Annotated in this window: 58 protein-coding genes and 1 pseudogene (1 of these 59 running past the window's edge); 22 read left to right on the forward strand and 37 right to left on the reverse strand. The window is 43.2% G+C overall.

Translation table 11 applies throughout. From position 1 onward, the window contains the following. Both CWO08_RS21610 and tal read right to left on the reverse strand, forming a co-directional pair. Positions 1–838: pseudogene (locus CWO08_RS21610) on the reverse strand (transketolase); the annotation flags it as partial. 87 nt (positions 839–925) lie between these two features. Next, entirely contained in the window at positions 926–1876 is a 951-nt protein-coding gene (gene tal, locus CWO08_RS21615) for a transaldolase (protein ID WP_102432957.1), read from the reverse strand. A gap of 459 nt (positions 1877–2335) precedes the next feature. Here tal and CWO08_RS21620 point away from each other — a divergent pair, with 459 nt between their 5' ends. The 3 genes from CWO08_RS21620 (at position 2336) to CWO08_RS21630 (ending at position 8055) form a co-directional block, all read left to right on the forward strand. Beyond that, positions 2336–3316 (forward strand): sugar-binding transcriptional regulator, encoded by a 981-nt coding sequence (locus CWO08_RS21620; protein WP_048659958.1) that lies wholly within the window; start codon positions 2336–2338, stop codon positions 3314–3316. Between the two features lie 289 nt (positions 3317–3605). Further along, entirely contained in the window at positions 3606–6623 is a 3018-nt protein-coding gene (locus CWO08_RS21625; protein WP_108021076.1) for a M6 family metalloprotease domain-containing protein, read from the forward strand. Between the two features lie 547 nt (positions 6624–7170). Continuing rightward, positions 7171–8055, forward strand: coding sequence for a LysR family transcriptional regulator (locus tag CWO08_RS21630; RefSeq protein WP_108021077.1), 885 nt, complete (start codon positions 7171–7173; stop codon positions 8053–8055). On the opposite strand, the gene CWO08_RS21635 is transcribed toward CWO08_RS21630, so the two are convergent. After that, positions 8056–8514, reverse strand: coding sequence for a prepilin peptidase (locus CWO08_RS21635; RefSeq protein WP_108021078.1), 459 nt, complete (start codon positions 8512–8514; stop codon positions 8056–8058). Positions 8515–8722: 208 nt separating this feature from the next. Here CWO08_RS21635 and CWO08_RS21640 point away from each other — a divergent pair, with 208 nt between their 5' ends. From CWO08_RS21640 to CWO08_RS21700, 13 genes are read left to right on the forward strand one after another with little or no spacing between them, the layout of a single operon-like run. After that, a complete protein-coding gene (locus CWO08_RS21640; RefSeq protein WP_048659963.1) occupies positions 8723–8935 on the forward strand; it encodes a Flp family type IVb pilin in 213 nt (70 codons plus the stop codon). Positions 8936–8989: 54 nt separating this feature from the next. Then, complete coding sequence (locus tag CWO08_RS21645) at positions 8990–9766, forward strand: pilus assembly protein CpaB (protein WP_048659964.1); 777 nt, start codon at positions 8990–8992, stop codon at positions 9764–9766. 1 nt (position 9767) lies between these two features. Next, positions 9768–11093 (forward strand): type II and III secretion system protein family protein, encoded by a 1326-nt coding sequence (locus CWO08_RS21650; RefSeq protein WP_055320180.1) that lies wholly within the window; start codon positions 9768–9770, stop codon positions 11091–11093. Continuing rightward, the gene (locus CWO08_RS21655) at positions 11093–11554 is read left to right on the forward strand and encodes a hypothetical protein (protein WP_048662552.1); all 462 of its coding nucleotides are present in this window, start codon (positions 11093–11095) and stop codon (positions 11552–11554) included. The genes CWO08_RS21650 and CWO08_RS21655 overlap by 1 nt, the downstream gene beginning before the upstream one ends. Positions 11555–11556: 2 nt before the next feature. Next, positions 11557–12750: an AAA family ATPase gene (locus tag CWO08_RS21660; RefSeq protein ID WP_048662553.1), complete on the forward strand. Its 1194-nt coding sequence runs from the start codon at positions 11557–11559 to the stop codon at positions 12748–12750. Beyond that, on the forward strand, positions 12747–14012 hold the full coding sequence (locus CWO08_RS21665; protein ID WP_048659968.1) for a CpaF family protein: 1266 nt from the start codon (positions 12747–12749) through the stop codon (positions 14010–14012). The genes CWO08_RS21660 and CWO08_RS21665 overlap by 4 nt, the downstream gene beginning before the upstream one ends. Beyond that, positions 14009–14923, forward strand: a complete 915-nt coding sequence (locus tag CWO08_RS21670) for a type II secretion system F family protein (protein WP_048662555.1) — start codon at positions 14009–14011, stop codon at positions 14921–14923. The genes CWO08_RS21665 and CWO08_RS21670 overlap by 4 nt, the downstream gene beginning before the upstream one ends. After that, on the forward strand, positions 14923–15789 hold the full coding sequence (locus CWO08_RS21675; protein WP_055320178.1) for a type II secretion system F family protein: 867 nt from the start codon (positions 14923–14925) through the stop codon (positions 15787–15789). Before CWO08_RS21670 ends, CWO08_RS21675 begins: the two co-directional genes overlap by 1 nt. Beyond that, positions 15786–16916: a lipopolysaccharide assembly protein LapB gene (locus CWO08_RS21680; protein ID WP_170960959.1), complete on the forward strand. Its 1131-nt coding sequence runs from the start codon at positions 15786–15788 to the stop codon at positions 16914–16916. Before CWO08_RS21675 ends, CWO08_RS21680 begins: the two co-directional genes overlap by 4 nt. Continuing rightward, positions 16913–17449, forward strand: a complete 537-nt coding sequence (locus tag CWO08_RS21685) for a TadE/TadG family type IV pilus assembly protein (protein ID WP_102530266.1) — start codon at positions 16913–16915, stop codon at positions 17447–17449. Before CWO08_RS21680 ends, CWO08_RS21685 begins: the two co-directional genes overlap by 4 nt. Beyond that, on the forward strand, positions 17439–18023 hold the full coding sequence (gene tadF, locus CWO08_RS21690; RefSeq protein ID WP_048659972.1) for a tight adherence pilus pseudopilin TadF: 585 nt from the start codon (positions 17439–17441) through the stop codon (positions 18021–18023). Before CWO08_RS21685 ends, tadF begins: the two co-directional genes overlap by 11 nt. 1 nt (position 18024) lies before the next feature. Next, positions 18025–19341, forward strand: a complete 1317-nt coding sequence (locus tag CWO08_RS21695) for a TadE/TadG family type IV pilus assembly protein (protein ID WP_108021079.1) — start codon at positions 18025–18027, stop codon at positions 19339–19341. Between the two features lies 1 nt (position 19342). Continuing rightward, a complete protein-coding gene (locus tag CWO08_RS21700) occupies positions 19343–19909 on the forward strand; it encodes an OmpA family protein (protein WP_048662558.1) in 567 nt (188 codons plus the stop codon). Between the two features lie 166 nt (positions 19910–20075). Here the strand turns inward: CWO08_RS21700 and CWO08_RS21705 are convergent, their stop codons facing one another. Further along, the gene (locus CWO08_RS21705) at positions 20076–20954 is read right to left on the reverse strand and encodes a LysR family transcriptional regulator (RefSeq protein ID WP_108021080.1); all 879 of its coding nucleotides are present in this window, start codon (positions 20952–20954) and stop codon (positions 20076–20078) included. A gap of 99 nt (positions 20955–21053) precedes the next feature. On the opposite strand from CWO08_RS21705, the gene CWO08_RS21710 reads away from it, so the two are divergent. Genes CWO08_RS21710 through CWO08_RS21720 form a run of 3 tightly spaced genes read left to right on the forward strand, consistent with a single transcriptional unit; the run spans position 21054 to position 24298 of the window. Continuing rightward, positions 21054–22118, forward strand: coding sequence for an HlyD family secretion protein (locus CWO08_RS21710; RefSeq protein ID WP_102479584.1), 1065 nt, complete (start codon positions 21054–21056; stop codon positions 22116–22118). Between the two features lie 9 nt (positions 22119–22127). After that, positions 22128–23138 carry a DUF2955 domain-containing protein gene (locus CWO08_RS21715; RefSeq protein WP_048659976.1) on the forward strand — a complete coding sequence of 337 codons (1011 nt, stop codon included), beginning with the start codon at positions 22128–22130 and terminating at the stop codon, positions 23136–23138. After that, entirely contained in the window at positions 23138–24298 is a 1161-nt protein-coding gene (locus CWO08_RS21720) for a patatin-like phospholipase family protein (protein ID WP_065676218.1), read from the forward strand. Before CWO08_RS21715 ends, CWO08_RS21720 begins: the two co-directional genes overlap by 1 nt. Positions 24299–24407: 109 nt before the next feature. Here the strand turns inward: CWO08_RS21720 and CWO08_RS21725 are convergent, their stop codons facing one another. The 7 genes from CWO08_RS21725 to moeA form a co-directional block, all read right to left on the reverse strand. After that, the gene (locus CWO08_RS21725) at positions 24408–26711 is read right to left on the reverse strand and encodes a bifunctional diguanylate cyclase/phosphodiesterase (protein ID WP_108021081.1); all 2304 of its coding nucleotides are present in this window, start codon (positions 26709–26711) and stop codon (positions 24408–24410) included. A 383-nt stretch (positions 26712–27094) separates the two neighbouring features. Next, complete coding sequence (locus CWO08_RS21730; RefSeq protein WP_102479587.1) at positions 27095–27943, reverse strand: sulfurtransferase; 849 nt, start codon at positions 27941–27943, stop codon at positions 27095–27097. 35 nt (positions 27944–27978) lie between these two features. Then, complete coding sequence (locus CWO08_RS21735; RefSeq protein ID WP_108021082.1) at positions 27979–28293, reverse strand: hypothetical protein; 315 nt, start codon at positions 28291–28293, stop codon at positions 27979–27981. 161 nt (positions 28294–28454) lie between these two features. Next, positions 28455–29063, reverse strand: coding sequence for a hypothetical protein (locus CWO08_RS21740; protein ID WP_102432963.1), 609 nt, complete (start codon positions 29061–29063; stop codon positions 28455–28457). Between the two features lie 11 nt (positions 29064–29074). Next, a complete protein-coding gene (locus CWO08_RS21745; protein ID WP_108021083.1) occupies positions 29075–31210 on the reverse strand; it encodes an LruC domain-containing protein in 2136 nt (711 codons plus the stop codon). A 253-nt stretch (positions 31211–31463) separates the two neighbouring features. Continuing rightward, positions 31464–32213: a molybdopterin-synthase adenylyltransferase MoeB gene (gene moeB, locus CWO08_RS21750; protein ID WP_048662564.1), complete on the reverse strand. Its 750-nt coding sequence runs from the start codon at positions 32211–32213 to the stop codon at positions 31464–31466. A gap of 12 nt (positions 32214–32225) precedes the next feature. Beyond that, entirely contained in the window at positions 32226–33461 is a 1236-nt protein-coding gene (gene moeA / locus CWO08_RS21755; RefSeq protein WP_048662565.1) for a molybdopterin molybdotransferase MoeA, read from the reverse strand. 216 nt (positions 33462–33677) lie between these two features. Between moeA and folE the strand changes: the two genes are divergently transcribed. Continuing rightward, on the forward strand, positions 33678–34331 hold the full coding sequence (folE, locus tag CWO08_RS21760) for a GTP cyclohydrolase I FolE (RefSeq protein WP_048659985.1): 654 nt from the start codon (positions 33678–33680) through the stop codon (positions 34329–34331). Positions 34332–34785: 454 nt separating this feature from the next. On the opposite strand, the gene CWO08_RS21765 is transcribed toward folE, so the two are convergent. The 17 genes from CWO08_RS21765 to CWO08_RS21845 form a co-directional block, all read right to left on the reverse strand. Then, positions 34786–35385, reverse strand: coding sequence for a hypothetical protein (locus CWO08_RS21765; protein WP_108021084.1), 600 nt, complete (start codon positions 35383–35385; stop codon positions 34786–34788). After that, entirely contained in the window at positions 35378–35917 is a 540-nt protein-coding gene (locus CWO08_RS21770; RefSeq protein ID WP_017631131.1) for a YaeQ family protein, read from the reverse strand. Before CWO08_RS21770 ends, CWO08_RS21765 begins: the two co-directional genes overlap by 8 nt. Positions 35918–36423: 506 nt before the next feature. Beyond that, positions 36424–38394, reverse strand: a complete 1971-nt coding sequence (locus tag CWO08_RS21775) for a hypothetical protein (RefSeq protein ID WP_108021085.1) — start codon at positions 38392–38394, stop codon at positions 36424–36426. Next, positions 38387–39412: an OmpA family protein gene (locus tag CWO08_RS21780; RefSeq protein ID WP_108021086.1), complete on the reverse strand. Its 1026-nt coding sequence runs from the start codon at positions 39410–39412 to the stop codon at positions 38387–38389. The genes CWO08_RS21775 and CWO08_RS21780 overlap by 8 nt, the downstream gene beginning before the upstream one ends. A gap of 659 nt (positions 39413–40071) precedes the next feature. After that, positions 40072–40323 carry a hypothetical protein gene (locus CWO08_RS21785; RefSeq protein WP_108021087.1) on the reverse strand — a complete coding sequence of 84 codons (252 nt, stop codon included), beginning with the start codon at positions 40321–40323 and terminating at the stop codon, positions 40072–40074. Positions 40324–40455: 132 nt separating this feature from the next. Beyond that, on the reverse strand, positions 40456–42351 hold the full coding sequence (locus tag CWO08_RS21790; protein ID WP_108021088.1) for a hypothetical protein: 1896 nt from the start codon (positions 42349–42351) through the stop codon (positions 40456–40458). A 36-nt stretch (positions 42352–42387) separates the two neighbouring features. Beyond that, positions 42388–42591, reverse strand: a complete 204-nt coding sequence (locus CWO08_RS24400) for a GpE family phage tail protein (protein ID WP_308822072.1) — start codon at positions 42589–42591, stop codon at positions 42388–42390. Then, positions 42540–42824 (reverse strand): phage tail assembly protein, encoded by a 285-nt coding sequence (locus CWO08_RS21800; protein ID WP_004737238.1) that lies wholly within the window; start codon positions 42822–42824, stop codon positions 42540–42542. The genes CWO08_RS24400 and CWO08_RS21800 overlap by 52 nt, the downstream gene beginning before the upstream one ends. Then, the gene (gene gpM / locus CWO08_RS21805; RefSeq protein ID WP_108021089.1) at positions 42808–43524 is read right to left on the reverse strand and encodes a phage terminase small subunit; all 717 of its coding nucleotides are present in this window, start codon (positions 43522–43524) and stop codon (positions 42808–42810) included. The genes CWO08_RS21800 and gpM overlap by 17 nt, the downstream gene beginning before the upstream one ends. Positions 43525–43535: 11 nt before the next feature. Then, entirely contained in the window at positions 43536–43901 is a 366-nt protein-coding gene (locus tag CWO08_RS21810) for a phage tail tube protein (protein ID WP_061016063.1), read from the reverse strand. A 3-nt stretch (positions 43902–43904) separates the two neighbouring features. Continuing rightward, on the reverse strand, positions 43905–45041 hold the full coding sequence (locus CWO08_RS21815; protein ID WP_108021090.1) for a phage tail sheath subtilisin-like domain-containing protein: 1137 nt from the start codon (positions 45039–45041) through the stop codon (positions 43905–43907). Next, positions 45041–45259, reverse strand: a complete 219-nt coding sequence (locus CWO08_RS21820; RefSeq protein WP_108021091.1) for a DUF2635 domain-containing protein — start codon at positions 45257–45259, stop codon at positions 45041–45043. The genes CWO08_RS21815 and CWO08_RS21820 overlap by 1 nt, the downstream gene beginning before the upstream one ends. Then, positions 45259–45798 carry a phage virion morphogenesis protein gene (locus CWO08_RS21825; RefSeq protein ID WP_108021092.1) on the reverse strand — a complete coding sequence of 180 codons (540 nt, stop codon included), beginning with the start codon at positions 45796–45798 and terminating at the stop codon, positions 45259–45261. The genes CWO08_RS21820 and CWO08_RS21825 overlap by 1 nt, the downstream gene beginning before the upstream one ends. Then, positions 45795–46259 (reverse strand): phage tail protein, encoded by a 465-nt coding sequence (locus CWO08_RS21830; RefSeq protein ID WP_108021093.1) that lies wholly within the window; start codon positions 46257–46259, stop codon positions 45795–45797. Before CWO08_RS21830 ends, CWO08_RS21825 begins: the two co-directional genes overlap by 4 nt. After that, entirely contained in the window at positions 46259–46705 is a 447-nt protein-coding gene (locus tag CWO08_RS21835) for a head completion/stabilization protein (protein ID WP_181360060.1), read from the reverse strand. The genes CWO08_RS21830 and CWO08_RS21835 overlap by 1 nt, the downstream gene beginning before the upstream one ends. A gap of 121 nt (positions 46706–46826) precedes the next feature. Continuing rightward, the gene (locus CWO08_RS21840) at positions 46827–47864 is read right to left on the reverse strand and encodes a phage major capsid protein, P2 family (protein WP_108021095.1); all 1038 of its coding nucleotides are present in this window, start codon (positions 47862–47864) and stop codon (positions 46827–46829) included. 46 nt (positions 47865–47910) lie between these two features. Beyond that, positions 47911–48744 carry a GPO family capsid scaffolding protein gene (locus tag CWO08_RS21845; RefSeq protein WP_108021096.1) on the reverse strand — a complete coding sequence of 278 codons (834 nt, stop codon included), beginning with the start codon at positions 48742–48744 and terminating at the stop codon, positions 47911–47913. A gap of 134 nt (positions 48745–48878) precedes the next feature. Here CWO08_RS21845 and CWO08_RS21850 point away from each other — a divergent pair, with 134 nt between their 5' ends. Both CWO08_RS21850 and CWO08_RS21855 read left to right on the forward strand, forming a co-directional pair. Further along, positions 48879–50630 (forward strand): terminase large subunit domain-containing protein, encoded by a 1752-nt coding sequence (locus CWO08_RS21850; RefSeq protein ID WP_108021097.1) that lies wholly within the window; start codon positions 48879–48881, stop codon positions 50628–50630. A 21-nt stretch (positions 50631–50651) separates the two neighbouring features. After that, entirely contained in the window at positions 50652–51620 is a 969-nt protein-coding gene (locus CWO08_RS21855; RefSeq protein WP_108021098.1) for a phage portal protein, read from the forward strand. A 24-nt stretch (positions 51621–51644) separates the two neighbouring features. Here the strand turns inward: CWO08_RS21855 and CWO08_RS21860 are convergent, their stop codons facing one another. From CWO08_RS21860 to CWO08_RS21900, 9 genes are all read right to left on the reverse strand, one after another. Then, positions 51645–52166 (reverse strand): hypothetical protein, encoded by a 522-nt coding sequence (locus tag CWO08_RS21860; protein ID WP_108021110.1) that lies wholly within the window; start codon positions 52164–52166, stop codon positions 51645–51647. Between the two features lie 2 nt (positions 52167–52168). After that, on the reverse strand, positions 52169–52705 hold the full coding sequence (locus CWO08_RS21865; RefSeq protein WP_108021099.1) for a lysozyme: 537 nt from the start codon (positions 52703–52705) through the stop codon (positions 52169–52171). Continuing rightward, the gene (locus tag CWO08_RS21870; protein WP_108021100.1) at positions 52702–52944 is read right to left on the reverse strand and encodes a hypothetical protein; all 243 of its coding nucleotides are present in this window, start codon (positions 52942–52944) and stop codon (positions 52702–52704) included. Before CWO08_RS21870 ends, CWO08_RS21865 begins: the two co-directional genes overlap by 4 nt. A 162-nt stretch (positions 52945–53106) precedes the next feature. After that, entirely contained in the window at positions 53107–53433 is a 327-nt protein-coding gene (locus CWO08_RS21875) for a hypothetical protein (RefSeq protein ID WP_108021101.1), read from the reverse strand. Positions 53434–53455: 22 nt separating this feature from the next. Further along, positions 53456–54934 (reverse strand): tail fiber protein, encoded by a 1479-nt coding sequence (locus CWO08_RS21880; RefSeq protein ID WP_108021102.1) that lies wholly within the window; start codon positions 54932–54934, stop codon positions 53456–53458. After that, positions 54931–55410 carry a hypothetical protein gene (locus CWO08_RS21885; protein ID WP_108021103.1) on the reverse strand — a complete coding sequence of 160 codons (480 nt, stop codon included), beginning with the start codon at positions 55408–55410 and terminating at the stop codon, positions 54931–54933. Before CWO08_RS21885 ends, CWO08_RS21880 begins: the two co-directional genes overlap by 4 nt. Further along, positions 55392–56435, reverse strand: a complete 1044-nt coding sequence (locus tag CWO08_RS21890; protein WP_108021104.1) for a baseplate J/gp47 family protein — start codon at positions 56433–56435, stop codon at positions 55392–55394. The genes CWO08_RS21885 and CWO08_RS21890 overlap by 19 nt, the downstream gene beginning before the upstream one ends. Further along, positions 56432–56833: a phage GP46 family protein gene (locus CWO08_RS21895; RefSeq protein ID WP_102579374.1), complete on the reverse strand. Its 402-nt coding sequence runs from the start codon at positions 56831–56833 to the stop codon at positions 56432–56434. Before CWO08_RS21895 ends, CWO08_RS21890 begins: the two co-directional genes overlap by 4 nt. Then, positions 56830–57224, reverse strand: the 3' portion of a protein-coding gene (locus CWO08_RS21900; RefSeq protein WP_108021105.1) for a phage baseplate assembly protein V. The gene runs 205 nt beyond the window's last position; the window shows 395 of its 600 coding nt (coding positions 206–600); its start codon lies off the right edge, out of view — the gene reads right to left on this strand; it ends in the stop codon at positions 56830–56832. Before CWO08_RS21900 ends, CWO08_RS21895 begins: the two co-directional genes overlap by 4 nt.

The following is a 57224-nucleotide window of genomic DNA, read 5'->3' on the forward strand; positions in this document are numbered from 1 at the left end:
CGTGCTCCCAACCTAATTCTTTACGTGTTGCTGCAATTTCTTCAGCGCCTAATGGTGCACCGTGACAGTCGTGCGTACCTGCTTTGTTTGGAGAACCAAAGCCAATCACTGTTTTAGTACAGATTAGAGTAGGGCGAGGGTCTGCTTTAGCTGCTTCAATCGCTGCGTTGATAACGTCAGAGTCGTGGCCATCTACTGATGGGATTACGTGCCAGCCGTAAGCTTCGAAACGCTTAGGTGTATCGTCAGAGAACCAACCTTCCACTTCACCATCGATAGAGATACCGTTGTCATCCCAGAAAGCAACTAGCTTACCAAGACCTAGCGTACCCGCTAGAGAACATGCTTCGTGAGAGATACCTTCCATCAGACAGCCATCACCCATGAATGCATAAGTGTAGTGGTCTACGATGTCGTGGCCTTCTTTGTTGAACTGTGCCGCTAGCGCTTTCTCTGCCATAGCCATACCAACAGCGTTAGTGATGCCTTGACCTAGAGGACCAGTCGTTGTTTCGATACCTGGTGCGTAACCGTACTCTGGGTGACCTGGAGTCTTAGAGTGCAGTTGGCGGAAGTTCTTAAGATCTTCAATTGAAAGCTCGTAACCTGCAAGGTGAAGCAGAGAGTAAATCAGCATAGAGCCGTGGCCGTTAGACAGGATAAAACGGTCGCGGTCTGCCCACTCTGGGTTTGCTGGGTTGTGGTTTAGGTGAGAACGCCAAAGTACTTCAGCGATGTCAGCCATACCCATAGGTGCGCCTGGGTGACCAGAGTTTGCTTGTTGTACGCCGTCCATGCTTAGAGCACGAATAGCGTTAGCTAGATGTTTGCGATTCATAAGAACTTCCGAATAAAAATTAAGAAAAACAAAATTGATAAAAGTAGGGGAACTGAACGTTCCCCTATTTGTAATTGGTAAGAGTGATTACAGCTTAGCTGCGATCATGTCTTCTAGTTTGCCTTGGTCAACGGCGAAGTTGCGGATGCCTTCAGCTAACTTCTCAACAGCCATTGCATCTTGGTTGTGATCCCATAGGAACTCAGCGTGAGTCATCGCGGCTGGACGCTCTTTAGTACCGTTAGAGTCGATTAGCTTCTCTACTACTTCGCCTTCTGCTGCTTCTAGGTCTGCTAGAAGTTGAGGTGCGATAGTTAGACGGTCACAACCAGCAAGTTCAAGGATCTCGCCGATGTTACGGAAGCTTGCGCCCATAACAACAGTCTTGTAACCGTGGTCTTTGTAGTAGTTGTAGATATCTGAAACAGAGATTACACCTGGATCTTCTGAAGCTTGGAAATCACGACCTTCTTTCGCTTTGTACCAGTCCATGATGCGACCTACGAAAGGAGAGATTAGGAATACGCCAGCTTCAGCACAAGCACGAGCTTGAGCGAAAGAGAATAGAAGCGTTAGGTTACAGTTGATGCCTTCTTTCTCTAAGATTTCAGCTGCGCGGATGCCTTCCCAAGTAGAAGCCAGTTTGATAAGGATGCGGTCATTAGTGATGCCAGCGTCGTTGTACATTTTGATAAGTTGACGAGCTTTAGCAACACTGCCTTCCATGTCGTAAGAAAGACGAGCATCTACTTCTGTAGAGATACGGCCAGGTACAACTTTCAGGATTTCTTTACCGATGTTTACGTTAAGCATGTCGCAAGTGTCTTGAACTTGCTGTGCTTTGTCATCGCTTTGCGCTTTAGCGTATTCGATAGAAGCATCGATTAGAGGTGCGTACTCAGCAATTTGAGCAGCTTTAAGAATTAGAGATGGGTTAGTTGTTGCATCTTCAGGAGTGTACTTGCTGATAGCTTCGATATCGCCAGTGTCAGCTACAACAGTTGTTAGTTTACGAAGTTGCTCTAATTTATTGCTCATTTTGATCATCCTATGTATCGCATAACACCTCATTAATGGGAGAGGTGTGGGCATTTGCAAGCTAACTAATGAAGTTCTCAATGGTTGTACCAGTGAGCCAAACTTACATTAATTTAAATTTTTCTCCGAACGAACATTTGCACAGAACATTTGATCGTTCGATGAGTAAATGATGTAGCCATATTTATCCGATCTAGCACCAAAGTCAACGGTAAATAGTCCTGTATGGTGACTTCAGTCAAATATATTTCGCTCTAGTAATCATGGGGTATGCAGGCAAACGTTTAACGGGCATGGAGAGGTGAATTAATCAACAATAAAACCAAGGCTATCACTGTGAACAAATGTTCCTTGTTGTTACATATGTTCACGGTGTAAACTTGTGTATCACTTGCTGATGCATCGAACATTTGTTCTCAAAGCAGGTAAAATAATTGTTAAATATAGGTTGCGTGGTATATGAGTAAGAATATCCAAGATGTTTCCGAAGAAAACACTGATCTCCTCACTGAAGTGGCGGTAGCTTATTATCAGGATGGCGCGACACAAGAAGAGATCTCCAAAAAGTACTCTATCTCTCGTGCAAAGGTTGGTCGAATGCTCAAACAAGCCCGAGACGAGGGTATTGTTGAGATCACCGTGAAGTACCATCCAGTATTCAGTGCCAAGATAGAACAACGCTTGATTGAGCGCTTTGGTGTGAAACGTGCGCTCGTGGCACTAGATCAACCGAACGAAGAGAAGCAGCGACTTCAAGTTGCAGGTTTAGTGTCTAACTACCTAACCAGTACACTGAAAAACGGCATGGTGGTGACAGTAGGCCAAGGTCGTAACGTATCTTCTGTTGCTCACCATACTGGTGTAATTACTCCTCGTGATTGTAAGTTCGTGTGTGGTATCGGCGGTATTCACCCAAGAGGCGGTATGTTTAATGCCGACCATATATGTAGGCAGTTAGCCAAAAAATACGGCGGCTCGTCTGAGACCTTGTATGCGCCCGCTTATGCAGAAAACAAAGCACAAAAAACCGCATTCATGGAAAACAGTACCGTTAAGCAAACACTCGATCTAGCCAGAAAAGCAGACGTTGCTTTGGTCGGTATTGGTGATATGAGTGAAAACAGTTATATGGTCGACTTAGGTTGGTTTACTGCGGGTGAAGTTGTTCAGTCTCGCTTATTACAAGGTGTCGTAGGTGACTTCGCGGGTTATGACTTTTTTGATGTACACGGCAAAGCAGCAAACACAGTAATGAGTGATCGAGTCATAGGCTTAGGCTTAGAGGAGTTTCGCCCAATAGCGGAAGTTATTGCTATCGCAGCAGAGAACAGTAAGCCATTAGCTCTCTTAGGTGCACTAAGAACAGGTGTGGTTGACGTGATTGCGACTAGTGTAAGCAATGCTTTGACGGTACTTAACTTAGATGAGCAGATGAAATAGGTGTAAATGAGCTATTTTTATTTGCCTTCCTAATTAAATAAAAATCCTATCTAACTAAACTATCAATTAACCTGTGAGTAGAATGCTAATATTTTAAATTATACTAATAATTTTAAATGTAATTTTATTTGGTTATAAAATTTATTTATAACCAAATTAACCATAAATAATATTTATAGGTTTAGTCGGAAAGTTAATTGGTTAATATAATTCACCATTGATAAAGTCTCGTTTCATTTAATAAACGAATTATCTATTTCAAGATTATTCGCCCAACGAGACTTTTATAATGAGGATAAAATTAATTTGTACATTTATGACGGCAGTCATTGCTGTCTTTTCTGTACAAGCGACCACTTTACCTGCGCCAACTTGGCACATGATGACTTTTATTGATGGCAGTACAAAAGAGCTGCGATTAATGGGGTCACAACATATGTTTTGGTACCAAGACCATGATGGACACCTGTATGTTCAGGATCCAGATAATCAATGGTATTTTGCTAAATATGTAATTAGTGATAACGGAGTAGGAACGGTTATTTCAACGGGCGTACTGGCTTCGAGTGGTGCTGAGGTACCAATTGAATCAAACATCAAAAATTTAAAAATCGATTCAATACACGTCAATGAATCTTTTGACTCACCGGCTGCAAACCACAAAAGATTTACTCCGAGACAAAGGCAACGATCATCATTATATAGCACTTCGACTAAAAATATCACTGAGCAGGCTCTGCTGGTTGTACAAGTTAGTTTTTCAGACGAACAGATAGAGAATGATTTTCAGTCGACGATATTTGGTGAAAATCAGCAAAGTGTTCAAGATTACTTTCTTAAAAATAGTTACGGGAATTATAAAGTTGTTCCAGCGAAAGAAAGTGAAGGGACTAAAAACGACGGTGTTATTAATGTCACGTTGGACATAGAACATCCTAATTGTCATTCCAAATCTGAAAGTAACTGCCAAAGTAAACTCAATAATGTGTTCAAAAAAGCTTATGAAGCATTAGATGTTGACTTTAATCTTTCTCAATACGACTACAACAATGACGATAGTATTGCTCCTCAGGAACTGTCCGTCATGTTCGTCTTTGCGGGTAATGACAAGTCAAGTGGTACACAAAAAACGCCTACGATTTGGCCGCATAAGTTTGCCCACAGAACTGTCGAGATAGATGGAAAGCGCATTAGCGCATATTGCCTCTTCGCAGATTATCAGGATGATCATCAATCGACCATGGGGGTTATTACCCACGAGCTTGGGCATCTGATGTTAGGGCTACCGGATTTATATTCTTATAAGCATGATGGTTCTATTGGGCATTGGGGTTTAATGGGAGGCGGGAGCTGGGGGAGTAAACCCAGTGATCAATATGCCGGAGAAACACCGGTTAATATGTTGGCGTGGAGTAAAGAGGCATCCGGATTTTTAAAGCCGAAAGTACTCTCCAATAACGGTCGTATCGAAATAGACACTATAAAGGGCGAAGGAGTTATTCATCTTGATCCTTACCTTAAGCAATTTGGGCCGCGTGCTTACGTTGAAAACAGACGCAAAAACAATTATGACCAAGCGCTTCGTGGCGAAGGTTTGTTGATTACAGCTGTGAATATCGATAATCAATTCAACAGTTCAGGTCCGATGCAAGTGCAGGTATTCCAAGCCGATGGAGAGGGGTTACTAGAAAGCGGTTTCTCTTCTGGAGATGCTGGTGATGTCTTTCCTGGTAGAGATTCGGTTACCAACCTCTCGGATGATTCAGAACCTTCCTTAACAGCGATTACTGCTGGCAGAAAAACAGATATCACAATAACTAACATTTCTAGCGATGATGCCAAAGCGAGTTTCTCTCTTTTGGTTCCAAATTCAAACAACAAATCGTCTTGGGTCACTTCTTTCGGAAGAACCTACCCACGTTATAACGCAAATATTAATGTTCTCGGCTTCCCTATAGATGTTGTCAAAGGAAACCAAAATATTGCAGGAATACATTTTTACGCGAAGGCAACGAGTGTCGCAATGCCGATGTTTTATCGTCTAGTCGAATACCCATACCAATCTAGATTTGGCAATGCAGTTATTGATGAGAGCGTAGCTCGATTGTTACACCGAGGCGTCGCTCAGCAAGACGGTGGACAAGTCATTTTTGATGAGAAGATCAAGCTTGGCTTGGGCTCAAAGTTGATTGTGTTAGAGATTGAAAATGGTACTCCGGAATACTCTACTCAGTTTTTGGACGCATATTTAGGAGATGGACAAAGAAAAAAGCAATTTTCAGGTACGATTTCTGATTATAAAACGCAAGGCTTGGGGCGCGGGTTTGGACAGAACTTCCCTTTTGCACTGCTTTTTGAATTACCAACTACAGCCAAACCTATTGCTGTCGACGATAAGATTTCTACCGATGAAGACATTCCTTTTCTGCTTAACCTACTAGCGAATGATATCAACTTACCTAAGCCAAATAATTATTCAATTGAAATCGGGCAGAAGCCAACAAAAGGCGTGATAAAAGGTGAGACATATTACCCTTTAGCTGATCAGTTTGGTCGTGACAGCTTTACGTATCGTCTGGTAGATGGGCGAGGAGAGGAGACGGACTTTGCGCGTGTAGACGTTGATATTAAATCAGTGAATGATGCTCCCGAGTTAACGCTCGATAGATCAAATGCCAAGTCTGAGCCTGGTGAAACGTTGATATTTAAGGTCACTAATATTACAGATGTTGATTCTTCAGAGCATCAAATAACGTGGTCTCAAGTTCAAGGTCCAAGGCTGTCGCTGAGTGATTCACAATCTAAAGTACTTAAAGTAACAATCCCTAGTGATGCTGCTGAAGGGGAGCAATATAGGTTTGTCGTTCTAGTGCAAGATTCATTAGGAGGTTATGCAAAGCAGTTTGTAGTGGTTGATGTGCGAAGAAAGCAAGCATCATTATTAGGCACTAAATCGCTACAAGTAAAATATGGAGATGAAATCGATCTAATCCCTAATATTAATGAGGATGTTTACACATTATATATATTGGACTCTCCACGTAACGGTATTGCAAAAATTGTAGATAGTAAGATTATTTATAATGCACCTGCTCAACGTAAGTTAGCTTTATATGACACTATTAAATATAGAGTTTTATCTGCCGATGGAGGCGAGTGGATAGGTTCGTTTGACATCGAGGTGTTACCGAATATTTCAAATGAATCTGCTGTAACATTAACTCAGAGCGACTCGTCAGGAGGAAGCTCCTCACTGCCTCTGATTCTTATGTTGTGCTTGCTCCTTCGGTTACGACAGCGCCGATAGAATAAAGTGAAATGAAAGAGCTATATTTTTAGCTCTTTTTTATTCGCCTACAAACGTGAGTCAGCGCAAAAATGGAATGATTTGTCGCATTTCTGATTCTGGACTTGCATTAATAGGTGCTTAGTTTCATTTGAGTGCAACATTGATCACAAAAATGGACAATGGTTCAATTGAGTGACTTTCGAGCTTTAGCATTATAAACGATGAATATTTACATAAATTTCAACGATTTTCGGTAATCAAAAGGTGGTGGATGCATAGGTTTTGGTTATAATTGTGTTGACTGTCATTTGCCCAGGAAAGGTGTTGTGTAAGGACTTTGGTACGAGAATGGCACACAAAATATGTTGTTTGTAAAAGCACATAGGGATTTGTGAATCAGTTGTTGGTCACGATAAATGTATTTATTTGTATAGGTGCATATAAACATTATTTATGAGTATATAAATAATGTTTTTTTGTATCTGTATGACACTATTGTTACTTTTACGCTGATTTTTAATAAGAATAATTAATAAAAGAACGCAACATCGGGGTAGTTTGCACCATGAAAAACGTCAACAGATCTATCGACGTCAAATATTTAAGAACATTTTCACACGTTGCTAAGCACAAAAGTTTTACTGCGGCCGCTGAGTCTTTATTTATGACACAGCCTGCGGTATCTCAGCATATTAAAAAAATAGAAAGTACAATCGGGGCAAGTATTTTCGATAGAAAAGAAGGATTTTTACTCACTAAACATGGAAAAGTATTACTCGATTATGCAGACCAAACAATGTCTATGTACGAAAAGTTGTTTGAAGATCTGGAAAAGGTAGAATTAAGAGATCAATTCAATATAGCGATTGCCGAATCATTTTGTTTCGATATGGTTGAGCGTGTAATCAATGAATTTAGAATGTTGAACAATATAGATTTGTCCATAAACAGTTTTACGAATTCTTCTCTATTGGACTCTTCTCGTTATGATTTAATATTCACGATGGACCGGATTTCACAGGAGAATGGAAAGTCCTATCAACTAAAGACGGTTAATTACGTTATCGCACATTCAAATTCTCTTGACTCACATGAGTGTTATCCACAGAGGGTTGTATTTTGTAGCTCTCTACCCAAGTCTTATGTCCAAGAGCTACTTAACGACTATAATATTGATTCTTCACATGTGACCAGTTGGGTAAAAACAAGCTCATGTCAGTTCCTAAAAAATGAATTGGATACAAATGGTACTATTCTAATTTTTCCTGAGTGGGCTGTATGTAATAATAATTGTAAGACAATACCGTTACGTCAAAAAGTGAACATGTATGTTTGGTGTAGTGACGAAATTTCACAAGAGTTAGAGACGTTAGGTATTAAAGATAAGATTCAGCAACTATTTCAAATTAGTGACATTTCGACGCCTGAGCTGAAAAATAGTATTATGTAATTAGTTTGATAATATTGATACAGTGCTAAAAATGAAACAACTTAGAGCAATAGGCATCCCGTAAGGGATGCCTTTTTTATAGCTATCAAACCCCGCCATTTTTCCTATTACGTACATAATGGAAACTAAGAAACCACCGAGAAACCCTATAAAAATCAATGTCATTGTAACCAGTTCTGGTTGTATGCCAATGATTAATGCAAAAAGTAACTTCACATCCCCAGCCCCAATTACTCCAAGATACCAGAGTATAAAAAATACTATGAAGCACAATGCTGCTGTGGGTAATGATGACATTAGATAGCCGTTATATAACGCGACGAAAATACTAAATGCTAAAGCTATTTTATTGAGGTTGTTTGGTATTTTTCTATACTTCCCGTCAAAAAAACATACAAAAAGTAATATTGAGAAATTTACAGAAATTAAGGTGGAGTAAATTAATAAATCTATATTCATAAATATAGAGTATAGACAAGTATTAGCTATATCAACATAAATTGGATTTCTTATTCTTATACCAATATAAGAATGGCTTATATTGGCAAGATAAGTTTATGTTATGCGTTCATAATAACTATTAATTGGATGTATATTTTTATATCGAGTAGACTTTATTTCGAAATTTCAATTAGACCCAAGGTCGATATACTTTTAGAGGATTACTATGTACTACCAAACTTTAGCAAAACTGGCTGAACTAAAAATGAAGTTCGAAGATGATATTCGCGGAGTTACTGCCGTGGAATATGCAATTATTGCTGTTGTAATGTCAGCTCTAGTACTTGCCGCGTTTCAAACTGATGCACTTAAAAATGCTATCACTGGTGCGTTGACTAAGGTGACAACCAACTTGACCACAGCTACTACAGGCAAATAATTAGCCACTAAGAATCATATATTAAGGGGCTTAGGCCCCTATTTTAGGCTTAATATGAACAGAATTATCATTCTCCTTCTTGTTGCTTTTTCTATTTTTTCTACATTGATTTATATCAATGTTAACTATATTTCAGCTGATGAAGAACCACAGGAAGTACAGCAAAAAGAAGAACCTAAAGTCAGTATTTTAGTTACTCAGAAAGCGATTAAACGTTCCCAACCGTTAACACCTAATTTCTATGACAAGAAATTTGTCCATATATCTGACTTAGATGGCTCCTACTACACGTTAGAAGACGATCTTATTGTTGAACCTGGCGCTCTATTTAAAGAAGACATCTCCGAAGGCACATACTTAACACAAGATATGATCTCCAACCCTGGAGACCGAGATTATATGTACTTGTCATTAAATGACGGTGAATTACCTTATTTTTATGAAGTTACCGGTATCGGAGTGGTACAAACCGCAACGCTTACCCCTGGTGACAAAGTGAGCTTTGTTTCCACAACCTCTTCAAAATCGAATCTAGTTGAGAATGGGTATGGTGATATCGGTGATCTCGTTAGCCGAGTGATTATTAGTGGAGCTCGCGTGCTGCAGGTAATAAAAGGCAGCGAAGATACTGATTCAGAAGATGCCGAAGACAAAAAATACAGTTTAGTTATTGCATTAAATATGCGCAGTGTTTTGAAACTCGAAATGGCTCAAAAAATCGGTGATGTGAATATCATTCCATCTGAAATCGAGAATCGCTATTTATCTATTCGCAGCAGTGATCTTTTAGAAACTCAGTTCGGTGTTAGAGAATTACGTGGTAAGGAATAACATGACTTTAAAGAACAAAAATATAGCCTTGCTATTGTGGGGGATTCTTTCATGCCCATTACTCGCATCAGAATTAATGAACTTGGATCAAGGCGCTGCGAAAACGATTAATTTGAAGCGACAGATATCAACGGTATTTGTTGCGAATCAAGAAATAGCTGACTACAAAATTATCGATGAAAATAAGGTTGTGGTTTACGGTGTTGGCCAGGGCACGACTTCAGTGATCGTTTATGATCGAGGTGGAAACGAAATTTACAATGCTGAATTAGTCGTTAATCAAAGCTTGCGACTACTTAAGCAAACGTTAATTGCTCGATTTCCTGATGAAAATGTTGTGGTTTCCAATGTCGGAGATCAAGTCGTGTTGGATGGTATTGTCGGTAGTGAAGAGATCAAACAAAAGATTAATCGACTCGTCGGGGAAATGCTGAAGAAAGATCGTCGCCGTGCAGCTTATGAACTAAGGGATGCAGACGGTGAGGCTTTAGATGAGCTGGAGTACACGGCACAGTACAACTACGACCAAGTCATTAATAATTTAAAAGTTCTCACCACTGAACAGATAAATGTAAAGCTAACGGTTGCAGAAGTTTCAAGTTCTTTTCTAACCGAACTGGGTGTGACATACAGTGATAGTGGCGAGCCAGGTACTTTTGTTAATAAGCTCCTTGATTTTACGGCTCAAGACATTGTTTCTGTTATCTCTGCAAGTGGTGATGACAAAATCGGTCGCGTATTGGCAGAACCCAACCTTTCTGTTATTTCGGGTGAACAAGCCAGTTTCCTTGCCGGTGGTGAGATCCCAATTGCGGTACGAGACGAAGACGGAATTACTATTTCTTACAAAGAATACGGCGTTAAGTTAGCCATGGTAGCCAAGGTTACTGACACGGAAAACATCCGCTTAACCTTGATACCTGAAGTCAGCTCTATTGATGAATCGAACAAAACAACGACGGGTTTAATCTCGGTCCCTTCTTTGAGAACTCGACGAGCTCAAACGACGGTTCACTTAAAAGACGGTCAAAGTTTTGTACTAGCGGGGCTTTTAACATCAGAAGAGCGTGAATCGTTAACCAAGATTCCAATTTTGGGGGATATCCCAATCTTAGGTGCTCTTTTTAGTCACACTTCCACAAACCGCTCTAAAACTGAATTGATCATAGTTGCGACCGTTAATCTGGTTGATCCAGTCGAGCAAGAGCAAGTCAAGTTGCCAAGTTTTAGACGCACAAGTGATCTAGAACGATTGCTAAGAATAGATCTCTCAGATCTCGATGAGCCGGAGCTTGAAAACACGATAAACCAAGGAGGGTTCAACTAATGAGATGGATCGTTATTACTTTAATCGCTTTGATTACTTCTGCTTGTACCCACGTTGATACATCCAACTCTAGTGTGATTGAGCAATTAGAAGAGCGTTTTGAATTTGATATGGCGAATGGTGAAGATTCAATGTCTCGCTCTGTGGCTTTTATCCGAGAACTCAATGCGAGAGAGCCGAAAGCAACGTTCTACGTTAAGTATAAGCCTGATGTGAGTGAATTTGTCGCTAAGTTACGCGATAGATTCAAATCAGAGTCTATTGCGAAAGACCGATATAAAGTGGAGCTTGCTGATAATGACCAAGAGAAAAATATCCTGATCATAGGTCGATATGTCCGAATTAAAAGCAGTGATTGTGGAGTGATGGTGTTCTCGCAACGCGAAGATTATCAATTTGGTTGTAGTGTTGAGCATAACCGAAACATTAGCTTGGTTAACCCAATTAAGAAGGCGAAATAACTATGGACTTGGATATCTTATTTCGTAACTCGTCTTCGAAAATGAAGTCGACAGTTGAGGCTACCGATCTGATCGTTTCAGACGATAGCGCCTTAACTGAATCGATCAATGATTTATATGCGATTGAAGGATTTCCAAAACCGCTTGAAGTCACTGATATTGATTTGGATGGTGTTTGGAATCAGTCAAACATCAAGCTTAACCATGTTGTACTCGATCTTCGAAGTGCTTCTAATGTTATCGAGCAAGTCTCCGAGATTTCGATTCGTTTAGACGTGAATATATCTTTGCTCGTCCTATGTGACGTCGACTCTATAAAGCTGCGTAATCAAGTGCATGCTTTAGGTGCGACTTATGTGTTGTGGGATCCAGAACTAGATGCGTTACTGGCGGCAATTAAAACGACGCAAGAGGGAGAAAGTGCTGTAAAAAAAACGCGCGTTGCTAAACGTATATTGGTTTTAGGGACCAAAGGTGGAATTGGTGTGTCTTGCATAAGTTCCGTTTTAGCGCACTCCTTAGCAGAGCAAGCGAATTTAAAGACACTGCTAGTGGATCATGATTCCGGAGCGATAAACAGCGATATTTATATTGGTGTAAAAGGCTTGAAAGCCAAGCACAACAGCATTGATTTAAATCAGATCGATATCGACAGTGCGATAGCAAGAACCTATGTGCATGGTGTTAAAGAGAAGCTAGATTATTTGGTTCTCGAGAAGAATGTCGCTTGTCTTTCTGATCACGCCTCTACGTTGTACAACCTCTCTAATCAACTGATTGATAAATATAACTTTATTATCGATTCAGCGCCGCTGTCTTGCTACGAAGAGATGCACGATCAGGAGTTATCAGATAAGTATCACCGTATCTTTATTGTTTGCGAACCTTCGGTCTCTTCATTGCGTTCATATAACTCGCTGAAAAAGAAGATCGGCAAATCTGAACACCAGATTATTTTCAACCTGAATAGGCCCGCGAAGGATTTCATGGTGACACTTGCAAGTGCGAAAGAGCGGATCAAAGCCAAAGATAGCATTGATTTCATGTATGAGCCGTCATTAGAAAAGACAGTGGTTCAGCAGGGGATTAATGAGTTGCTTAAGTCTAAGTCATCGACGGCCGTTTTGAGCATGGTTGCCACGTTAACAGGCAAGAAAATTAAAACCAAATCACGCTTCAGTTTGTTTAGAAAATGAATCAATTAAAAGAAATCTACATCCAACTTCGGGATGAAATCTTCGATGCGTTGGACGCAGCGACACTTGTTGAAATAAGCAATCAAGAGCTAGAAGAGCAGCTTAAAGACTCAGTCAATATTCTTATTGATAAGAAGCAATTGCAAGTGAGCTCATTGAAACGTGTCGACTTAGTCAAAGCATTACTCGATGAGTTGAAAGGCTTAGGGCCACTTCAGGCATTAGTCGATAACGATGATATATCGGATATTATGATCAACGGGCCATCGGATATATTCATTGAAATCAATGGCAAAGTTGAACAGTCTCCGATTCAATTTGTGAACGAGAAACAGCTCAACACTATTGCTAAGCGAATCGCTTCAAATGTGGGTCGTCGTATCGATGAGTCTAAGCCGCTTTGTGATGCTCGTTTGATGGATGGCAGCCGTGTCAACATCGTGATTCCTCCACTTGCAATCGACGGTACTTCTATCTCTATTCGTAAGTTCAAAGAGCAGAAAATTAAGCTTGAGAACCTCGCAGAGTTTGGTGCTATGTCAGTTGAGATGGCTAAGCTTTTGTCCATTGCGAGCCATTGTAAATGCAACATATTGATATCAGGTGGTACGGGTTCAGGCAAGACAACGCTACTCAATGCATTATCTGGGTTTATTGGTGAAACGGAACGCATCGTTACTATTGAGGATGCAGCCGAATTGCAGCTTCAAAAACCTCACATTGTGAGACTGGAAACGCGACAAGCAAGTGTTGAAGGGACGGGAGAGATTACCGCTCGAGACCTTGTGATTAACGCACTTCGTATGCGCCCTGACAGAATCATTGTTGGTGAGTGTCGTGGAGGAGAGGCCTTCGAGATGCTTCAAGCGATGAACACGGGCCACGACGGGTCGATGTCCACATTGCACGCCAATACACCACGAGATGCGATTGCTCGTACAGAGAGTATGGTGATGATGGCTACCGCTAGCCTGCCGATATCTGCAATACGCAGAACTATCGTCAGCGCAGTGGACCTTATCGTTCAGGTAAAGCGTCTCCATGATGGTAGCCGTAAGGTGATGTACATCTCTGAGATTATCGGTATGGAAGGGGATAGTGTGGTGATGGAGGACATTTTCCGTTACGAAGCTAGTTCCAATTTCAAAGATGGCAAGATGGAAGGAGAGTTCCGAACGCCCGGCTTATCCACTCGTTCTGTCATTTATGAACGCGCAAAATTCTTTGGTTTAGAACAAGCGGTAAGGGAGATCTTTACATGACCTTAATCCTGATCGCGTCATGGAGTGCTTTGTTAGTTTACTTCCTTATCCATCGCTCTCGCCAAGACAAAAAACTGAGTAGTTTGATTGAAATGGAAGCTGAATTCGAAGGGGTAAAAGGCGTTCGCTCGGTTATCGATTCGCAGCAGTTTGAAGAGAGCTATAAGGCCAGGCTTAGGAAAAGTTACAAGAAGATAATAAAGGTCTTCCAGCCCAATATGTCTTTGAAGCTGATTCTATTTATTAGTGTATCTGCATCAGCGGTTTATGCCATTAACGAGTTTTTCTTACGTCAGGATTACCTAATTTGTTTAATTATTGTTGAGCCTATTTTGTTCTTCGTTTTTTACAACAAGCTAAAGCAACGGCAAATGGATCGTTTTAAAACAAACTTTCCGGATGCTTTGAATATCTTGAGCGGAGCCATTTCATCAGGCCAAAGTATCATTCATGCGTTCGAGTATGTAGGTAAGCAGCTTGATAATGAAGTAGGCAAAGAGTTCAAGTTCATGGCCGAACGTTTGCTTATTGGTGAAGACCCTGATGACGTGCTTGAACGCAGTAGCAATACGTTTCCTTACTTAGAGTACTTTTTCTTTGCCTCGACGATACGAATCAACTTAGCTCGAGGTGGTCAGCTCAAAGATGTCATCAACAAGATTAACCGGCTTATGTTTGACTCTAGAGCAGTTGAGAAAAAGAAAAATGCATTGACCTCTGAAGCGCGTGCTTCTGCAAAAATTATTGCTTGTTTACCAGTTATATTCTTGATCATTCTAAAGTTTACTAGCCCGGAGAATTATAGCTTCGTTATGTTTGAGGAAGCAGGGCAGCCGATTTTTTATTACGTTTTAATGAGTGAGTTATTAGGTTTCTTTTGCATTTGGCTGATCCTGCGAGGTGTCAATTAATGGGATTTAAAACGGTTTTAATTTGGGGCGTGATATTCGTTATATCGATGGTGTTAGCAACCTATTGCTTGCGTTTCTGGGATAACACGAGAGCAAATATAGAAACTCGTAAAATAATTGGCTCAACACGCGAAGAGAAAAAAAGAACGGATTTATTCAAGGCTCTTTTATCTCGAATTAGTTTCAATAAAGACGAAACAAAACGAAAGTTAGTCGCAGCAGGCTTTTATAGTGATTTCCTTGCGGATGCCTATTATTTATTAAAAATCATCCCTTTTAGTATTTGCTTAATATTAATCGGCTTCGACTTTTATAACGGAGAAACAGAGGTGATATTCGCTCTGTTATATTTACTGGGGGCTTTGTTGGCGTTTGTCATCGCGCCAGATTCCTATGTGTCGACTCGAGGTAAAGCCAATATTAAGCACATCAGTTCAAGGTTGCCTTTTTTACTCGACCTTATGAATGTATGTGTTCACACCGGCATGACAATCGAGTCTAGTTTGGAGTATCTGGCCAAAGAACTTCACTCGGTAGACAGTAACCTTGCTCATGTTGTCAGAGTCACAGTAGAGCGGTCGCGCTTAGTTGGATTAGAGAAGGCATTAGAGGAGTTTTATGAGCTTGTGCCTACTAGTGAATCGCAGAGCTTTGTGATGACCATGGTACAGAGCTTACAGTTTGGCTCATCTGTTGGTCCTGTGTTGGCTACGCTAGCGACGGATATTCGAGAGCTTAATATGATGGACTTGGAAGAACGGATTGGAAAGATGGGGGCAAAAATGTCTATTCCATTGATCGCTTTTATCATGGTTCCGATTGTTGTTCTCATTGCGGCCCCAGGTATTTTAAGGATGTTGATGTGATAAGAAAATTTGTATTGGTCGTTATTGCTATGATTCTATTTTCTGGTTGTACAGCCGTTAATAACCAACTTGATACTAAAGAGCAATTGCTTATTGGATCGGGGGATTCGCAGAAGCTCATTGAGTTTTATAAGGCAAACATACAATCCGACCCTGTATATAAAGTCAAACTTGTTAACTTGTATTTAGATCTAAAAGATATTAAATCGGCCGAGCTATATAGGAATACCTACAGTGACAGTGATCTTGATGAGCCAGAATATATTTTAACCAGTGCTCGAATTTACTATCAGAAAAAGAACTTTGAGCGCGCATTACATGAGTTAGACAAGTATAGATATGAAGGTGGAGCCGAGTATGAGTACCAACTTCTAACCGGAAAAATATTAGCTCAGCAAAAACGATTTTCTGAAGCAATTGAGCATTTCGAGGAAAGCCGCAAACAAGGAGCTTCAGACAGAGAGGCTGGTAACAATATTGCTGTTGTTAAAATAATGCAGTCTGATTATTTGGGCGCGACAGACATTTTATATGACCTTTATCTTTCAAATCCGAATGACCAGAGAGTGAGTTCTAACTTAATTCTCTCTTCGGTTAAGTCGCAGCGACCGGATATCGCATTGGAAGTTCTGAAACATTCGAATAGCGATGAGCAAGCTCACAAACAGCTATCTGCATTAGTGAGGTCAATATCTAAAAGCAAAGGGAAGAAGACCATGACACAGTCAACGATAGAGATGGAACAGCAGCTTATAGGTTCCCAAGCTCACTCTGGGAGTTTTGTAGCACCGACATCGCGAGTCAGTAAATTGGATTCGACTGCAGAGTTTCAAACATCTAAACACAGTGTGGATGGTTCTGTACTCGACCCTAGAAAGTTGAAACCCAATGCAAAACCTATTTATCGAGTGCAAGTATTAGCGACGTACACTGCGATTCCTTCGGACTTTCTGAATTATCTAAAAACAAACTATGGCTCTGTCTATTCGTATACACATGGTTTGTGGAAGCGCTATTGCATCGGTGATTTCAATGACTTAGACGAAGCCAAAGCTTTCTTAGATAGCATTGATATAAAAGGGGCATTTGTCGTTGATTACACCAAGAAAAGGTATGTCCGTTTATGAGGTCATTCAATCGCAAGCAAAATGGGTCATTGACGGTTGAAGTCGCGATGGGGATACCGATCTTTCTGGCTATTGTTTTTGGATGGGTTGAGCTCTGTATTCTGACGTTCTCCATGAGTATGACTGATCACGCATTAACGACGGCAGTGATGCGAACTAAAAAAGCGGGTGACTCGAGTAGTAGCCAATCCATTAACTATGGGCAAATGATTAAAGATGAGTTGAACAAAGCGGGAGGCTCTTTATGGAGCAACGTAGTTAAAGAGGGGAGTGTTGTTATTCATGTTAATTACTTTCGAGACTACGAAGGATTTTTGAAATGCGCGGATACTTACGCTTCCGCTGATAAATGCCCAGATAAGAAAGATGAACCGGAAGACATGGCATTAGCTGTTTACGCTTTGGAATACACCTATGATCCGATTGTATCGATATGGTTCCCAGATATGCCTATCAAGCGTGAAATTATCACTATTCAAGAATATGAAAGATGTTCATTCAAAATTGGTCAGGGAGCGGGTTGTGCAAGTTAAACAAAAAGGTGCATTTGCTGTTGAGTTGGCGATGGTTTTGGTCTTTGCGTCAGGGATCTTTGTTGTTGTCGTTAACCATATGCTAGCCATCAATAAAAAGGGTCAACTCGACAGAGCTTCTTATTCATTGACCACCATCTTTGCTGAACGAAAACAATTGTTTAATGCCGACATGGATATTTGTGCGGGTGACTGTCGAAAAACAGAACACAACGCGTTTGTGATTGCTTCTGCTTCGATGAAACGAATGATTCCAAACTTTGATAAAACCAAATTTGGGATGCGTATTGACGAGATAAGACTTGAAGAAACGGCTTTATCTGGAGGGAAAGTGAATTACCGAAGGGTTCAAAAGACTCTGACCAAAGGGAGCATACACGGATGTGACTTTCCAGACATGAGCGATATCACCAAAGAAAAAGCGATAGAAATACTTCCTATCACATCACGAGGCCGCAGATTACCTATGTATCAGGTGTCTCTTTGTTATGAAATCCCAACTAATTTGATTGGGATCGCCAACGGAGAGGTTTTTCGGCTTGTAAGTACATCTTATTCATTTGCGAGGGTTTAAGGTGAAGTCGATAAAGAGAAACCAAGGTGTCGCAGGTATTTTGTTCGTTGGTCTATTGCCTATGATGGTTATTTTTATGGCATTTTCGATGCAGATGTCTCAACAGATGCTAGCACATACAAGGTTATTAGAAGCCGCAGAGGTTGCCAGTTTGGCACTTATTGCGAGCCCTAAAGAGGACGAAGAAAAGAACGTAAAGTATGCACGCTATTTGGTCGATAGATACGTTGTTGACAACACGGATGATGTTGATGTTGCTGTGTATACCAGTAAGTGTGAGTACAAAGACGGCTGCGTCCAAGCCAGCGGTGAACTTGCTCCGTTTAGCGACTTTGTGGTAAGTGCGACTGCCAAATATACGTCTTGGATCGCGTACGAAGAGATGAACTTAAAGCCTGAGTTTTCGGTGAGTGGGCGAGCAGTTACGCGCAAGTATCTTCCTCAGCCTGTTGATGTCTACTTTATCGGTGACTTTAGTGGCTCTATGGGTTACTCGTGGAAGAACGGCAAAATAAAACTCGATGTCGTGAAAGAGACTATTAAACGAGTCGTAGATGACATTGAGGAGTTTAATACGGAAGAAAAGAGTCGAGTTGCTTTGCTCGGGTACAACCCGCTCCATGTAAAACAATCTGATGAGATAGTAAGACTTAATGCTTATGGTTATCGTGCTTCATGGCGAAAGAAATATGCTTATGATTACGCTCGGAACTCTCCTGCGACAACGGTTAGACGAATGTTTGATAAACCAACTTTGTATAATGAGATCATTGAACCATCGTATGGAATGAGTAGATATCAAGTAGAGAGACTTTATAAGCGAAATAATGATTTTGATGATGACTACAAGTTTTATGATATTCCACTGACTGAAGACTATGACAACTTTCGAGCTCAGTTGATGAGCGCTCAGTTGAAAGCTGGTGGAGGCACCTCTTCTTGGAACGGGATCATTGCCGCTGCGCAAGAAGCCAATAAGGCGACCAACCTTAACCCTGAACAAGTGTTTATTGTGTTATCCGATGGTAGCGACAACGACGAGACTTATCTACAGAAATTGGTGGATCAGGGGTTATGTAAAAAGCTGCGCTCAACCATTTCAGCGAAACGAAACCGCTTTCAAAGTAATGCCCCAACTGAAGCCGAGAAAACGAAAGTCACGATGGGCGTCATTGGTATTAATTATAAAGTGGCAGAAACCGATGGCTTTGGAGATTGCTTTGGTAAGAAGAACATCTATCACGCTAAAGATGGCGAAGATGTATACAAGTACATTTTGAATTTGATTAATGAAGAAACCGGAAAACTAAAGGATTAACATGAGATACCTAGTGATTTTATCTACGATGCTAATGTCTCCATTGGGCTATGCAAACTGCTTGGGTGATGTTGGCGAATACGTCACTTCTAAAATGTTGGTGTCTTCTCATACTGTTACGACACAAGTGACTGGGAAGCTGGTAGAGCTAAATGAGAAACCTCAAAATGAGGTGATCAATAGAGAGAGTGAAGTGATTCAAATCGGAGCACAAGATGATGTGTGTTTCTATGATAAAGCGACGCAATCCCTGGTGCTTAATTACCCAACTAATGTGTACCAATTGGATGAAAGCCATAAGCAAGTATTAGGTCAGTACCTTAGCTTAGTCAGTGATAAGTCCAAGATTTATATAGAGGGTCACGCAGATAGTGTAGGCAGTAAAGGCTACAATAAAGCCCTGTCATCTCGCCGTGCCGGACAAGTGGCGAGCTACTTAAAGAAAGATCTTCACCAAGGAAGTCGCATCGTTGAATATGCGTATGGCGAAAGCGCACCCATTTGTAAGGTTGTGGATAACAAGGCAACAGGTTGCAATCGACGAGTTGTGATAACAGTTAAGTCGTAATGGGCTTTGTTGTCGTTGTCTGTATTTTTATTTTTTGGGCCGCTCTGTTAAGTGGTGTGTAAATCATTTACAGAGTAAAAAAGGGAGCCAGTTTGGGCTCCCTTTTCTCTATTAAGATCTGAACTAGGATGTTTTCAATAACCTGACTTTTCAGCTGTGGTAATTACTACTTTACCGCCATACTTTGCTCCAAATTTAGCTTGAACAGGTCGATAAATGAGCGAGTTTTTTTCGATAACGAATTCGCGGAAGGGTAGATCATGGTCAAACTTAATTTAGGGAAAACAACCTCTGGCAAAACATGTACTAGGTTGGATTCATCCCCTGATCGCGTTAGATAGATATCTGGAAGAAAGGCAATCCCTTGGTGTTGTAACGCTAACTTGAGTAAAAGGTTTAGATCGTCGGACTTTAAATGGATTTGAATGGACTTATCAAGAAAGTCAGCGCTGTATCTATTGGACAAAATACGATGGAGCTTTAAGTCATTTAAGCTTTCGCAGAAGGGATGACTATCAAGGTACTGTTTGGTCGCGATGAGCCTTGAGCCATAATGTAGCAAGCTAAACTGAACATAACTATCGTCGATGATCTCGACGGTATTAGGCAGTATCTGTAGGTCAAGCCCCTGGCGCTTTAAGTCCACGGAATCTTGGTAATTTTCAATTTCGATTTGCACATTGGGAAACTGTGCTGAATAGTCTTCGATAGTGGAATTAAAAATACTAGAACTCATCAAAGCTGACGGAATGGCTAGGCGCAATAGGCCATTGAAATCCCGCTGACTTTCCTGCAACGCTTCGACTCCCTGCTCAATGTGATAAACCTGCTTAGCCACCAATTCGTACAAGTGTTTCCCAGCCCCAGTTAGTTCAATATTCCGTGTGGTACGAATCAAGAGCTCTGTACCTAGAGAGGATTCTAACGCTTTTAAGTGGCGGCTGACCTTTGAGCGCTGCATATTATTTGCCTTAGCTGCAGCACTGATCCCTCCATGAAGTACGACTTGGGAAAATAGTCTGATATCGTCAAAACTTGCTTTCATTGTCCTATTTTTAGCTCAAGTGTGGGCTCTTTATGAGCATACCAGATAGATTTTATTATGACTATAATTGCACAAAAATCTTTTCGGTTAGGATGTAGCATGAAGCAAAAGCAAGTATTTAAGCGCACTATGAAAATTTTGGGTAGCGTATTTGTTGTCTTATTTGTGTATTTAATTATCGCGGATCGTCGAGCTCCTTTCACAACAGAAGGACGTGTTTATGGACAAGTTGTGCAGATAGCGCCAGAGGTGACAAGTCGAGTCATACGAGTATTCGTTGAGAACAATGAGGTGGTTGAAAAGGGCGACGTGCTATTCGAACTGGACTCGAGTCGATACCAAATAGCGCTGGAGCAAGCTGAGTTGTCATTGAAAGCGGCAAAAGAACAAGAACGTTCTTTATATGCTCAGAAAAAGATGGCGATAGCGAGCATATCTAGGGCCGAAGCCAGTTATAAAAATGCACAAACAGACTATCTACGAATTGCCGAGCTTGCCAAAAATCAAGCAGTGTCGGCATCATATCTAGACAATGTTTTTAAACAGTACCAAGTTGCAAGCTCGGTACTTGAGATTGAAAAGCATAACCTTAGCACTTTGGTCGCTCGTTTAGGAGAAGCGGGTCAGCCAACAACTGATGTATTGCTGGCTGAAAGTAGAGTTAAGCAAGCACAGCTTGATTTAATGAATACCACAGTACGTTCACAAAGCGATGGTGTCGTTACTAACCTACGTTTAGAAGTTGGAGCAATGGCGACAGCCAATATGCCGTTGATTACATTAATATCTGATGGTTCTATGTGGGTCGCGGCTGATTTTAGAGAAAAGTCTGTGGCGCATGTTCAAGAAAGCTATCGAGCGCTTGTTACGTTTGATGCTCATCCCGGACAGATATTTGACTATCGCGTCGCGAGCCGAGATTTAGGTGTTGCTTCCGCTCACCAAACCCCAAACGGTACGTTAACTCAAATTGAAGGGAATAACCGTTGGGTACGCGATGCGCAACGAACAAGAATTAATCTACAGAGTGACGGTGTGTTGCCGAGCCCACTATTTGTTGGTTCTAGAGCGACGTTAGCCTTGTACTCAAACGATAATCGCTTTTGGGGGTTTGTCGCTAAGATGCGTATCCGTTTGGTTAGCTGGTTTCATTTCATCTATTAGGCGGTCGCGATGAAGACGTTTCGAATATGGTTTGGTTGTTCATTCGGTTTAGCCATAAGTATGAGTATGGGCTGGGAACTGGGCTTTTTGGCGATTCTGCTGCCCCTTTTTATACTTAGCCTAAGTGATAGCTTGAACCTACCTCTGTTGTTGATCATTGCGGCTAGTGCACTTTGGTCAATAATTCAGGCTAATTTACTATGGGGAGCTTTCGGAAGTTATCCCTTTGCTTTGTTGATCGCTGTAGCGGGAGTATTTCTCTTTAAATGTATTGCGATGACAAAAAAACAAACCTTTATTATCGGGTATATGGGATTGATTGCGATATCTATTTTATTGCATCTAAGTAGTTACGACTTTATCGATATAGAAGAAATATCAATCACGATTGGCGTGTATTGCTTTATGAATATTGTTATCTGCTCTATGGCATATTGGTTATTCCCGGACGCGACAGACAAGAACCAACAGCCAGAAGAAACAGCACTGCCTATTCAGTACGATGCAACGCAAATCATGGTGATTTGGGTTGTCGTGATGCTGTCTTTTATCGTATTTCAAGTTGTTGATCTTTATGACTCATCGGCTGCATACGCATCAATACTTGTAATTTTGGCACCTTTAACTTGTTCAGGTGCAGTGCAAATGGCCAAAGTGAGAGTGATTGGTACAGCGCTGGGCTGTATTACAGGATTGGCTGTGCAATTGATTCTTGGACCATGGTACGAAAATGCAATTTTGTATTGGTTATTATTCACAATTGCTATGGGGCCATTCTGTTATTGGCACACACAAGGTAAATTAAAATCTGCCGTTGCCTCTGCCGGGATGGCTTCATTAACGGTACCTTTGACAACTGCTTTAACCCCAAGTGAGCAAGACGCTATTTTTTCTATTTTATATAGGTTTAGTTCAATTTTTATTGCAGTTGTCGTCAGCGCTTTATTTATTTTGTTGATGCAAAAAATACTTGAATATAAAGCGTTAGATAACTCCCCAAGTTTGAAAGAGAAACGATAATGACGCCACATTATGCGGTAGTTATTACGCTGTTACTGATACTCGTCACGTCTGGGTGCGCGCAAACCCCTGAGCGAAACATCTCCTTAAAGTCTGAGCAGATAAATCCCCTTAATACTCCTGGGTTGAGATTTTGGGATGAGTCTGTCAACTCTGCTGATAACTACGATATCGATAACGCGATAGATTCATTAGTTGAGCACAGTAACCTGTCTGGACAGGTGAATCATCTTGCTTTGTCTGGGGGCGGGTTTGATGGAGCTTTCTCTGCTGGTGTTTTGAATGCATGGACCAAAAGCGGTACTCGACCCGAGTTCGACGTGGTCACGGGAGTTTCAACCGGTGCAATTGTGTCGGTGTTTGCCTTTTTAGGAAGTGATTACGATCAAGCACTAGAGTACTACTATACGAGAACGTCAGCTGAAGAGATGTTTAAGCGTAACTCGATTTTTAAGTTACCTTTTCGTAACTCAATGGTCGATGTGAGTGGCTTTGAACGCAAAGTGCGTCACGCTGTCGATGTCACTATGCTTAATCAGCTTGCTCTTGAGAGAAGTAAAGGGCGGTTATTGCTGATAGCAACAACCAGTTTAGATAATCAAAAAATGGCAATTTGGGACATTGGAAAAATAGCGCAGATCGGTACGCCTGAAGCACAGTATTTGATTCAAGATATTATTATCGCGAGTAGTGCTGTACCAGGCCTGTTCCCTGCGACTCGAATTGTGTTGCCTTATGAAGGAGGAACGCTAGATGAGTTGCATGTAGATGGTGGCGTGTCACGACAAGTGTTTCTCATTCCTCAAGGTTTTCAAACACCTTTGGCGTCAACGTCAAGAGACGTAAAAAGGAACATCTACGTCATACGTAATGGTTTCCTGAAGCCAGAATTCGAAGAAGTGGAAAATGGTTTAGCGTCAGTCTCTTACCGTGCTTTATCGATTTTGATTCGCCGGCAAAGTATTGGTGATATAGAACATATCTATAATTACAGTGAGCGAAATCAGATTGGCTTTCATCTTGCTTACATAGACGATGATTTTTCGAAAGATAACCTTAACTCGTTTAGCCTAGAGTATATGCAAAAGTTGTTTGCGTACGGATATCAAAAAAAGATAGAGAGTGACTTATGGAGCCAAAATTTACCGAATCCAGATTGAGTGAGCTTTAAATGCATCTATGGTTTTTGGGGAAGCATAGATGTAAATCTACTTTCCCCATCTGCTTGATTCAGCCAATGTCTAGAGGTTTGAATCGTGACGCTACTCGTTAACTTTCGGATTTTGTCAGCTCGACTTCCTTTGCTAAAGCTGGAGATAAAAACTCACACAGCTCATCGTAAGGAATAGGGCGAGAGAAGTAATAGCCTTGCATTAAGTCACATCCACACGCCTTTAGAATCGCGAAGTGTTCGTTTGATTCTACGCCTTCAGCCAATACCACCATGCCAAAGTTCTTGCCGATTGCGATGATGTTTTGAACCATAGTTAATGATTGCTGATCCACCGCAATATTTTCAATAAAGCTTTTGTCGATCTTAAGTTCATCGATAGGGAGTGCTTTCAACATACTCAGTGATGAATAGCCAGTACCGAAATCATCTAAAGAGATCTTTATATTCTTCTCTTTGAGGGCTTCAAAAGTTGGTTTCACTAAAGTTACATCTTCAATGAACAAGCTCTCTGTAATTTCTAGCGTTAAACAGCTAGGAGAGAGTTGATACTTTTCTAGTGTCGCGAACAGGTGCTCAGAGAAAGATTGATGAGAAAACTGACGAACTGATATGTTGATCGACAGCCCGATCTTTTGTTCCGTTGTTCTGTGCAAGTGGGCGATCTGCATAATGCTGGACTCAATAATAAAAGTACCCAGTTTTTGCATTAAGCCTGTGTTCTCAGCAACCGGTATGAAGACATCTGGCGGTACAAAACCCAATTCGTCATCAATCCAGCGAACGAGTGCTTCTACACCATGAATACTTTCATTTGCACGAACTAGCGGTTGAAAAACCATGAACAGCGTTTGTTTCTCGATAGCGATGCGTAGCCTTTGTTCTACTTTCATTTTGTAGAGGTGCGCATCTTGCATTTCCGTTGTGAAAATACTGTATGAGTTTTGCTGTTGTTTCGCTTTGTACATCGAAATATCGGCAGAACGTAATAAACTGTCTAGATCTTTCCCGTGTTCAGGGAAACGAGCTACGCCGATGCTGCAACCTAACAAAAACTGAGCGCTTTCAACTTCATAAGGTTGAGAAAGTACTTCAATAATACGCTTGGCGAGTCGTTTTACCTCAGCTTCATTCGACAATGGCGTTAAGAACAAAAACTCATCGCTTGATTCACGTACTAAGAGGCTGAGTTGAGATCGGAATCGCATCAAACGCAAAGCTATTTGTTTGAGCACCTTGTCGCCGAAGTCGTGTCCGTGGGTATCATTGACACATTTAAAGTTATCGATATCAATAAACAACAGCGAGAACTGCTCTGACTCATCCTCAATCCATTTACCAATATTTTTACGCATGTACAAGCGGTTTGGTAGAGAGGTTAATGGATCATGGTTAGCCTGATAAATGAGTTGGCTACGAGTGCGCTGTTCATTCTTGGCAATCGACTTAACCAAAAAGTAGAAACCAAATTGAAGAAAAATAAAGGCAACGAAAAGAATGCTGAACTCTTGTATAAATATGCTATCGACGTGAGTTAGAACCGTACGTCCAACTACCCATAATTTGTAGTTTGGGATGTATTTTGCGCTCATTAAAGAGTGGTATTGTTCATCGTCGACGACAAAAGAGTAGGTTTCTTGCCCATTCATCGCTTCTTGCACGCTGATTCCGAAGTGGTCGGTAAAGGTCCGTGCAATACGTTGTAGGACATCTTTGCCGACTGGAGAGGAATATGCACTCTCAGATTCGATATCACTCGAATAAAACTGGCGATAACTGTCTGTTCTGATCAGGCTTAGTGTATTGAAACTTCCGGCGTGAGCATTATTTTCAAATACGATCGTGGCGTCTAACCGCAGCCCTGCGGTCATTACTGCATCGATTTTATTACCATCGATCGAAATGGATTTTCTCAGCGGGATAACCAAGCTATTCAACGATTCTTGAAAATAGGTACGGCCAAGCACCATGCTACTGCTTGATAGGGCGTCTAAAAAGGAGTCTTTCGTTGGCGCGTATTGCAGTAAGTTCCTTTGATTCGCAAGTTGGAGATTTGAGCTGATCGAGAGGTAGTCACCGTCGGTGTTCAACAACCCAAACGCTGCAATCGCAGGGTGAGTATCTAGCAGTTTATCCAGTATTGGTCGAATTTGAATGGAGGCAGTACGAGTGAAGTCAGACTGCTGGGCGAGTTGGTGCCCAACCACTTCAAGCAGTGCCTCTTGACTGGTCAATAGTGAGCTTACAGAGCTCGAAAACAGCTCGACTTGGATATGTTGTTGTTGGGTGAAGTCATCTCTGTTGGCTTGCCATTTAGTTACGCCCAACGCGGCGAAAAGTATCAGGGTCAGTAGTACGATCAACGCGTACAGCGACCAGATATTTTTCTTAAATAGAGCCATGAGATGCCTTTTGTTGGTTACTACTTTTAACAGAGTGCAAGTGACAAACTATTGGGTCGTCAGCGTGATTCGTGCAACGAAAGATACAAACATCAATGATGACAGTATCAATGATTAAATAGTGTAACGACTACGAGCAGAGATTCTTGAGTGAAATATTATTATTCACCACATTGATAATGATTTACCCAAGATTAATCACGGTTTATGGTCAATAAATCGCTATAGATTAAAAGCAACCGAGTAAATCCAGATTTGTTTTCAAACGACGTAGCATTACCGCAAAGCAAAGAGCTTACTGTGTGAGACGTTAAGTCATCACTACGAGTAAGCTCTTTATGCATGCGCAGTATATTCTAACAGTGGCAGTAAGCGAAGTTGAATTACCTTTTAGTCACAGCGATGGGTAATTTCTCGTTAGCGCCCCATTCAGTCCATGAGCCATCATAAACGCCCATTTCACCTGAATATCCGGCCAGTTTAGCGGCTAATAATATGATGCAGGCTGTTACTCCAGAACCACAACTAAAGAACATCGGCTGAGAAGGGGTTAATTGCAACGTTGAAAAGATATCGACGAGCTCTTCTTGAGGCTTTAACTTACCGTTATCGAGCACTTGGGCAAATGGTAGGCAAATCGAATTCGGTATATGGCCACTACGTAAGCCTTCACGTGGTTCAGGAACTTCTGAATCAAAGCGAGCTTGAGAACGAGCATCGACAATGTTTGCGCTTTTGTCAGTTGAGTAACCTTCAATCTGCTGAGCACTGACAAAGTAGTTGTCTTGAATGTTGCCTTCGAAATTGCCCGGCGTGACTTCAGCTCTGTACGATGTGTCTGTTGCGTAACCCGCATCAATCCATGCAGGTAAGCCGCCATCTAAGATGTAAACATCCTGATGTCCCATTGCCATAAACATCCACCAAGCGCGAGGCGAAGCGAAAGTACCCGAGTTATCGTAAACCACAATGGTGCTGTCTTGGTTGATACCAATTTCACGTGCACGAGTATTGAAGTGTTTTTCGGAAGGGAACATGTGAGGGAGTAGGGTATGTTTGTTGCTGAAGTCTTTGTCGTAGTCGAAACGAATTGCCCCAGGAATCATTTGTCCTTTGATCTTTTCTGACTCACTTGGGATCTGAAATTCGATACTGGCATCTAGGATTATAATGTTGTTTTCTTCTAGCAAACGTTGTTGAAGTTGTTCTGGTGAAATGAGTGGCTGAGTCATTCTTCTTATATCCATTCTTGTTGTTATATCGACGACTAAGGCGCTGTTCTACAGTGGATGAACTGATAGCTGCTTTGTCCGGTTATTTGATTGTTTAATGTATCAAGCGCGACCACAGAATCAAGAGGGCAGTCTGTTGTTGGTGGAGTGGAAACGCGAAATATTTCGTTGTTTTGAGTTTCAACCGTGAGGTAGCGCCTATGTCCGTCTAGTGACTGAGTGAGCGTGTTAGAAATCACTTTGGCTTCAATACGTTGCCCCGTCTGTGACGTTAACGGGAAATGGGTAAGAGCAACTAATACGCCGACACCACACATTAATATAAGTAGACCTATTTTTAACTGTTTCATGAGAGTAAGTCTTTGAAGGTTATCTTGAAAATATAAGTTAGATTCGAAGTAAAGTGAATGAACGCCTATCAGATAATTTTCGCTGTTATTAGTGTGGGGCGATTAAAAAAGTGAGCATTGCTGCTCACTTTTAGTTGCTGATATTCGAAGCTAAACTTTCATTACCACACGATCTGAGAGTTGCTGCTCGATACTACTTTTTGTAGAGGTGGCTGCCCATCGTAAAACCAAATCTCAACAAGAAGTGAATCGTGGTTGACTGGGCTCGAGAAGTTAGAGGCGAACACACCATTGTTTAATGATCCTGCAATCACTTTGCTTGAGTAGTCTGGTTTCAATGTCGAGTCGTCACGAGCACTAAAACGGCTATACACGGTAACAAATGAACGGTCTGTTGAAATACTACTGATGTCGATGTCGATATCAAACTGCTCTACAGAGCTGTAATCAAAACCATCGGGTACCACTAAATCACTCATAGTGTAAGTTGGTTCCGCTGCTGCACTGGCTACTGGAGACGGTGATGGCGTTGCAGTTACTGGCGTTGCAGGTGTCGCCGGTGATGATGGTGAAGGAGAAGCCGTGCTGCCACCACCGCCACCTCCGCCCCCACCACAACCTGCTAGTAGGAGTGGGGCTGTAGCTAAAACTACGGTCATTGTTTTCTTCATGTTCCAAGAGCTTTGTGCAGACATATTATTTTCCTTAGAGAGGTTGCTTCTCAACTCAACGTTATGATGTTCGCGATTAGGTTTATCTTTGATACTCATGACGTCTCTCCTTATGGCTCGTAACATTGGTTGTCTGCTGGTGATGTGTACCAAGTTTGGTTATTGTCACCACCTGACTCTGCCCACTGCTTAAACTCTGGGTAAGCAGTTACGATATCAACGTATTCTTGTGGCCATTCCCACTCTTCTGTTGACGTGATAATCAGTGCCCAAGGGTGGTTTTCTGCTGTTTTGAAATATTTACCTGTTGCTGGGTCGCTATCATCAACACCGATTCCAGAATCAAATAGGTTCACAGTGTCAAAGGCCTCGGTTGGTGCTTGGTCTGGCAAGTGAACTTCCCAACTACGTCCTGGGTGCATCGGTAGGTTGTCGCCGTGATAGTAGCCCGGTGTTGCAAAAATGAAGGGGTCGTAAGGCATGTCTGTCCATGACGCAGTACTCACACCGTCGCCTGATAAGTTGATACCGATTTGGAATGCGAACTGTTCATCTTCTTTACAAGCGTTGCTTGTACGGTAGAAGGCGCATGAAGTATTCGCTTTTTCAGACAAGTCTTCAGCGGCGATAAAGATAGCTTCACTACGACCGTCTTCCATACCTAAATCGGTGAATACGCCATTGTGTTTCATGTATGAGTTAACGGTATCTACCGAGCTTGGTGCAAGGTTTGGTAGGCGAATCGCAAAGCCATTTTTGTAGGTTGCCCCCACAGCCGCTAGGCGACCATCGATGGTAGACTTAACAACCTTACCGTCTTTTAAGATCTCAGTGATGCGATACATGATAACGGCATCATTCATGTCATAGTCGGCTTTATAAGGCCAATTGTCTTCATACGCTAGGGTGGCGTAGCCAGAAGCACTTGGGAAGTAACGAGCCGTTGCGCCATCATTAAGAACATCGACTTGAATATCGACCACCTCACCAGAGGTAGAACCACCAAAGTAGCTCAGGTTAGTTTGTTGGCTGAATCTGAATCGAGCCCAAGTGGTACCCGTTAAGGCATTAATATCGACATTTAAGAATAAGTCGTTCTCACCGGCCGCCAATAAGTAATCGGTAAAGACTTGTTCGTTGGCGCCGTCGAAGCTGCCGTCTTGGTTCCAATCTATCCAAGCTGAAAGATAGCCCGTTGTTGAAGCTTCAATAATTACTTTCGAGTCGAGGCCAGCTTCAAGTGCGGTTACGAAGCCGATACCACCATTCGTCCATTCGTCATCAATGCCGACGCTTTCATCCGATTGTGGAGAAACGTATCCATCCAGATCTGCATCTGGTGCATCTGTCCCTAACCATGTGACACCATCGAGTTCATGTCGAGGACCATTACTCGCTAGTAGAGTTAGGTAGCTGTCTGGCGCGTCACCGAAGTCGATGTTTGAATCTTCATCAACAACAGGTGCGTTGGCACAACGAGCACCATCGTTTTGACCAGAAGCTGGGCCATTCGAAACAAATTCAACGGCTGGAACAATACCTGCCGCGATATTGGCAGCGTTGTCTGGAGACAGGTTGATACGGTAAATTTTACCGTCTTGATTTCGCGATACGTAGTAGTAGCCATTGACATCAAAATAGCCAGCACCGAACGTACCTAACTCGCCGGTGTCGCCGATATAGGTTTCGGCACCAGTTGTAGGGTTGAAGCTGTATAAGCCACCAGAGTTATTATCGATACCATATAGAGAGCCATCGCTTGGGTGGAAAGCGAAATCAGTTAATTTCACTGTTGCTGGGCTGCCTGCGATTTTGTTAACGGTAACTGTCGCATTTGGATCAGAATCCAAAGGTGATAGATCAACCGTGAAGAGCCCTTTACCAGTGCGGTACAGGTAGTAAACATGATCGTAAACGTCACCCACATAGAAGGTATGGTCTGTCGGCAGTCCACTGGTGTTGATGACTTCTGCTTGGAAATCCTTGCCTAGGCGCACCAAGCGCTTGTTAGTGGTGTCATAACCGTAGATGTATCTGTCTTCGAAGTCGAAACCGACACCATTGATGTTAGCGTTCATCCCCGTGTCGCCTTCGAGAAGGGTCGTTGAACCAGTCACTAGGTTAACGCCCCAAACTTCCACAGGGGTGGATTGAAAGAGGTATGCCTTACTCGGGCAAGTATCGAATGGCGCTGCGTTGGCGACCAGTGGCGCGCTTAATAGCAAACTTAACGTTGTAATTCTCATATCTACATCCTTGTGATGGAAGGTCTAGATACTTAATCAAGTAATGTGCCATTTTTAAGGTTATGATTTTGTTGGTTTTTATTTTGAGTGGTTCTAGTTTTTGTTGTTTTCTCAAAATGAGAATTCAAATGAAACTCATCCCTTAATAACTATTTCCAAATTGATAGCCTTGAGTAGAAGCTAAACATCGGGCATAAAAAAGCCCTGACTTATCATCAAGGCTTAGGTTCTTGTTTTGAAGGGATGGTTTAGTCTATCCACAAACCGAGCAATTAGGCATCTTCATTAAATTCATTTCACGCCAGCTGTGAGACATGGCATCGAGAATCAGAAGCTTGCCTTGCTTTGGTTGCCCAAACTTGGCAATCACCTTAATCGCTTCTAAAGCCTGGGCCGCGCCTACCATGCCAACAACTGGCGCCATCACCCCCGCTTCAACACAACTTAGGGCTGCATTGCCGAATAGAGCACTCAAACATTGGTAGCAAGGTGCGTCTGCATCTTGATAAGTGAATACGCTAATCTGACCTTCCATTCGAATCGCAGCACCAGAGACTAATGGTGTTTTCGATGCGTAACATAGGCGGTTCAACTGATTACGTGTTTCGACGTTGTCACTGGCATCAAGAACAAGAGAGTGAGTTTCAATCAACTTTGCAAGCGCTTGATCATCAAGCCTGTGGTCGACAGTTTCAATTGTCAGATGAGGGTTCAATACCTGCAGCGACTCAGCGGCAGAGTCGACTTTCTTCTTACCAATGTCAGCATCGGCGTGAAGGACTTGTCGCTGTAAGTTTGAAAGCTCGACAATATCATCGTCGATCAGTGTCAGCTTACCAATCCCCGCGGTCGCAAGGTATTGAGCAGAAGCACAACCTAAGCCTCCAGCCCCTAATACTAAGATTGAGCTCTGCTTTAGCGCTTCTTGGCCTTCAAAATCAAACTGCTTAAGGATGATTTGGCGGTTGTAGCGAAGCATCTCTGTGTCAGACAGTATTTCCATCAGTGAGCCTCGTTAGTAAAGCGTCGAGTTAAACAGTTGGATCTGAACCGTTTCACCAACTTCAACACGACCGCGTTCGCGCTCTAGTACCACAAAGCAGTTTGCTAGGCTCATTGAGCGGAAAGCGCCAGAGCTTTGGTTACCTGTAGTTTCTACGACAAACTGACCGTTTTCAATCGAGTAGATGCCACGCTGGTAATCAGTACGGCCTGGGCCTTTTTTGAATGCAGACTTGGTGATAGCAGGAATAGATTCTGGCGCTGTCCACGCGGTATGACCCGCAAGCTTAGCCAGCATAGGTTGAACCAGTACGTACATCGTCATCATCGCTGATACTGGGTTACCCGGTAGGCCGCAGAACCACGCGTTATCCAACTCACCAAATGCGAACGGTTTACCGGGTTTGATTGCAAGTTTCCAAAAACCGATTTGCCCCAGTTCTTCAAGAATGTCTTTCGTGTAATCAGCTTCGCCAACGCTTACGCCACCAGAAGTCACAACCACGTCTGCTATTTGCTGTGCTTTCTCGAACGTCTCTTTAAGCGTTGCAGGGCAATCTGGGATGATACCTAGGTCGATAGCTTCACAACCAAACGCTTCAATCAGCGGTTTAATGCCGTAGCGGTTGCTGTCGTAGATCTGACCGTCTTCAAGAGGCTGGCCTAATGGTTTTAGTTCATCGCCAGTAGAGAAGAACGCGACTTTCGGCTTGTGTAGTACTGTAACGTGGCTTACACCCAGTGAAGCAATCATTGGAATATCACGAGGTGTTAAACGTTCACCGCGGCTAAGTACGATATCACCCTGCTTGATGTCATCACCAGTAGGACGAATGTTATTGTTCAGCTTGATGTCGTCTTGTTGAATCTCAATGACAGCGTCAGTTTCAACCGTGTTTTCTTGCATGATTACGGCGTCGCATCCTTCCGGGATCTTTGCGCCAGTCATAATGCGAATACAGGTATTTGCTGGCCATTCACCTTCAAAAGGTTGACCTGCAAAAGACTTACCCGCTAAAGGCAGCATTTTACCGTTTTCAAGGTCTGCTAAGCGCAGTGCATAGCCGTCCATTGCTGAGTTGTCAAAAGGAGGTACGAAAATAGGGGAAAGAATATCTTCAGCAAGGACATAACCTAATGCTTCAGCAAGAGGCAGAGATAAAGTCGTTTGGATTGGTTTGATTGGTGATAGCAGCTTGTCTAGTGCTTCTTCAATTGGCATTAAGCCGGGAGCGTCGCAACAGCCCATAATTGAAATCCTTTGGTCGTTATTATTTTGATTTGGTGGTTGGCAGCAGTGATTCAATAATGATCAAATTAATACTATTTACCAACGAAATTGCAGCCACTTTAGCATAGTTTAACCCCCGTAAATAATGACCTCCCTTAAAATATGGGTGTATTTATTCAAAATTCCGAGTATCCTTGTTTGCCATCCAGAAGGGGCAATAAAAGAGGAAGTTCAATGTCAGGTCTTAGCGAATCAGCGAAGTTGGTTAAAGATGCGCTAGCAAGCCGCGGATTAGAGACACCAATGCGTCCTAATCAGGTTAGCCGAGAAGAGAAAAAGGAACGAATCGAACACCATATGCGTGAGATTCTAACTCTCCTTGAACTTGATCTTACAGACGATAGTTTGGAAGAAACACCACAACGTATTGCTAAAATGTACGTGGATGAAATTTTCTCTGGTTTGGATTACGCCAATTTCCCTAAAATTACGGTAATTGAAAACAAGATGGGCGTTCGTGAGATGGTACGTGTAAAAGATATTACCGTGACCAGTACTTGTGAGCACCACTTAGTGACGATTGATGGTAAAACAGCGGTCGCTTATATCCCGCGTGGGAAAATCATCGGCCTTTCAAAGATTAACCGTATTGTTCGATTCTTTGCTCAGCGCCCGCAAGTTCAAGAGCGCATGACACAGCAGATCCTTGTTGCATTGCAAACGCTATTAGAAACCGATGATGTTGCTGTAACCATGGATGCGGTTCACTACTGCGTGAAATCACGTGGTGTAATGGACGCAACTAGCGAAACAACAACGACAGCATTGGGTGGTATCTTCAGATCAAACCCAGCAACGCGCCACGAATTCTTACACGGCCTGCGTTAATTCGCTTCGTGATTCGATGAGTACGATTTAGCCTCAGCAAATCGGCAACCAAGATTCTAAGCCTCGCTCTCAGCGGGGCTTTTTTGTGCCTGTAATAAAGTTAACTGCATGACTGCGAATGTTGTCATTACCGAGAGTGAAGAAGGAGCGAGTAAGGAATCTGTTTGTCTCCGCAGTTTTATGACTTTGTATGAGATCCCCGACTCAGTCGTTCCTCCCTCTCGGGGATGACGGAGAATTTCGACGAGTTAATTCAGGTGAATCTTGAGAATACTGGTGAAAGTGTCTACGTGAAACGCACTCAATAAGTTTTGAGCACATACCCCGTTTCCCTAAAGCGAGGGACGAGCGTAGTAGGGAATCTCATGTTCAGGGGTAATAGTGGGAAAAATGGTTGGAAATAGGTGCGCTCTACACAGTGCAAAGCGCAAATTGATTTCAGCTGGTGGAATGCTTAAGTAAGATTAAACAAACGCTTAAAGCGATGAACAAAACCTGATGGTTTGTTCTCAGCTTGATAGAGGTTCAAGCCATCATAAAAGCTGCCCATGAACTCGACTCGAATCTCGTCATCAGTATTTCTCGAAAGGCGAGACAGTAATGTTGCGGTCGCAGCAGCATGATCATTGGCTAGGCTGTAATCCATTCCTAGTCGTCCTTGAATGAACAACCACAAATGCGTGACTAGTTTTAACTGTTGGGCGTTAGAGTTTTGAAACTTGTCGCTATGTTCAGTGCCCACTGTATTATCGAATACATTTTGCATCGCCTCATTCGCTTCTTTATTACTTTCAAAGCGATAGCTTGCATCGATATGTACTTTAGTTAGCAGACCAAGCAACGTCTGACGTGCAGAGTTGTCCGGTTTGTTCTCGCAAGCGTGTTTAAACAGGGCATGATTTTCGTCAATAAAAGACGTTAGCTCTTTCTCAAAACCTGTCGCAATCACAGTTACTGAGTCTAAGCCAGACTCCTTCAAACAAACGTGAAGTCTGGTTTTAGCTTGTTGGTTTGCTTCAAGCTTTTGCTGATTACTGGTTGGAAGCTCAGTCATTACTCTGCAGCTCTTCCCATGTGACTTCTGCTGATTGTGTATCGCTATTAACGAAAGCAGAGTTGCCTGTCAGCATGACAGAAAGATCCATCGTGCGTTGTGTCATCGCTGCAAGCTGCTCAATACCATCGTTGTCTAGACGAACGATTTGAGCTTTTAGATAACCGAATTTGCCTTTGTTCTGTTCCCACCAAACATTTGATTTAGTGTTGAAGCTGAATACGCGAACTGATTTCGATAGACGAGTTGCCTTCTTAACACGCTCTGGATCGGGTTCGCCGACATCAACCCATTCTAGGATTTGATCATCTAACGACTTCTGCCATAAATCGGGTTCTTCAATGCTAGACAACCCTTTGGTGAACTCAAGTTCAGGAGAGGCATTGATACAGAAAGCCATGATTCGAGCCATCATTCGCTGTTCTGTTTCCGAAGGGTGTTGTGCAACCGTTAGATTAAAAGAGTCGTAATAGTCGCGATTCATATCAGTTAAAGAGATACGAAACTTATAGATTGTGGGTTTGAGAGCCATGTGGTGTAAGGGTTCCAATCGAATGAGGAGTACTATAGGTGTACCAATGAGTTTTTTGAAATCACAGCCTATAGATAAGTTGTGCCTAGTATAAACGAAGTAGAGCAGTTAGCTAGCAAGATGAGGCCTTCGGTACACCTCAATTATTTTAAGTACTCATGGTGAACTAACAAGAAAGGGATCACATGGCAGTAAGGCGTACTTCGTCAATCAAGTCTTGGGCTGAAAGTAGCACTTCGGATTCTTCGGTACTTAGTGGCGCGTTTGCTTGTTGCAGCGCACAAGTAATCAAATTTTAGAAAGAAGCCATAGAGTAACGGAGTGATGCAACCGAATGAATGTTGGCATTATCGATTAGAAGAGCAGGGGTAGAAGAGTACCTAAATATTACGTGAATGCGCTGAAGCTTAAATCTACCTTGGCGAGAATAGAAAATTAAACCCAAATCAACTCATTGAATGAGTTAGTTTGGGTTTTATTCGTTGCTACATTAGTTTCAGTAGAGGTTATATTGAGGTTTCTAGTAACACATCTATTGGATCCAGTTCCGACAGTTCAGCTGACCTCCACCAACCGCCCCCTTCAACCAACACAGACTTATCCTTAAATTGAGTCATGAACTGGAAATAAGATACGAATGTATTCTCTACATCAGCATTTACTGAAGGAGAAAACTCCCCCCAACCTCCTTTGGTTCCTTCATCGGTAATAGCTAAGAAAGATTTCCAAGCTGGTTTTAACGCGGTTATGTCATTATTAACGAGGGTACTTGATCGTTGGGTAATATCACCACCATCAAGCGCAGCTCCCCAAGCAATTGCAGTTCCGTCATCAAGCAGCGCAGCAAATGCTCCACTGTCATAAGCACTACCTGTATTTAATTTAGTGGCGTAAATTTCTTTTGCATTAGTTATAGCTGGAGCTGCTCCAAATACCCCCCAACTCACAACCTCTCCATTTTTCTTCAGCGCTGTAAAAGCTTTAAGGCTCGCAACGATATTTGTCACTCCACCAGTAAAGTCTGCGGAACTACTATCACCACCATAAGGTGTGTTACCCCATGTCACCACGCTATCATCATTTTTGATTGCTGCAAAAGCAAAGCGACTAGCGACGATGGTTTTAACCCCACCTGTAAAATCGACACCAGAGGAATCAGAGCCTAGCCCTAAGCCATTTGAAGGATAGTCAAGTTTTGAATATCCCCAAGCAACTACTGAACCATCATTTTTTAATGCAGCAAATGCGGCTTCATTGGAAAATACATCTTTAATATCATTGTTATCAGCATCGTTGATACTGCCAATATCAGATAGCCCCCATGAAAACACTTTGCCGTCTTTTCTGAGTGCAGTGAAAGAGTAATCGCCAGCAACGACCTTTGTGATGTCATATAACTCTGGAGCTATCAATGCGGGGATGACTCCACCATATGAGTCAGTACCAAACGTAACCACCTCACCTGTAGATTTCAGAGCAGCAGCTGCTGCTCTGTTTCCAACAACTGAAACAACATCTGCATCAATACCTGTTACACCGTAAGAGCTAATATACGGGCCTGAGTATATTAATTTGCCCGTTTCAGTAATCGCGTAATTGTACCAATCCCATGCTGTGCCAATTTTTACAAACTTATCGTTAATATCTAATAGGTCACCGTCATGATTGTTATCATATACACCTAGTCGAACTAGGTCACCGGTATTGAGTAAGCCCCAGAATCCACCGTATGTACCTAAAGCATCAACCAAGAATCTGCGTTTATATGTATTGTGTTCAACTACACTATACGCTTGCCCACTTGTTGAAAATGCTTGGGCAGAAAGCTGTATTTCAGCTCCCACTTCGGACTCGAGAATACTAATTACCCCTCCTTCGATTGCTCGGTCCTCTACAGGTTGACCGTTTACGGTGATAGTGTCACCAAAGGTTCCATTCTTGTTAGTGTCTACTGTCCATTTGTAAACTGTTTTGGATGCATCACAATCGCCACAAACCGAAGAAGCACTAATCGAATTACCAGCAGCCAACTCATCGGATTTAGACAAACTAGTGATTATTGGTTGTTGGACAACTGTGACTTTCGTGCTGCACACCTCAAGACCAACTGTATTTTCAGTACCAATCGCAATAGGTATTACACAAAACTGGATCTCTTTGCCATCTAAGCTCGCATCAATAGTTATAGGTGTTGATACCCCCAACTGATTTCCTAAACCATCTAACCAACGATAAGTGCTAACGCCTTCAGCACGCGTTGGAGTATTTGGATCCGAAAACGTATATTGACCAGTAAGAGTTTCACCTACAGCAACAGAACCATTAATCGCGACCCCTAATGCTTCAGGCTTTATATACGAAACATCACCACCGTCACCATTGCCTTGTATATTACCTTGTGATGGTAAGCCACTGTTTTCCCCACCACACCCAGCCAATAATGCTAGGCTAAAAACATAGAAAGAAAATTTATTCATGTTCTGCCTCAATAGAAAAAGATGGAGAAATAATGTCAACTCTACGATTCATTGCGCGACCTTCAATAGTACTGTTATCAGCTATTGGTGATGACTCTCCCATTCCTTTAACTTGAATGCGATTATCTGACACCAGTTTACTCTTAAAATAATTAGAAACACTTTGAGCTCGTCTCATCGATAGGGCCTGGTTATAAGTCTCAGAACCAACAGAATCGGTGTGACCAATAATAGTAAGCTCTGATTGCTCATTATTTTTAAGGCGTTCTAAAATCGTTTGAAGGTATTTTTCAGCATCAGTTGATAGTTCTGAGCTATCAAAAGCAAAAAGAGTATTACCACTAAACTCGTCAAAAGTTATTACTTTCTCTTCAATAACCTTTATTGGTACGGGGGCTACAGGTTCAGTTATGGTTTCTTCTTCTCCGGCTCCAAATGAATAGGTTAAACCCAAGGTAAGAAAGTTTATATTGGATCCCCCGGTATCCTTGCCACCGACATTATCGAACCACTGATACTCTATTCGAGTCCCCCAATTCCGAGTTAAACGATACTCCAGCCCAGTTCCAAGCATTAATGAAATATCTTTATCTTTTGCGTTCACGGTGTAGTTTAATTCTTTTCCGGTCTTGTCTGCTTGCCAGCCAAGAGCTCCGATTTTTCCGAAAATACTAAGATTTTCTGTTAGGTTAAAATCAGGTTTAAGTCCAAGTTCGATACCTTGAACCTTCGCACTATAAGGCGCTTTAACTGATGGATCATTGAGGCTAGGGTATACCGCTTCAGCTTCACCAAAATAATCATATCCCCCCTCTATAGCTAGCCAGTCATTGATCTTGTAGCCAAGATAGATACCGGCACCTAATTCATCTTGATCACATTCCAAACGGTGCGACTCACAGCCATTGGAGAAATGGGTCCAACCAGTTTTACCTCCTAAGTAGAAGTCGCTATTCGCCGTAGCATTGTATGTAATGCATGAAGCGAACACACAGAACGCAATTTGTCTTATTACCATCAGCTACCACCTTGTAACGCAAATGTTATTAACTTTGTTTTTTTAAATAAGCACTAATCGCCAATTTTCTATAGCGTATCACAGTTACATATGCATATTCGAGCGGCTATGGATTGAGCATATATTAAGAACTTCCTAAAAATAACAAATATTTAACAATGATGGTTGATGCTCCCTTTTTTACTTAACTCTGAACGACACTTAAACTTGAACGTAAAGTAGACATTTCTAACTGATAAAACCAAAGATAACCTTTATTTCAAAAGGTTATCTTTTACGGTTATTCGTTCTGTATAATTTATTGTTTAAATTGAAGAAAGCAAAGCCCCCATCACTTAACTCTTATCCAACACAACCCATATTCCATAAACGAATCATTAATCAGTTATTGATAACAAAAAAGTCTAGAACTTTTTCCAATTAAAGTAATGTAATATTGAACCGTAGAAAAATAATACCTATAAACCAGAACTAACAAATTACAATCAATTAATTTAATACATGAGTTATGGTTCTACATTCCCAATAATGATAAATATTATTTTAATGCCTTATTTAGAGGTCACTATATTAGATCTACATCTTTTATGTTTTTTCTAATTACACCATTAATATGCAACTATTGGTATATTGATGTGTAAATATTCGGCAGGAAAATATTACATGGCTGTAAGCAACACTTCTGACTCTTCATTATTTAATGTGGAATTAGACTGGCGTAGTACGTATAAGTAATCGAACTTTACAAAGAAGTCGTAAAGCAAAGGCATGATATTAGGGTTTACTGTTGATATATATTGCTCAATACTCTCGTTTGGTAAACAAGCGTACTCTTTACCTCCAAGAGCCTTAACGATAGCCACTCGAACGAATCGAAAAAACGGATCTAGCTCTGGTGGGTTAACAACCATATATACTCCTCCCTCCTTTAAGCTTCATTTTTTAACAAAGCTTGTAAGAACTACAATCACCGTTGCTTGCAACATCGAGCCAGTTAACAGCTAATAAGCCTTTCCTAATGCTTCCCTGACAAGTTCTATAGATTAAAAGCTTGTCGCCATATTCCCCACATCTAAGTTCAAGTCAGTTCCCTTTTCGCTCTTAGCTTTTTCAATTGCGACTGGTTTGTCTGACTTGATGGTCAATGACACTTCAGATTTGCTTTTCACGGTTTGGTTGCCCAGAGGGCTATACGCAGTGCTTTGCTTAATAGGCTGAACCCCTCCAACTTGATAAGCGTGGTATCCTTGCTCGGTTTGGGTTCGCTCAGTTTTATTTTGGGTTTCATTGGTCGTAATGCCAAGCGTCGCGCTCTTATCTTCAATACGGTTGAGTTTAGCGGCTAAGTTATCGACTTCTTGGCCAGCTTCATCAGTTTGAATTTTCCAACCATCAGGGATGAGTGCATCTGGCAGTTTGTTTATTAGCGCTTTGAATTTATCCCATAACCAGCCAATGCCGTCACCAATCCATTTAATGACTTTGTCTAAGCCAATGAACTTATCGATTAAATAAGTGAGCGCGATTACTGCAGCGGCAACCGCGGCCACCATAAGCCCGATTGGGTTTGCCAGAACAGCCGCATTCAAAGCAATCAACGCCACTTTCAAAATGGCGACCGTCGCCAGAATCCCTTTGAAGTTTTGCGCTAACCAAATAAGCCCTTTACCTAGCAGTTCAAAGCCTTGATAAAGACCGTCCACGGTTTGGATTAGCTTTTCGATAAAATCGGTTCGCCAGGCTGCGTTCTTAAATTTCTCAGAAAACTGGGTGAATGCTTTGGTTGCTTTTTCCATGATGGGTGCAAGTGCTGCAAACTTCATAGAGCGAACGCTTTCTTCGATTTTTTGCAAAGCATCGTTGTAGGCTTCCGCTTTCGCCGCATCTTCTGCCGTCGCACCGCCGCCCAATGCATTGAGCTCTTTTCTTGCTGCCGTTAATCCTTCGGTGCCTTCACGCAACATGATCAACATTTTGCGACCGTCTTGTCCAAAGGCCGCATCGGCAAAGGCCATTTGCTCTTGCGGCGTTTCAAGCTGAGAGAACTCTTCAAGGAGCATCTCATAAGCCTGCTTAGTGTCTTTTGCTCCCTGTAAGTCTTTATGCAGCGCGTTCTCACTCTTCTTGAGGTAAGAGCCTAACGCACCTGAGCCCGTTTGTTGCAACACGCCAAGTCGCTTGGTAAAGCGAAGCATGGAGTTAGACAGTGCGTCAGAGCTTACCCCCGCATGTTCAGCTTGGGACTGCATGGCTTGGAGTTCTTGAATGGGTAGAGTTAGGGTCGCCGATGTCTTTGCCAGGTTGTCCATTTCACCTGCAGCGCCATTCACTTGTGTTACTAACCCAGCAAAGCTCAAACCACTTAAAAGCGCGGCGCCTTTTCCTGCCGCTGCAGCGCCGACCTTGGGAAATTTGAGCGAACGGTTCAGCTTTTGAATCGGGCTCATGACTCTTTGTAAGGTGGTATAACGCTTACTAAGCCTGCCAATTTCCTTACCGTGTTTCTTATAACTTCGATTCAGTCGGTCGTATTCATCATCGAGATTCCCCGTATTCACACCTGTCTTTTTTAACTGGGTATCGAGTTTCTCTAAGTGGGATTTATACCCCTCTTGCTCAGTGTTCAGTTTGCTCAGCTTAGCTTGCTGCTTTGTGATTTTCTCCGTTAGGGCCGCACTTGGGGATTCAACGCCTACCGCTTTTACTTTTAACTCTTCAAGTTTTTCGCTGACCGCAGCAACTGCAATGGCGTTCTTGTCCATCGCTTTTCGTGACGTTTTGAAAGAGTCAATCATCCCCATAGCAGCAGAGTCATCAGCCTGTGTCTTCTGTACCTTTTTGATGGACTTGGCGTAATAGTCACTCTCGCCACTCATCCCTTTGAGAACGGCTGACGTTTTGTCTTTCATATCCATGAGAACAGACAGTTTCATTTTCATTCTGGATAGCCTTTTGTTGATACAAAAAAAGAGAGCTTATTCGCTCTCTTGTGGTGTTTGTTCGTGCCTCTCTCGGGCAAGCTCTCGAAACAGTAATAGATCGTCGTAGCTGAGTTTGTCTATTTCGCTTGGCGGCCAATGGAACACAAGGGCGATATCTGCGTAATAGTCTTCAACTCGATCGATTACTATTCCGTCGCGACGAAAAAAGAGGCAAGCGTCGTGAGCAAAGGCGCCCAGTTCTCTGGGGGCATGTTGATAATGTCACGCTCGTTCAAGCAAGAGATTCGAGGTAATAGGGTTTGTCCTGCTTCAAACTTCATTCCGCACACATCTATCAAGCTTAATCCGCGCAAATGCCCAGAGTGTGGCTTGCTGATATCAATATGCGTCAGCGCTTTACCATCTTTTTCAATAGGCGAGGCTAATTCAGCGACCTTGACTTGCGATTCGTCTTTAATGGGGTTGGTCATAACCAAGCTCCTTTTGTAATGCTTCTAGTCTCTTCTTCACGCCGCCTTTGTTTGGATCTAGCTTCATCACTAGCTCAAACAGATTATGCGCTTTTTCTTTTTCGCCAGCTTCAAAGTACCAGTCACCGACTAAGCGGAACATCTTCACTTTGAGTGGGGCGTTGGTAGCTAGTTCGCCAGCCAGTAAATCACTCACGGCTTTGAGCAGGTATTCACGCTTGTACGCTTTCTTTTCAGTGTGCGCTTTGTGCGTGTACTTAAAGACGTAATCACAAAAGCCTGTTTGACCGTTCACTTTAAAGTTAGCCGGTGTTTCTAATCCGCCATCAATGGCCGCTCGAAAGTCATCGTGGATCTCTTCAAACTGGCCAAGGTCAAAGTGCCACATATAAAAGCACCACATCACATCGAGGTTGCCGTAGTCGCCTTTGTGGGTGTCCAGTAGCTTTTCAACCAATGGGCGGTACTTGTTAATGAGTTCTTGTTTGTACGGGTCTTTCTCTTTTGAACCAGACAAGGTGCGCAAGTAGCTTTGGTCTTGTTTAAACACAAGTTGTGTTTCTTCCCAGGGCTTATCAGCAAAAGCGGTGCGAACGGCTTGGCTTACTGTTGACTCGTTCATTACGTCAACACTGTCGATAGCTTCAACCGGTTCTGGCTTTGCCTTCTGAGCCTCTCGTTTCATCAGTATGGATAACATGTTCTTTCTCCTTACTGCGGGATGAGTTCGTCACCGTTGAAGAGCACTTCAAGCTGACCATCTTTTATCGCAACCGTAAGCGGGTCGACTGTCCATGCGCCTTTCAAGGTGTAAGCGCGGTTCGTGTTCGTTTCTAAAGTGATGTCTTCACCCACAAAATCTGCAATGGCTTTTTCATCGGTGTCTTGAGCGTGGATGATGGTGCATTTAATAAAAGGCGCATCCGAGAATTGCTCAGAGAAACCCAAAGGGCCATCGTCACCCATTATGGTTTCGCGCTTCATGTTGCCAAGACCATATTCCGCCCCTTCTTTGATGGGAAGGCGCCCCAGTGAGCCGGCGTTAAGGACAGCACGGCTAGTAATTTTTGTTCCCATGACTTACTTCCTAAATTGAATTTTACCTGCAACGATAATCAAACCGTTCACGAACTGCGGTGAATCTTGGTAGTTGACGCGCTGCTTGTTGGTTTCATCGAGCTCGACAATGAGCGACTTTTTGTAGCCATCGAAATCTTGCACGATGCCTTGGTATTCCAAATCTCGATACAAGGTCAACAGCTTGGCTTTGAACATGGTCGGCGTCACAATCGGCTGACCTTTGGCAAACTTGGTACCGTCTTTCGCTACCTTATGGCGAGGGTAGACACTTAAGATCAACGAGCGCTGTTTCTGACGAAAATACATGGCGGTTGCCGGCGTCATGACATCGAGGTAACTGTTGTCTGTTACGCCAGCTGCGTTTTCGGTGTAAGCCGTCACTGCACGTTCAATTAACACTTCATTCGCTGAGTTCACCGTGTAGGTACTTAACCCTTCATACAAAAAGAGGTTACGTTCAGCCCAGTCCCATTCTTGTGCTGCCAATGAGTAAACACCGTTTAACTTGAGCGTTTGCAGGGGTCTGCAAGGGTCGATGGCCAATGACGGGGCGATTTGACCAACCCATGCGCCAATTGCTGCCGCGTCAGACAGTGGCGCTTCTGCAGAGTCACCCAAGTTATTGATGGGCAGAAAGTTGATTAACGCGCAGTTGCTTGTTGGTGCAAAGGTGATGAGCTCTGCGTGTGTGCCTTTCTTGGGTAGATACGCGATGCCTGGTACTTGCTCTAATGCGCCATATCGCTCTTCAAGAAAAGTCCCTAACTCACGAATGGTGGTGCTGTCGTTCAATGAACACATGATGTGGTGATATTGAACATCCCCCAATGCGGCTAAGGCGCTTGCGGTATCACTATCTTCAACACTGACCGCAAAGATAGGCATGGTTTTATCTTGCTTACGGAAATAGGTGATCATCTCCACTATGTCGCTATTGGCACCAAACGAAGCTGCAGCAATCGTCTCATCCATACAAAGCGTGACTTTGTTTGGTGCGACTGTGGCATCACTAACCGCGTTACCGATCGCCAAGATAACTTGCAAGTCTTCTGCGCTGTTTGCCAGGCTATTGTCAATTTCAATGTAGACACCGGGAACGCGAGCGGTGCTTGGTACTTCAGCAAAACCAATACTCATTATTTAGTTTCCTTTTTGGCTGTGGGCTTGGCTGTTTTATCGATGACCACGATACTTTTTTCAGCAAGTCGACGTAGCCAGTAAGCGTTACGAGGTTTATCTTCACCTGCCGCTTTCAGTGGCTCTCGGGTTATTGGGTCTTTCACGATCAAACTTGTTTTCGCTGGCTTAATCTTGAAAGTGGGTAGCGCCGTTTTCTCTACTTCTTGTTTATCCATTACGCTGCATCCTCTAGTGCAAAGTGTTCCGCTGCCATGGCGAGTAACTCTCGCTCTAGAGCAGGTGTCCAACCAATGAAGGTTCGTTTGGGCATTTGGTAATTGCGCTTGGTTTTCACGCCACCTGTCCATTGACCTGTTTTAGTGTTGTAGTGACCATTAACACGTGTCGTAAATGACACTTGAGCGCCTTGGTTGTGCTCTTGGCCAATGCGACCTGCGACGCCTTTTAGGCCAACCTCAAAGCTCTCTCCTGTAACGTGAGTTCTTAACGCCTTACCAAAACCGAGCAACATGTTTTTATTGTTCACGGTGCTCTGCGCTTTCGTGCCATCCCATAGTTGGGTTGTCTTTCGCCGCGTTCGGCTTTGGTACGGGTTGTTGTCTATATCTCGCTGAGCACGAATTTGCTGACGAAAAAACTGCCTTGCACGGTTGGCCATGCGTTTATTCAGCTCAAACTTATCACTGGCCGTCAGCACTAAACTTTCCACAACTTGAGTCAATTGCTCAGGCGTCGCGAGTGTTAATTCACTCATGGCAAATCATCTAAGTGGCCGACAAAGTAGACCAATTCACCGAGTTGGTCTTCATCGGCTCGCGCTTCAAAACCACTGATACATTCATAACGGGTATCACCTTGCTTCCAATTACCTTGTTCGTTTTCTTGAAGGTCGAACTCTTCACGAATATCAATTTTCAGCTTGAGATCAAACGCACCTTTATCGAGAGGCTCTAGGGCGAACGTCGGCATAGGCAAGCCTTTTTCCGCTCGCTCTGGGTCATATTTGTTGAGCCAGCTGACTAATTGCATAAACAATACTTGCGGCTCTAATTTGGCGCTTTGTAAGAAAACGATGGCGGTATACTCAATTTCAAACCCATCGACATCCACACCCTGACCACAAAATAAGGCGCCATCCTCCGCCCACACATCCATTTTGGCCGCATCGGTTACATGGCTTTTGAATAGGTCAGTTAAACTTTGCAGTGCTTTCATTACACCCTCTCAAAGCAGTAGGTTTCTTCAGCGTGAATCAAGATGTCTATGGCTTGGCGGTACTGCACTTCGCACTCTTCTTTCTTACTGGTGAGCGCTTCTTGTCTGTCTGCCGCTTCGGCGGTAGCGTCACCACTCATTTGCACACTGATTAGTTGAGCAGCGGTCAGTGCAAATACGGCTTGCTTGTAAAGTGTTTTGGCTGAGCCATCACCAAAACGTTCTTGAGATAACTCCGCCAAACTAGCAAAAGGCACTAAGGTGTCTTTAAGCTCAGAATGCACCTTAATGCGTGACACCGTAGCGTGGTGCAGAATGCCTGCCTCTGTTTCATTGCTTTGGAAATGGAACAGAGACTGAAACTCTGAAATTTTCAGGGCTGGATATTTGTCCGAGGCTGGCAACTCTGATTCATACCGTTCGTTTTTATCACCGACAAATTCCATGATGTATCCTTACAGGGTTAGGGAATGCAGGCCGACAATCGCGAATAACAGTTAGCACCAAAGCGCACCTGAAACAGCAATAGAGCCTGCATTGAGGGGGTGTTAGTTTGTAATGGTTGGCTTAATGCCAAGCCTCGTTAATCCAAAGCTTCACGTTTTTGAATTCAATGGCTGCAGCTTTGCCAATCTCTTCGATCACGTAAGCCATGTTCATCGACTCAAAGTTTTCAATTTGGTCTTTTTCGTCGTTCTTCTTACCTGTAGAGCGGCGAACTGAACCTTCTTGAATGTAGATGGATAGGTTGTCGTAACTGGTCACCATGATGCCCGTTGAAGGGAAGCCTGGTACTTTCACTGCAGGCAGACCGCCATAAGTACCGATGACTTGCAGCTCTTGAATTTTGCCTTTTTCGCTTGGCGTATTACCGTGCGCTTCGTAGAACTTGGCCTTGTCATAAGCAAGCAAGTCAGAGCCGATGATGGCCACAAGGTTTGAGTCATTTTCACAGGCATCATGCAGTAGGTTTTTCGTTTCAAGCACGGCTAGGTCTAGGTTGATGAAGTCACCACCTTCACCGATACGAATTTCACCATCCGCTTTTTGTCCCGTGGTGATTAAGCGATCTTCGTTATGATCACGCATGGCTTGGAACCAGCCTTTGTTCACATCTTCACCGTTCGGGTTGGCGCTAGCATCGGTATTTTTAGCGACACTTACGCCATACCAACCAATGGTGATTTTATTGGCGTCAATCTGCTCTCGGGTTGCTTTACTGATCAAGGTGTTGAAGTTCTTATGGTGCGCCCACGCGTCCAGTTTTGCGTAACGAAGCGCGGTATCAAAGTTCGTTTGCTCACACATGTAAGGCATCGCCCCCATGCTAGAGTGATCTTTCGGTGTACGTTTGCCTGAGCCTGACGTATCGGTACGACTGGCAATCATGCCTGTAGCGCCAAGACCAATGGATTCACCTTTTTGGTTTTTCACTGAGATGATGTTGATTTTGCCTAGGAACCAGTTGCTTTCACGGATAGCCGCGATAATGCGCTGAGTACCATTCGGGCTCACGTTAAACTTCTCTGTTGCATCATCCACATCGTTTTGCGCTGCCACGGCTTTCACGTAGGCGCTGAGTTTTGTTTTGGTCTGCTTTTGCATGTTCTTACCTAATTCAATTCGTTATGGGTTGAAGACGTGTCGAAGCCTATAAGTAACGCTCTTCGTCATTACCTTCGCCAGCTAACTTGCGCTGCTCTTCATCGGTCAATTTGCTGAACTTTTCAATTTGGCCTGTTAGGTTTTCTACCTGTGAAGACAGAGTCTCTACCTGGTCTTTTAGTTCGGTGACATCCGTACTTTCTTTAGGCTCACCAGGTTGCTCCGGCGGCTTACCATTGGTGTTCAGCTTTTCAACTTGCTCATTTAACTGGCTGAGTTGTTGCTGATTTTCTTTACCTTGCTCAATGCTTTGCTTGAGTAGCTCTTCAAGTTCTTTACTCATGTCGTCTTCTTCCTGTTGTTGTGAGAGCTGCTCAAGTTCACCTTCGCCCTTAAGCCAGCGTTTAAATGTATGGAACATCGAGGCTTCTTCCTCGGTGTCTTTCGAGAGTTGCTCTGGGGTAATTTGAAAGCTCGTTGGGACGCACGCTTTATCTTTGTTGTTGGCAGACAGTTGAATCTGCGTGGTACCCAACGATGCAGGCTCATCGGTAAGGGCCAATCCGGTCAGGTAGGCTTTCCCTGTATCTGCAAACTTTTCATAGAACTCACATGAGGTATGTAAAAGCTGTCCTTGCTCAGCCATACGCAAAAGCATTGAATTTGGTTTCAGTACTGCGAATAGCTTGTCTTCTTTCTTTTCGACAGAGAGGACAGAGCCGTACTTGTTACTCCAGGGGTAATGGTCTGCATTAATTCGAGCTGTATAGATGTCTGGGTTGTAAGTTTCTGCAATCTCATCAATGATTTTTTGCTCAATGACTCGACCATCAATGGTTGCTCCTGCCTGTAAAATACAAATTAGCTCTGATTGGAACATGCCTAAACTCTCCTAAATTCGATGATTCCAATTTACCCAATGCCTCCGCCTTTTTGTATTTGTCCTAGTTCTAAACACTTGATATAGAAATCGTTCAAGCTGAGTAATCACAAGCGCTGTAGCACTATGCAAACATGGAAAATAATGTTGTTAGCGAACCGCTCTATACCGCCGACCAAACGAAAGCTTTGGGATTGTTTTTACGCCAACGTAAGCCTGCTGAAATTGCAGAATCAGTTAGTGTGGCCACTCGCACGGTTCAAAAATGGATAACTCAGTTTGATTGGAAAACGCTGAGGGATGACGCGCCCGTCGAATTAATGATGAGACAGCGCATTGCTTACTTGATGTGGGTTGACCAAAAACTTGAGAGCCAAGAGCGTGAGCTCAAGATGTTGCTCGAACAGCAATTTAAACGTGATGACGCTGAGCAAAGGCGCAACCGACCAGCTGGCCGAAACGATGGCGAGCAAAAGCGTGGTCGTAAGCCAAATAAGACGAAGAACGATGTGTCCCACATAACCAAAGAGATGTTGGACGAATATCGCGAGAAAACCTTCTTCGAATACCAAAAGGACATTCACGGCCATAAGCAAAACGATGAGATCAATGAAGTGCGCTTTTATCTTAAGTCGCGTCAAATTGGTCTTACGTTCTATTTTGCCTTTGAAGCGTTTGAAGATGCGGTGCTGACTGGCGACAACCAGGTGTTTATCTCTGCGTCGAAAAAGCAGTCTTACATCTTCAAAAACTACATTCGTAAGTTTGCGCTAGAGATTGGCGACGTTGACCTAAAAGGTAAGGACGACATCGAGCTCAGCAACGGCGCAAACCTTGGTTTTATGTCCACCAACGTGGCGACCTCTCAAGGCTTTAACGGCCACATGTATTGGGATGAGGTGTTCTGGATCCCAGGCTTTGCGGATTTGGATAATTACGCGGGCGGTATGTCGATGCAATCACAGTTTCGCACCACTTACATTTCAACCCCTTCCACCATGGCCCATGAAGCCTACCCGAAATGGCAGGGCAAGAAAGAGCACGGCATTGATATTAGCCACAAGGCGCTAAAAGCCGGCGCTTTGGGTGTGGACTTTATCTTCCGTCAAATGATCACGGTGGATGATGCGATTAAGAAAGGCGCGACCTTCTTCAACATGGATAAGCTCAAGCGTAAATATCCAGTTAAAGAGATCTTCGACAACCTATTGCGTTGTAAGTTTTTGGACGACAGCGCTTCATTCTTCTCACTTAAGGCGCTACTGGCCTGTAAGGCAGACAGTTCACTTTGGAAAGATGTCGACCACGAGAAAGCAAGGCCAGTGGGTAACGCAGAGGTTTTGGTCGGTTATGACCCTAGAGGTGGCGGAACGGGTGAAAGCTCGGATGATGCAGGCTTAGTGGTGGCGTTAAAGCCTAAACGTAAAGGCGGAATTTTCCGATTCATCGAAAGGGTTCGCCTTAAAGGCTCCAGCTATGAGCAACAAGCCGATACCATTCGCGGCATTACCGAGAAATATAATGTGGTGTACATGGCAATGGACACCAGTGGCGTAGGCTCGGCTACCGCTGAGCTGGTTCGTAAGTTTTACCCAGCTCTAGTCGAGCTGGATTACTCACCCGAAGTGAAACGATTGATGGCCTATAAGTCGAGAGAAATCATTAACAGCGGCCGCTTACAGTTTGAAGCGGAATGGGATGATCTCGTTCACTCGTTCTTAATGATTCGCCAGCAGACCACTAAGGTGAGTAACCAAATTACCTTTGTTTCCAACCGCAGCAAAATTGGCTCTCATGCGGATTTAGCCTGGGCTTCGATGCATGTGATGCGTTGGGAGCCGATTGATATAAACAATGACACCAACACCAGTGTCGAGTTCTTCTAGCCTAATTATTGGAGAGGCCAAGTGATAGAGATTGAATTTTCTAACCCCGTGAGCGTGATGAACAGCGACATTCTCAGCTATTTAGAAGTGGCGTTGGTTGATGGTTTATACGAACCGCCGGTTGCACTCGATACATTAGCCAAGGCACTGCGCACGAACCCGATGCATTCGAGTGCGATTGAGTTTAAGCGCAATACGTTAATGCATGCCATTGCGCTGAGTGGATTACTCTCACGCCAAGATGCAAAGCGCTTTATTCAAGACTACCTCACTTTTGGTGGTGCTCACCTGCAGGTGATTCGTGATTATAGAGGTTTAGGCGAAGTCGTTAAGCTTAAGCACTTACCGACACTTTACATGCGTAGGCGTGAAGACTTGGGTTGGTCGTATAAGCCAAGAGCTTACGATGATGATGGGCGTATCGACTACAAACATAACCAAGTGTTCTATTTAGGAGATTATGACGTTGCTCAAGAGCTGTATGGCTTACCGAGCCACATTAGCTCTTTGACCTCTATTTGGCTGAACGATGATGCCACCTTGTTTCGTCGTCAGTACTACCGTAACGGTAACCATGCCGGTTACTTGCTGTATATGAACGAGCCAACCATGACAGAAAAACAAGAAAAGGCCATCAAGAAGCAGCTGCAAGCTCAAGAAGGTATGGCATTTAAAAACTTATTTGTGAATGCCAAAGGTAAAGACACCAAAGCCCCAGAGCTCAAGCCAATTGGTCAGGTGGAAGCCAAAGACTCTTACAAAGAAGTGAAGAATCAAACCATGAACGAGGTGCTTTCGGTTCACCGTGTGCCAATTGAGTTGATGAGCATTCGACGCGAGAGTATTACGTCACTCGACTTAAATAAGGTAGATTGGCTGTTCCACAAAAACGAGTTGCTACCACTGATTGATATGATGCAAGAGTTGAATGATGTTGTGGGGCAACCGATCATTACCCCTAAAGAATATAAACGTTTGGATGCGGCTTAGTATTGAGTACTGGTAGGTTTATCTTTATTGCAGCTTGTGTTGAAGCTGCGCTCTTATCCAAGTTTGTAGCGATAAGAGCTTCTGAGCATTTTCAGCACAGGTTTGCAGGTTCGCCACATCTTCCGCTAAGACTTCGGCGTCTCGCTCGTAACCTGTAGCGGCTTTGGCGGCACCATCAGTGACGGTGGAGGGTTGCTGAATACCGATTGCTCGATTATGCGCTCGCACTGATTGGGCGCGGATGTGCATCCAGTCAGGATCATTAACAACGCACTGCTTATCATTGTTCTTTTGAGCATACTTGATCACCTCTTTTTCTATCTCTCGAAACTCAATTCGAATATCTGGCTTTTGGTTCGCGAGCTTCACGGCGAGCTGAAAAGCCTCGTTTTGTTTTTGGTCTACTTTGTCCCATAGGGCATTTTGCGCTTTTAAGGCTTTGGCCTCAGTGGTGGTTACGCCGTAGTCATACGAACAATAAGCGACACCGCTAAGAGCGGCAGCAAAGGCGATGGCTTTAAACAAAGTTAGATATTGGTTTAGCATGATCACCACCCATTCAAACAAACGTGTTGTTCTTTGGTTCGACGTTTAGGAATGCCGGCACAGTTGCTTTGCTTGAGTCGGCAGTCTTTACCATTCACAAACACCCATCTTGGGTACTCGTTACAAGCGCCTTGATGATCACCTTGGTTAAACTTCTTCAGTAAGGTAGAGCGCGTGAAATTACCGGCGCCAAGGTTAAAGACAAAGCTCACCATCATGTCGTATTCGCCCTGGCTAGCGGTTTGGTTGATGTGTTTGTTTACCACTTGTTCGGCAGCTGAGATATCTTCAACAAAATACTCAGCCGCTTGTTGCTCGGTGAAGACCATCTCGGGTGTGACGCCGCTTGTATGCCCAAGCCCCGCAGTCCACACATCGGCACTGCATTGGTAGGGTTTGAGCATGCAACCTTCTTCATTCGCGACATGGCTGAGGCCTTGTTCACTGGTAGTAAGCTCTGAATCAATGGTAAAAACAATGGCAAGAACGGAGGCAACAGAGCACACCACAGTCTGTACTACTTTGGTTTTTATGCTCATGCTGAACCCTCTTTTTTTGAGTTCAAGTTGTCCAACTGCGCTTGGCTGAGTTTCGTTGCAATAGCGTAGTGGCGAATAGCCATGATGCCTGCCCCAATACCGACTGCTACAGACAAAATTTGGAGTGCGTCATTCACGCCAAAACTGATTAGGGTCGCACTAATAGAAGCGAAGATTTTCTTTAGGCCAGTGACATCGAGTAGTGATACGACGAGTGCCTTTGCCTCTGATTCATTCATGGATTTTTCTCTCGTGGCTAGTTGATTCGTTCCCCCATAAGCAGTGTATCTCGTGGAGTTTTAAAGGGGACTGATGGCATTTCTAGTGTCGAGATATAGAAGTTTGGGAAGGTAGAAAGAACAAACCCAGCATTTACGCTGGGTTTTTTTGGGGGGGGCTGATCATTTAGCTAAGCCAATTAAGTGTGGTCTATCGCAATCGGGAAAGTCTTCTTGAAGAACATATTCAACAAGCAGCTTTCTATCACCGAGCAAAGAAAAATAATCGTTTTCGGATAACGTCGGTGTTCGAAGCTCTGAGTATTTATCTTCTATGTTTTTATTAATTTCCACAGCGATGGCATGTTCAGTCAAAACCTGATTGACCTTTGATAATTCGGCCTTTTGCCACTTCTCTTCTGTGTTTCGGTTGTTGGTTATATCGGTCCCTGGTTCGTTCAGTTTATCTACAGGCACTAAAAAACCAAATTGGGTGTCTCTTACATACATGCTTCTATCTCACTCTACACTGTTAATATCTGACGTTGGTCATGACGCCGCCGTATAACGAAATACCATTTCGAGATAGACCGTTATCCATAATATCGAATGGTAAGGGGTAGCCCGAAGCCCCATAAGATGAGGTAATAATGTGCGACACCGTATGTGCGTAAGTCATCCCACGGTAGCACTCGTTTCCTTGGTCAAATGAGAAAAGTGCCGAATAGTGGACAGAGCCTCCATCATGTTGATTAAATATTGGGTTATCCCCAATGTAGAAGAACGTACGATACAATCGAAAGGCGGCACCGTGATGAGCATTAATAAAACTACGATTGTAGGTACCTGTTACTCCTAAGTAACCTTGAGTTGTAGCTGTGTATAGCCTCACATAACCAATGCTTGTATATTTTCTTGAAGAAAATGGAATTCGAGAAAAACAATCGTTGGGGGTCTCTATATGTGGTGAAATGACTTTTTGAATAATATGCGGAAAATATGTCGGATTATAGTAATTCCAAACCTGATATTCTTGTGCCTCTGAGGAGTAATAGTAATTACTAATCCCTACGTTACAGGGAATTGTGAATCCCCTTGTATTGGCATAATGGGTTTGAACATGGGACTCACCTGTTTTGTAATACAGATAAACATTTGTCGAAACGCCAGAAAGGGCGATTAAGTTATTCGCCTCTTCACTCCAAACTAGATTACCGTCTTCATCGGTATCATAAAAAACACTGTCATCTCGCCATGGTGTAACTGGTGTCATACCATCATTGACGTTATCCCCATTTTCAGAGTCAAAGTACCTAAAGACTGTCCCAGATTTTCTGGCAAAGGTTTCATCTAAATCCAAAGGTACACCACGTAGGTGCTCTAGGGTTATTGCTTGCTCCAACCCATCCTTCAACGCTTTTTCAGTTACAGCTTTAGCTTGGCTTGTTCCAGAAAAAGAATTGCTAAGCTGAACTACACCAGACCGAGCAAGGCTTGCTGTCCTGCTTAATAACTTCTTAATTGTCAGAAAGCGAGAATCGTCTGTGCCAGCATCCACATCGCCACTTCGCGCTATTCTCGCAACACCCGACCGCTCTTCTGTAGCACTATAAGCCTCAAGTAACTCCACCGAGATGTTATCAATGGTTGATGCGGCAAGATTAAGTTCACAGGCCTCAATAACAACCGTATCTTTTCGCTTATAAGTAATGACTTCACCATCACGGCTATCAACGGCAAATAGGGTTCCGTCATCGAGCCAATAACCGAGCTCCTTACCTTCAAAAGCTTCAGCTCCATCCCACACGGTTTCGAAATGCAGGCGACCTAACGCTGTAACTTCTCCACGAGTAATGGCTTTACGTTGCACTTCATTGCGTAGGTTGGTTTGGTCTGCTGTAGGCGTATAGCCCTCAGTACCAATACTGATTTCTGCTATTTTGTAACTAATGCCAAGCTCGCCAGCTCGAATTGAAGCTGCGATACCCACGTCAGTAATCAATAAACTCATTGTGTTACCTCGTATTTGTGCAGGTTTCTAATATGTCGATAGTTCGCCATTTGATGATGAGCAACAAAGGCTGAGTGATATATCCAAACCACTTCAGTGTGTGGCAAACGGTACTTTTCAAATGCTTGCCATGCTTGAATGCTCAAGTGCCGAAACGAATCGTACAAAGAGCCAAAAATGAGGTTGGGATGGCTGACTTCATCAAACACCATTCCACTTTGTTGGCCAGCAGTATTGTTTAACAAACTTTGATAGTCTGAAATCTTCCAACCAAATTGTTGCTCTTCAAACTCCGTTAATAGCGACAATTCAATCTCGTCATGGGTTTGCTTGAAGTCTTTGGCAATGCCTTTAATGGTGCTGGCAAGCTCTAGGTTCTCGGTGTCTTGCCAATATTCGCCTTTGGGTAACAGCCCACGATAGGCGCCTTCAAAATCACCGGCACTGTATTCAATAATTAAGTCGGAGGTGTCCACGTTACGTCTCCTAATACGTGTATCTGATTGTTCTCAATGGCGACTTCTCCCACCGGAGAGCGGACAATAAAGTTGTTGGTCACGGTAGAGATAGTTAAAACAATTTCGGTGTTGGTGATGGACTCCGGCTTTTGGGTTGTAGGGTCGATGTTGCCCATTTTCTCTTTCACTAAGTTTTCGAGTGCAGTGACCACATCGTCTCGCACCACTTGGTCTTCAATACCTTGGATCTCGATATTGATTGGCACTTGCTCTGGTAGGTGAGCCAATGGGTGACAACCTGCGAGTCGATTGTCTTCAAAGGTGTCTTGCACTAAGTTGACCACTTCACTGCTTAACGTTGGGTCGTTTTCTCGCGCACCGATATACACTTCAACCATGCCTCGCTGTGGGGTGTTATCAAGCGCCCAAGCAAAATCCACATCTGAGTGAGCCGATACAGCCCACACTTCGTAATCCGACGCTTTGCCAATCAGTTCGTTCTTTTCAAATGCAACGATGACACGTACCCGCCAATGTTCTAACTCTTCAATATTGGCGCCTCCGCCAATGCCAAGTGAAAGCACTCGATTTGGGTCAATACCGCTTAGTCCTTCGCTTAACGTAAGCACCGCGCCTTCGAAGAGATTACTCTCCACGCCAGATTCAAGCGCAATGACGTCAACGGGGACGTTGCTGTATTGTTCTTTGGTGGTTTCGTACTCGTGATTAGCATGCGTTAACCGAGTCCCTTTTTTAATCACAACCGCTGCGCCAAGTTCAGTGAACTGTACTCGGCCCGTTGCGAAAGTGGGCAGTAATCGAGGGGTTTTATGGCGATTGGCGTGTAGGTATAACCAGTCTTCAGAGCAGGTCTCTGGGTGCAGCTGCCTGAACAGCAAATCTTGATAACCATATTGCCCATAGCTGACACCAGCAATGGCTGCGGCTATCGCTTTGGTCGCAGGGTTGTTTTGCCCAGTTTCAGATACCAGGTTGGCTTCTGCGCGAGCAATCAAACTGTCTAGGCTTCGTTGTGTACTCATTGATTAACCTTTGAAAGTGGAACATCGAACTGAGAGCCATCGGCTAAGGTGATCATCACATTGCGACCCATTTGGTTTGGCTTCTCTCGCCATACTGAAACCTCAACTGCTTTGGCGTGGCCGTCGGTAATGAGCCAAGCGAGCGACTCTTCACAAAACCGTTTAGCGAGGCTTAATGTTTCGTCTGTGAGCTTTGCTCGCTTGAGTGTCCAGTCACGAGAGCCGACTACGTTTATCAACTCATTGCTCCAAGTGCCGCCACGCTCATTGCTTGCCATACGGGCGCGATCGTTTTGAGTGGATTCGGCGTAGTTATAAACACTCTGCAGAACGGCGTGGGTTAATCCCTCTTTAGAGCTGAGTGGAGCAGTCAGGGCGGTTAAGTTGAAATGACTCATCCTTTATTTGGCCCCTTGGTTATTCTTGTTGTCCCGTCGTCTGTGTAGTCGTGGTCATGCTTTTCAACTTTGACCCCGCCAAACGTACCGGACGCGCCACCCACAGAACCGGTGACATTAGCGTTCTTTGTGACTTTCAAATTGCCACCTATTTCTACGTCACCGGAAAACGTGGACTTAGGTGCGGTAACGTTCACAGTCGTTGCGTTCACCGTGGTTTCTTGCGCTGATATCACTTCTAACTTTGCGCAGGCATTGATCTTGATGCCTTGCTGCGTGAAATGAACAAGGTTGCCTTTGTCGTCCAGTATCGCGACTTCACCAGGCTGTAACTCTATTTGGTGACGTTCGTCTTCTACGTTCACGGTGATGCCGCGAGATGTGGTTCCAC

The organism is Vibrio sp. 10N.286.48.B8, assembly GCF_003050085.1.
Classification (GTDB): Bacteria; Pseudomonadota; Gammaproteobacteria; order Enterobacterales; family Vibrionaceae; genus Vibrio; species Vibrio crassostreae.

What these genes read in the sequence shown, in the direction of transcription:
- tal (WP_102432957.1), bottom strand. Translation starts at nt 1,876, where the DNA reads ATGAGCAATAAATTAGAGCAACTTCGTAAACTAACAACTGTTGTAGCT.
- CWO08_RS21620 (WP_048659958.1), top strand. Translation starts at nt 2,336, where the DNA reads ATGAGTAAGAATATCCAAGATGTTTCCGAAGAAAACACTGATCTCCTC.
- CWO08_RS21625 (WP_108021076.1), top strand. Translation starts at nt 3,606, where the DNA reads ATGAGGATAAAATTAATTTGTACATTTATGACGGCAGTCATTGCTGTC.
- CWO08_RS21630 (WP_108021077.1), top strand. Translation starts at nt 7,171, where the DNA reads ATGAAAAACGTCAACAGATCTATCGACGTCAAATATTTAAGAACATTT.
- CWO08_RS21635 (WP_108021078.1), bottom strand. Translation starts at nt 8,514, where the DNA reads ATGAATATAGATTTATTAATTTACTCCACCTTAATTTCTGTAAATTTC.
- CWO08_RS21640 (WP_048659963.1), top strand. Translation starts at nt 8,723, where the DNA reads ATGTACTACCAAACTTTAGCAAAACTGGCTGAACTAAAAATGAAGTTC.
- CWO08_RS21645 (WP_048659964.1), top strand. Translation starts at nt 8,990, where the DNA reads ATGAACAGAATTATCATTCTCCTTCTTGTTGCTTTTTCTATTTTTTCT.
- CWO08_RS21650 (WP_055320180.1), top strand. Translation starts at nt 9,768, where the DNA reads ATGACTTTAAAGAACAAAAATATAGCCTTGCTATTGTGGGGGATTCTT.
- CWO08_RS21655 (WP_048662552.1), top strand. Translation starts at nt 11,093, where the DNA reads ATGAGATGGATCGTTATTACTTTAATCGCTTTGATTACTTCTGCTTGT.
- CWO08_RS21660 (WP_048662553.1), top strand. Translation starts at nt 11,557, where the DNA reads ATGGACTTGGATATCTTATTTCGTAACTCGTCTTCGAAAATGAAGTCG.
- CWO08_RS21665 (WP_048659968.1), top strand. Translation starts at nt 12,747, where the DNA reads ATGAATCAATTAAAAGAAATCTACATCCAACTTCGGGATGAAATCTTC.
- CWO08_RS21670 (WP_048662555.1), top strand. Translation starts at nt 14,009, where the DNA reads ATGACCTTAATCCTGATCGCGTCATGGAGTGCTTTGTTAGTTTACTTC.
- CWO08_RS21675 (WP_055320178.1), top strand. Translation starts at nt 14,923, where the DNA reads ATGGGATTTAAAACGGTTTTAATTTGGGGCGTGATATTCGTTATATCG.
- CWO08_RS21685 (WP_102530266.1), top strand. Translation starts at nt 16,913, where the DNA reads ATGAGGTCATTCAATCGCAAGCAAAATGGGTCATTGACGGTTGAAGTC.
- CWO08_RS21700 (WP_048662558.1), top strand. Translation starts at nt 19,343, where the DNA reads ATGAGATACCTAGTGATTTTATCTACGATGCTAATGTCTCCATTGGGC.
- CWO08_RS21705 (WP_108021080.1), bottom strand. Translation starts at nt 20,954, where the DNA reads ATGAAAGCAAGTTTTGACGATATCAGACTATTTTCCCAAGTCGTACTT.
- CWO08_RS21710 (WP_102479584.1), top strand. Translation starts at nt 21,054, where the DNA reads ATGAAGCAAAAGCAAGTATTTAAGCGCACTATGAAAATTTTGGGTAGC.
- CWO08_RS21715 (WP_048659976.1), top strand. Translation starts at nt 22,128, where the DNA reads ATGAAGACGTTTCGAATATGGTTTGGTTGTTCATTCGGTTTAGCCATA.
- CWO08_RS21720 (WP_065676218.1), top strand. Translation starts at nt 23,138, where the DNA reads ATGACGCCACATTATGCGGTAGTTATTACGCTGTTACTGATACTCGTC.
- CWO08_RS21725 (WP_108021081.1), bottom strand. Translation starts at nt 26,711, where the DNA reads ATGGCTCTATTTAAGAAAAATATCTGGTCGCTGTACGCGTTGATCGTA.
- CWO08_RS21730 (WP_102479587.1), bottom strand. Translation starts at nt 27,943, where the DNA reads ATGACTCAGCCACTCATTTCACCAGAACAACTTCAACAACGTTTGCTA.
- CWO08_RS21735 (WP_108021082.1), bottom strand. Translation starts at nt 28,293, where the DNA reads ATGAAACAGTTAAAAATAGGTCTACTTATATTAATGTGTGGTGTCGGC.
- CWO08_RS21740 (WP_102432963.1), bottom strand. Translation starts at nt 29,063, where the DNA reads ATGAGTATCAAAGATAAACCTAATCGCGAACATCATAACGTTGAGTTG.
- CWO08_RS21745 (WP_108021083.1), bottom strand. Translation starts at nt 31,210, where the DNA reads ATGAGAATTACAACGTTAAGTTTGCTATTAAGCGCGCCACTGGTCGCC.
- moeB (WP_048662564.1), bottom strand. Translation starts at nt 32,213, where the DNA reads ATGGAAATACTGTCTGACACAGAGATGCTTCGCTACAACCGCCAAATC.
- moeA (WP_048662565.1), bottom strand. Translation starts at nt 33,461, where the DNA reads ATGGGCTGTTGCGACGCTCCCGGCTTAATGCCAATTGAAGAAGCACTA.
- folE (WP_048659985.1), top strand. Translation starts at nt 33,678, where the DNA reads ATGTCAGGTCTTAGCGAATCAGCGAAGTTGGTTAAAGATGCGCTAGCA.
- CWO08_RS21765 (WP_108021084.1), bottom strand. Translation starts at nt 35,385, where the DNA reads ATGACTGAGCTTCCAACCAGTAATCAGCAAAAGCTTGAAGCAAACCAA.
- CWO08_RS21770 (WP_017631131.1), bottom strand. Translation starts at nt 35,917, where the DNA reads ATGGCTCTCAAACCCACAATCTATAAGTTTCGTATCTCTTTAACTGAT.
- CWO08_RS21775 (WP_108021085.1), bottom strand. Translation starts at nt 38,394, where the DNA reads ATGAATAAATTTTCTTTCTATGTTTTTAGCCTAGCATTATTGGCTGGG.
- CWO08_RS21780 (WP_108021086.1), bottom strand. Translation starts at nt 39,412, where the DNA reads ATGGTAATAAGACAAATTGCGTTCTGTGTGTTCGCTTCATGCATTACA.
- CWO08_RS21785 (WP_108021087.1), bottom strand. Translation starts at nt 40,323, where the DNA reads ATGGTTGTTAACCCACCAGAGCTAGATCCGTTTTTTCGATTCGTTCGA.
- CWO08_RS21790 (WP_108021088.1), bottom strand. Translation starts at nt 42,351, where the DNA reads ATGAAAATGAAACTGTCTGTTCTCATGGATATGAAAGACAAAACGTCA.
- CWO08_RS21800 (WP_004737238.1), bottom strand. Translation starts at nt 42,824, where the DNA reads ATGACCAACCCCATTAAAGACGAATCGCAAGTCAAGGTCGCTGAATTA.
- gpM (WP_108021089.1), bottom strand. Translation starts at nt 43,524, where the DNA reads ATGTTATCCATACTGATGAAACGAGAGGCTCAGAAGGCAAAGCCAGAA.
- CWO08_RS21810 (WP_061016063.1), bottom strand. Translation starts at nt 43,901, where the DNA reads ATGGGAACAAAAATTACTAGCCGTGCTGTCCTTAACGCCGGCTCACTG.
- CWO08_RS21815 (WP_108021090.1), bottom strand. Translation starts at nt 45,041, where the DNA reads ATGAGTATTGGTTTTGCTGAAGTACCAAGCACCGCTCGCGTTCCCGGT.
- CWO08_RS21820 (WP_108021091.1), bottom strand. Translation starts at nt 45,259, where the DNA reads ATGGATAAACAAGAAGTAGAGAAAACGGCGCTACCCACTTTCAAGATT.
- CWO08_RS21825 (WP_108021092.1), bottom strand. Translation starts at nt 45,798, where the DNA reads ATGAGTGAATTAACACTCGCGACGCCTGAGCAATTGACTCAAGTTGTG.
- CWO08_RS21830 (WP_108021093.1), bottom strand. Translation starts at nt 46,259, where the DNA reads ATGAAAGCACTGCAAAGTTTAACTGACCTATTCAAAAGCCATGTAACC.
- CWO08_RS21835 (WP_181360060.1), bottom strand. Translation starts at nt 46,705, where the DNA reads ATGGAATTTGTCGGTGATAAAAACGAACGGTATGAATCAGAGTTGCCA.
- CWO08_RS21840 (WP_108021095.1), bottom strand. Translation starts at nt 47,864, where the DNA reads ATGCAAAAGCAGACCAAAACAAAACTCAGCGCCTACGTGAAAGCCGTG.
- CWO08_RS21845 (WP_108021096.1), bottom strand. Translation starts at nt 48,744, where the DNA reads ATGTTCCAATCAGAGCTAATTTGTATTTTACAGGCAGGAGCAACCATT.
- CWO08_RS21850 (WP_108021097.1), top strand. Translation starts at nt 48,879, where the DNA reads ATGGAAAATAATGTTGTTAGCGAACCGCTCTATACCGCCGACCAAACG.
- CWO08_RS21860 (WP_108021110.1), bottom strand. Translation starts at nt 52,166, where the DNA reads ATGCTAAACCAATATCTAACTTTGTTTAAAGCCATCGCCTTTGCTGCC.
- CWO08_RS21865 (WP_108021099.1), bottom strand. Translation starts at nt 52,705, where the DNA reads ATGAGCATAAAAACCAAAGTAGTACAGACTGTGGTGTGCTCTGTTGCC.
- CWO08_RS21870 (WP_108021100.1), bottom strand. Translation starts at nt 52,944, where the DNA reads ATGAATGAATCAGAGGCAAAGGCACTCGTCGTATCACTACTCGATGTC.
- CWO08_RS21875 (WP_108021101.1), bottom strand. Translation starts at nt 53,433, where the DNA reads ATGTATGTAAGAGACACCCAATTTGGTTTTTTAGTGCCTGTAGATAAA.
- CWO08_RS21880 (WP_108021102.1), bottom strand. Translation starts at nt 54,934, where the DNA reads ATGAGTTTATTGATTACTGACGTGGGTATCGCAGCTTCAATTCGAGCT.
- CWO08_RS21890 (WP_108021104.1), bottom strand. Translation starts at nt 56,435, where the DNA reads ATGAGTACACAACGAAGCCTAGACAGTTTGATTGCTCGCGCAGAAGCC.
- CWO08_RS21895 (WP_102579374.1), bottom strand. Translation starts at nt 56,833, where the DNA reads ATGAGTCATTTCAACTTAACCGCCCTGACTGCTCCACTCAGCTCTAAA.